The organism is bacterium (assembly GCA_035505375.1).
Classification (GTDB): domain Bacteria; phylum Hydrothermota; class Tepidihabitantia; order Tepidihabitantales; family Tepidihabitantaceae; genus UBA2258.
This window is the reverse complement of sequence record DATJQV010000032.1, coordinates 1-57,671: the sequence shown is the minus strand read 5'-3', so window position 1 is coordinate 57,671 and position 57,671 is coordinate 1. Positions and strand designations below refer to the sequence as shown.

49 protein-coding genes and 1 pseudogene are annotated in these 57,671 nt (G+C 61.5%); 10 read left to right on the top strand and 40 right to left on the bottom strand.

Annotated features, from left to right (window positions below; genetic code table 11):
* Window positions 1–27 precede the first annotated feature (27 nt).
* The 12 genes from VMH22_05115 to VMH22_05060 all read right to left on the bottom strand — a co-directional run bounded on the left by VMH22_05115 (window position 28) and on the right by VMH22_05060 (window position 16,145).
* Window positions 28–1,140 carry a PorV/PorQ family protein gene (locus tag VMH22_05115; GenBank protein HTW91069.1) on the bottom strand — a complete coding sequence of 371 codons (1,113 nt, stop codon included), beginning with the start codon at window positions 1,138–1,140 and terminating at the stop codon, window positions 28–30.
* 202 nt (window positions 1,141–1,342) lie between these two features.
* Complete coding sequence (locus VMH22_05110; protein HTW91068.1) at window positions 1,343–5,185, bottom strand: C25 family cysteine peptidase; 3,843 nt, start codon at window positions 5,183–5,185, stop codon at window positions 1,343–1,345.
* Between the two features lie 59 nt (window positions 5,186–5,244).
* On the bottom strand, window positions 5,245–6,297 hold the full coding sequence (locus VMH22_05105; protein HTW91067.1) for a hypothetical protein: 1,053 nt from the start codon (window positions 6,295–6,297) through the stop codon (window positions 5,245–5,247).
* Window positions 6,298–6,445: 148 nt separating this feature from the next.
* Window positions 6,446–9,304, bottom strand: coding sequence for a BamA/TamA family outer membrane protein (locus VMH22_05100; protein ID HTW91066.1), 2,859 nt, complete (start codon window positions 9,302–9,304; stop codon window positions 6,446–6,448).
* Window positions 9,305–9,414: 110 nt separating this feature from the next.
* Window positions 9,415–10,362 (bottom strand): isoaspartyl peptidase/L-asparaginase, encoded by a 948-nt coding sequence (locus VMH22_05095; protein HTW91065.1) that lies wholly within the window; start codon window positions 10,360–10,362, stop codon window positions 9,415–9,417.
* A 43-nt stretch (window positions 10,363–10,405) separates the two neighbouring features.
* A complete protein-coding gene (gene mutM / locus VMH22_05090; GenBank protein ID HTW91064.1) occupies window positions 10,406–11,242 on the bottom strand; it encodes a bifunctional DNA-formamidopyrimidine glycosylase/DNA-(apurinic or apyrimidinic site) lyase in 837 nt (278 codons plus the stop codon).
* A gap of 33 nt (window positions 11,243–11,275) precedes the next feature.
* Window positions 11,276–12,814, bottom strand: a complete 1,539-nt coding sequence (locus VMH22_05085) for a S41 family peptidase (protein ID HTW91063.1) — start codon at window positions 12,812–12,814, stop codon at window positions 11,276–11,278.
* Window positions 12,814–13,455 (bottom strand): dTMP kinase, encoded by a 642-nt coding sequence (gene tmk / locus VMH22_05080; protein HTW91062.1) that lies wholly within the window; start codon window positions 13,453–13,455, stop codon window positions 12,814–12,816. Before tmk ends, VMH22_05085 begins: the two co-directional genes overlap by 1 nt.
* Before the next feature lie 54 nt (window positions 13,456–13,509).
* Entirely contained in the window at window positions 13,510–14,595 is a 1,086-nt protein-coding gene (locus VMH22_05075; protein HTW91061.1) for an inositol-3-phosphate synthase, read from the bottom strand.
* A gap of 156 nt (window positions 14,596–14,751) precedes the next feature.
* Complete coding sequence (locus tag VMH22_05070) at window positions 14,752–14,898, bottom strand: hypothetical protein (protein HTW91060.1); 147 nt, start codon at window positions 14,896–14,898, stop codon at window positions 14,752–14,754.
* A gap of 52 nt (window positions 14,899–14,950) precedes the next feature.
* On the bottom strand, window positions 14,951–15,586 hold the full coding sequence (locus tag VMH22_05065; GenBank protein HTW91059.1) for an MBL fold metallo-hydrolase: 636 nt from the start codon (window positions 15,584–15,586) through the stop codon (window positions 14,951–14,953).
* A complete protein-coding gene (locus tag VMH22_05060; GenBank protein ID HTW91058.1) occupies window positions 15,579–16,145 on the bottom strand; it encodes an MGMT family protein in 567 nt (188 codons plus the stop codon). Before VMH22_05060 ends, VMH22_05065 begins: the two co-directional genes overlap by 8 nt.
* A gap of 165 nt (window positions 16,146–16,310) precedes the next feature.
* Between VMH22_05060 and VMH22_05055 the strand changes: the two genes are divergently transcribed.
* A complete protein-coding gene (locus VMH22_05055; protein ID HTW91057.1) occupies window positions 16,311–16,688 on the top strand; it encodes a Minf_1886 family protein in 378 nt (125 codons plus the stop codon).
* A 243-nt stretch (window positions 16,689–16,931) separates the two neighbouring features.
* Window positions 16,932–18,959 (top strand): helicase C-terminal domain-containing protein, encoded by a 2,028-nt coding sequence (locus VMH22_05050; GenBank protein HTW91056.1) that lies wholly within the window; start codon window positions 16,932–16,934, stop codon window positions 18,957–18,959.
* A 189-nt stretch (window positions 18,960–19,148) separates the two neighbouring features.
* Here the strand turns inward: VMH22_05050 and VMH22_05045 are convergent, their stop codons facing one another.
* The gene (locus VMH22_05045) at window positions 19,149–19,517 is read right to left on the bottom strand and encodes an HNH endonuclease signature motif containing protein (protein HTW91055.1); all 369 of its coding nucleotides are present in this window, start codon (window positions 19,515–19,517) and stop codon (window positions 19,149–19,151) included.
* Window positions 19,517–20,208, bottom strand: a pseudogene (locus VMH22_05040) (N-6 DNA methylase). The gene VMH22_05045 and the pseudogene VMH22_05040 overlap by 1 nt, the downstream one beginning before the upstream one ends.
* Window positions 20,209–20,564: 356 nt before the next feature.
* On the opposite strand from VMH22_05040, the gene VMH22_05035 reads away from it, so the two are divergent.
* Window positions 20,565–22,709 (top strand): N-6 DNA methylase, encoded by a 2,145-nt coding sequence (locus tag VMH22_05035; protein HTW91054.1) that lies wholly within the window; start codon window positions 20,565–20,567, stop codon window positions 22,707–22,709.
* Window positions 22,710–23,494: 785 nt separating this feature from the next.
* Here VMH22_05035 and VMH22_05030 read toward each other — a convergent pair.
* Complete coding sequence (locus VMH22_05030; protein ID HTW91053.1) at window positions 23,495–25,411, bottom strand: DEAD/DEAH box helicase family protein; 1,917 nt, start codon at window positions 25,409–25,411, stop codon at window positions 23,495–23,497.
* A gap of 708 nt (window positions 25,412–26,119) precedes the next feature.
* Between VMH22_05030 and VMH22_05025 the strand changes: the two genes are divergently transcribed.
* The gene (locus VMH22_05025) at window positions 26,120–26,866 is read left to right on the top strand and encodes a DUF4190 domain-containing protein (protein HTW91052.1); all 747 of its coding nucleotides are present in this window, start codon (window positions 26,120–26,122) and stop codon (window positions 26,864–26,866) included.
* Window positions 26,867–27,293: 427 nt separating this feature from the next.
* Window positions 27,294–28,028 (top strand): class I SAM-dependent methyltransferase, encoded by a 735-nt coding sequence (locus tag VMH22_05020; protein ID HTW91051.1) that lies wholly within the window; start codon window positions 27,294–27,296, stop codon window positions 28,026–28,028.
* 166 nt (window positions 28,029–28,194) lie between these two features.
* Here VMH22_05020 and VMH22_05015 read toward each other — a convergent pair whose 3' ends face one another.
* The 14 genes from VMH22_05015 to rpsM form a co-directional block, all read right to left on the bottom strand.
* Window positions 28,195–29,079, bottom strand: coding sequence for a histidinol-phosphatase (locus VMH22_05015; GenBank protein HTW91050.1), 885 nt, complete (start codon window positions 29,077–29,079; stop codon window positions 28,195–28,197).
* An 86-nt stretch (window positions 29,080–29,165) separates the two neighbouring features.
* The gene (locus tag VMH22_05010) at window positions 29,166–30,905 is read right to left on the bottom strand and encodes a helix-hairpin-helix domain-containing protein (protein ID HTW91049.1); all 1,740 of its coding nucleotides are present in this window, start codon (window positions 30,903–30,905) and stop codon (window positions 29,166–29,168) included.
* Complete coding sequence (locus VMH22_05005; protein ID HTW91048.1) at window positions 30,896–31,678, bottom strand: hypothetical protein; 783 nt, start codon at window positions 31,676–31,678, stop codon at window positions 30,896–30,898. The genes VMH22_05010 and VMH22_05005 overlap by 10 nt, the downstream gene beginning before the upstream one ends.
* 25 nt (window positions 31,679–31,703) lie before the next feature.
* Entirely contained in the window at window positions 31,704–32,054 is a 351-nt protein-coding gene (locus tag VMH22_05000) for a C4-type zinc ribbon domain-containing protein (protein ID HTW91047.1), read from the bottom strand.
* Window positions 32,051–32,509 (bottom strand): PTS sugar transporter subunit IIA, encoded by a 459-nt coding sequence (locus VMH22_04995; protein ID HTW91046.1) that lies wholly within the window; start codon window positions 32,507–32,509, stop codon window positions 32,051–32,053. The genes VMH22_05000 and VMH22_04995 overlap by 4 nt, the downstream gene beginning before the upstream one ends.
* Window positions 32,510–32,551: 42 nt before the next feature.
* A complete protein-coding gene (gene rsfS, locus VMH22_04990) occupies window positions 32,552–32,911 on the bottom strand; it encodes a ribosome silencing factor (GenBank protein ID HTW91045.1) in 360 nt (119 codons plus the stop codon).
* A 1-nt stretch (window position 32,912) separates the two neighbouring features.
* Window positions 32,913–33,362, bottom strand: coding sequence for a LytR C-terminal domain-containing protein (locus VMH22_04985; protein ID HTW91044.1), 450 nt, complete (start codon window positions 33,360–33,362; stop codon window positions 32,913–32,915).
* Window positions 33,359–34,099: an NTP transferase domain-containing protein gene (locus VMH22_04980; protein HTW91043.1), complete on the bottom strand. Its 741-nt coding sequence runs from the start codon at window positions 34,097–34,099 to the stop codon at window positions 33,359–33,361. Before VMH22_04980 ends, VMH22_04985 begins: the two co-directional genes overlap by 4 nt.
* Window positions 34,071–34,448 (bottom strand): aspartate 1-decarboxylase, encoded by a 378-nt coding sequence (gene panD, locus VMH22_04975; protein HTW91042.1) that lies wholly within the window; start codon window positions 34,446–34,448, stop codon window positions 34,071–34,073. The genes VMH22_04980 and panD overlap by 29 nt, the downstream gene beginning before the upstream one ends.
* A gap of 7 nt (window positions 34,449–34,455) precedes the next feature.
* A complete protein-coding gene (gene rplQ / locus VMH22_04970; GenBank protein ID HTW91041.1) occupies window positions 34,456–34,932 on the bottom strand; it encodes a 50S ribosomal protein L17 in 477 nt (158 codons plus the stop codon).
* Between the two features lie 2 nt (window positions 34,933–34,934).
* Window positions 34,935–35,969 (bottom strand): DNA-directed RNA polymerase subunit alpha, encoded by a 1,035-nt coding sequence (locus VMH22_04965; protein ID HTW91040.1) that lies wholly within the window; start codon window positions 35,967–35,969, stop codon window positions 34,935–34,937.
* A complete protein-coding gene (gene rpsD / locus VMH22_04960) occupies window positions 35,966–36,580 on the bottom strand; it encodes a 30S ribosomal protein S4 (GenBank protein ID HTW91039.1) in 615 nt (204 codons plus the stop codon). Before rpsD ends, VMH22_04965 begins: the two co-directional genes overlap by 4 nt.
* A 16-nt stretch (window positions 36,581–36,596) precedes the next feature.
* Complete coding sequence (gene rpsK, locus VMH22_04955) at window positions 36,597–36,971, bottom strand: 30S ribosomal protein S11 (protein HTW91038.1); 375 nt, start codon at window positions 36,969–36,971, stop codon at window positions 36,597–36,599.
* Entirely contained in the window at window positions 36,971–37,390 is a 420-nt protein-coding gene (gene rpsM / locus VMH22_04950) for a 30S ribosomal protein S13 (protein ID HTW91037.1), read from the bottom strand. Before rpsM ends, rpsK begins: the two co-directional genes overlap by 1 nt.
* A 628-nt stretch (window positions 37,391–38,018) precedes the next feature.
* On the opposite strand from rpsM, the gene VMH22_04945 reads away from it, so the two are divergent.
* Entirely contained in the window at window positions 38,019–38,546 is a 528-nt protein-coding gene (locus VMH22_04945) for a hypothetical protein (GenBank protein HTW91036.1), read from the top strand.
* 45 nt (window positions 38,547–38,591) lie between these two features.
* Here the strand turns inward: VMH22_04945 and VMH22_04940 are convergent, their stop codons facing one another.
* A complete protein-coding gene (locus tag VMH22_04940) occupies window positions 38,592–40,061 on the bottom strand; it encodes a FlgD immunoglobulin-like domain containing protein (protein ID HTW91035.1) in 1,470 nt (489 codons plus the stop codon).
* Window positions 40,062–40,281: 220 nt separating this feature from the next.
* On the opposite strand from VMH22_04940, the gene acs reads away from it, so the two are divergent.
* From acs to VMH22_04925, 3 genes are all read left to right on the top strand, one after another.
* Window positions 40,282–42,189 carry an acetate--CoA ligase gene (acs, locus tag VMH22_04935; protein HTW91034.1) on the top strand — a complete coding sequence of 636 codons (1,908 nt, stop codon included), beginning with the start codon at window positions 40,282–40,284 and terminating at the stop codon, window positions 42,187–42,189.
* A 96-nt stretch (window positions 42,190–42,285) separates the two neighbouring features.
* Entirely contained in the window at window positions 42,286–42,849 is a 564-nt protein-coding gene (locus VMH22_04930; protein ID HTW91033.1) for an acetate uptake transporter, read from the top strand.
* Window positions 42,850–42,870: 21 nt separating this feature from the next.
* A complete protein-coding gene (locus tag VMH22_04925; protein ID HTW91032.1) occupies window positions 42,871–44,223 on the top strand; it encodes an NADP-dependent malic enzyme in 1,353 nt (450 codons plus the stop codon).
* A gap of 80 nt (window positions 44,224–44,303) precedes the next feature.
* Here the strand turns inward: VMH22_04925 and VMH22_04920 are convergent, their stop codons facing one another.
* The gene (locus VMH22_04920; GenBank protein ID HTW91031.1) at window positions 44,304–45,002 is read right to left on the bottom strand and encodes a T9SS type A sorting domain-containing protein; all 699 of its coding nucleotides are present in this window, start codon (window positions 45,000–45,002) and stop codon (window positions 44,304–44,306) included.
* 294 nt (window positions 45,003–45,296) lie between these two features.
* Complete coding sequence (gene guaB, locus VMH22_04915) at window positions 45,297–46,757, bottom strand: IMP dehydrogenase (GenBank protein ID HTW91030.1); 1,461 nt, start codon at window positions 46,755–46,757, stop codon at window positions 45,297–45,299.
* Window positions 46,758–47,069: 312 nt separating this feature from the next.
* Between guaB and VMH22_04910 the strand changes: the two genes are divergently transcribed.
* Window positions 47,070–47,696 carry a hypothetical protein gene (locus VMH22_04910; protein HTW91029.1) on the top strand — a complete coding sequence of 209 codons (627 nt, stop codon included), beginning with the start codon at window positions 47,070–47,072 and terminating at the stop codon, window positions 47,694–47,696.
* 68 nt (window positions 47,697–47,764) lie between these two features.
* Here the strand turns inward: VMH22_04910 and ahcY are convergent, their stop codons facing one another.
* From ahcY to VMH22_04870, 8 genes are all read right to left on the bottom strand, one after another.
* Window positions 47,765–49,021: an adenosylhomocysteinase gene (gene ahcY / locus VMH22_04905; GenBank protein ID HTW91028.1), complete on the bottom strand. Its 1,257-nt coding sequence runs from the start codon at window positions 49,019–49,021 to the stop codon at window positions 47,765–47,767.
* A gap of 9 nt (window positions 49,022–49,030) precedes the next feature.
* A complete protein-coding gene (metK, locus tag VMH22_04900; GenBank protein HTW91027.1) occupies window positions 49,031–50,218 on the bottom strand; it encodes a methionine adenosyltransferase in 1,188 nt (395 codons plus the stop codon).
* A gap of 180 nt (window positions 50,219–50,398) precedes the next feature.
* Complete coding sequence (gene miaA / locus VMH22_04895; GenBank protein HTW91026.1) at window positions 50,399–51,391, bottom strand: tRNA (adenosine(37)-N6)-dimethylallyltransferase MiaA; 993 nt, start codon at window positions 51,389–51,391, stop codon at window positions 50,399–50,401.
* A 159-nt stretch (window positions 51,392–51,550) separates the two neighbouring features.
* Complete coding sequence (gene mutL / locus VMH22_04890; GenBank protein HTW91025.1) at window positions 51,551–53,161, bottom strand: DNA mismatch repair endonuclease MutL; 1,611 nt, start codon at window positions 53,159–53,161, stop codon at window positions 51,551–51,553.
* Window positions 53,162–54,457, bottom strand: a complete 1,296-nt coding sequence (locus VMH22_04885) for an MBL fold metallo-hydrolase (GenBank protein ID HTW91024.1) — start codon at window positions 54,455–54,457, stop codon at window positions 53,162–53,164.
* A 61-nt stretch (window positions 54,458–54,518) separates the two neighbouring features.
* Complete coding sequence (locus VMH22_04880; GenBank protein HTW91023.1) at window positions 54,519–55,682, bottom strand: helix-turn-helix domain-containing protein; 1,164 nt, start codon at window positions 55,680–55,682, stop codon at window positions 54,519–54,521.
* Window positions 55,683–55,779: 97 nt separating this feature from the next.
* The gene (locus VMH22_04875; GenBank protein ID HTW91022.1) at window positions 55,780–56,193 is read right to left on the bottom strand and encodes a hypothetical protein; all 414 of its coding nucleotides are present in this window, start codon (window positions 56,191–56,193) and stop codon (window positions 55,780–55,782) included.
* Window positions 56,194–56,534: 341 nt separating this feature from the next.
* A partial coding sequence (locus tag VMH22_04870; GenBank protein HTW91021.1) for a tetratricopeptide repeat protein occupies window positions 56,535–57,671 on the bottom strand: 1,137 nt, incomplete at its 5' end.

The window sequence follows — 57,671 nt, the reverse complement described above, 5'->3', positions numbered from 1 at the left end:
GAACGATCGAATGGTAGGCGATGGCTCTTAGAACTGGTACGAGAAGGAGAATTTGTAGTTCGAAGTCGGGAAATCGTAAATCCACTGGTCCATGCTCAGGTCGAACTTGAACCGCATGAACTCGACTCCACCGCCCAGACAGAGGCCGATGGACTTGAAGGTCCCGAGCCCCTTCCGGGTCAGCACGTCCCCGAGACCGTAGTGGTACGTCTGGCCGTCCTTCTCAAGGACGATGCCGCCGCGCTGGCCGGTCAGGTCCTCGAAGTAGCCGACGCGCGCAGACAGCAGGTTGATGAACTTCGCCTCGACCCCGAACGATTTCCAGGCATCGCGGGCCTCCACCTGCAGCTTGCGGCTGAACGACTCGGTACCGGTGGAATCGTAGAACATCCCGACAAGGATCTTCTCGACCTCGGGGACGATCGCCACGGAAACGACGTTGTTCTTCACCGGGTAGTAGGCCGCTCCGACGCGCAACATCCTGGGCAGCGGGTCGGATTCGCCGGAAGAGGTGTAGGCAATGTTGGGTCCGATATTCGATAGTGCGATCCCTGCCTGCAGGAAGTCGAAGGGCTTGTACAACGCACCGGCGTCAAGCGCCCACGTCACACCGGTTCCGCCCGAGCTGATGCCGAGCTCCGGCATCAAAGACCACACCCAGTCCGGCACGAGGAATGAGTAGACGAACTTGGCCGCGGCGCCGACGCCGAGGTTAGGCAGCACCTTGTAGCCGTATCCGGCAGCCACCGCCACGTCGAAGGTAGTGTAACGACCCAGAAAGTCGCCGCGCTCATTGACTACGTCGGTCTCGCCGGTCGTAAGATAGACAATATTGACGCCGACGTTGCCGTAGTCCTTCAACTGGTGCGTAAGACCGGCGTACTCGTAGTACATGCCCTGGTACAGACCGGGCAGCCAGTTGCAGTGCATCAGCGTGGCATTGGTTCCTTGCAGGAACCCCATGCCGCCCTGGTTATAGTAGAGGCTGCTCGCGTCGTCCGATACCGCGGTGAACGCACCGGCAAGGCCGGTCGGACGGGCCGCAGGCCAGATTTCCAGGAACACTGCCCCAGGGTTTTGGCTCGCGGCTGCAACCCCAAGCAGAGAAACCAGCGCGAGCCAGCAGGCTTTCTTCCTCATACGGACTTCTCCTTGGTAAACACAAGACAATTATAGGACTGCAGGTGTCAGGGTCAAGCTTCTGGGGGCAAAGCCCGAATTGACGAAACTCGAATCCCGAATCAAGTTCGACCGCAGGCAATGTCATTTGCGGCACACCACATGCCGTATACAGCATATGGACAATTCGTCATGCGGACCTCTACTTCGAGCTTTGTCTTCATTACCTGTGAATGAGCAGCTTGTCCCTCACGGTCACCCTTTGCAGGCCGCCCGGTGCCTCGTCGGCCTGCGCAGTTACGACAAACAGGTATACGCCGTTCGCCGGGAGATTGCCGTCGCCGTCGAGACCGTCCCATTCGATTTCGTTGTATCCGTAGCCTGCAGGCCTGAGCCCAAGGTCGCGTACCAGCCGACCGGCCATGGAATAGACTCTGACTCGGACATCGGCCTGCCGGCTTAACGTGAATGTGAACCGGCAGCCGGCCTTCACCGGATCGGGATATGGAAGCACGGAATCGATCTTCAGCATGTCCGATTGCGACGGTTTGACTGTGATGCCGGCCACGGTCCGGTTGAGCAGGTTATCGGAGACTGTTACAAAGAGCGAGTCCGCCGGTCCGGCGAGTTCCACCGGCAGGCGGAAGCGAGCCGTCGTCGTCGAACCGGCGTCGAACACAAACAGGTCCGTGAGATCAACCGCGCTGGTCGGAGCGTCAACGTAGAACAACGGTGTTGCGCCGCCTACCGGCGCGATCATGATTCCGTGACTGTCGCTGACCACCCCATCCAGCACGAACTTTGACGGCACGACCGCAGCGTTCTCCAGCCGATTGCCGTTCAAGAAGAAGCTGACGGCGGGACCGGCGGTGTCGTGCAGCGCGGCCGCGGTCCGCGTGTACGCGATCGAGTCATGCAGAATGTCAATGACGCCGGAATCACCGCATGCCGAACCGCTGAAGCAGCACGACTGCGGGATCGGCGCGTAGTTGCCGTTGGGCACGAAGACGGTATCCAGCGGCACTCCGAGCGGGAACGTGCCCCGGCAGGCCAGTGCCCCCGCCGTGATATCGCCGGTCCCGCGCGCCAGCTCCAGCCCCGATAATCGGTAGCTGGTCGTGCCGCGGAACGAACGATAGGTTCGAATACGTCTCGGCCCCTGGAGTTGCCAGGAGAACTTCGTCTTGGTGGCCTGCACCGAGCCGGCCACCTTGAACCCGGCGCCGGGCTTAAGGGTGTCCGGGGCGACGGAGATTTGCTGGGGCGAGACCTGCGGCAGACGAAGCACAGTTGCCGGGTCGCCGAACAAACAGTAGATGTCGTCGGTCGGCCACGCCTGCAAGAAACACAGGCCGATGGTCGAGCCCGGCTGGGCGAACAATGGAGTCATGAGGTCACGGGCGAACACCAGATTTGAGCCGGCGGTGGTCGCCTTGGTCGCGCCGGCCGCAGCGATCGCACCGGACGGCTGTCGTACCAGTTCCTCCGCGATGCACTCATACTGAGTGTCGTCGAATCGCCCTACCGAACAACTGCCGAAGAAACAGAACGGATTACGATGGCCGTTCTGTATCTGAGGAACCTGAGATATGTTGAGGACGCTTTCGTGCGTCAGATCGTACCCGGCCCCGTGTCCGAAAAACGCAAGCACGATGCCGCCCAGGTCCATCTGGCGCATGAACTCGGCATGAGCGCCGGGCTTGTTCTTGATTTCCACGTACGGCCACTCGGTGAGATAGACCTTGACCAGATCAAGCGCGTTGCCGGTCAACGCCCCCATCGCCTCGCAATTCCCGATGTGACCGAATGTGATTGGATCCCACCACCGGGGGTTATTCGGGTCGTCCCACCCAAGGAATTCATCGTCGGCCAGCAGCAGGTACCGTCTGTTCCACAGTCCGGCCGGCTCCGCGTCGTAGGCAATCAGCTTGTCCACGAACTGCCCAAGCTGGGCCGCGCTTCGGCACGTAACCCGACCCAGCGCCATGTCGGGACTGCTGCCATCTCCCTCGAAGTCGGCATACCACGCGTCGAATGCCAGCGCGCTCCGGTCGTACGCGTCCGGGTTCAGCCCGAATCCGTACTCGTAGGCAGGCACGCCCGGCGGCCGCTTACTGAGAATCCCCTTGTAGTCGCAAGTAGCATCGCCGGCGAGCAATCCGTAGGCCGGATGCTTGTCAGCAAAGAAACGCTTGATCGCTCCGGGCTCTTCCATTCCAAAGGCATAGTCATCATCGATGTCGTCGAGCGTCGCGGCTCTCGCGACGGCGTGCGGTATTCCGGCGATTCGTCCGGTTCGGTATCCTGCCATTCGCTGTGCGGTAACCACGAACTCCTTGGGTGTGACTATCCAGTAGTCGGCCCGCAACTCCTGACTGCGGAGCTGTCCCGGATGGCGGAGTTCGATGCCGGCGGGTTTGAGGAATTGGCTTGCGCCGGCCACCGCGAACTCCGCGGGCCGGGTCACGCGCCAGCAGAACCTGGCACTGTCCCCGAGCAATTCCACGCTGTCGCTCATCGTTGGCGTGTAGGGGTCGGTAACGTCAAGGACGACCGGCCGCTCGCGAGCGTCCTTGATACAAAACCAGAACCTGCCGGTGTCCTCGGACAGGAACTGGAACTGCCCGGGGTAGAGCGAAAGCCGTCGTCGGTAGCCGATTTCGAGATAGTCGAGATAGAGGCTCTTTTCCCCGTCGCCTCCCAGCTCGAATGTCAGCACGTTCGAAGCGAAATTAGCCGGCAGGACTGTGTCGGCTGAGAAATCGAATGGGCTCGAGGGTGGTGATTGACCGAACTGGTAAGCGGCAATCGCACGGTGATTGAAGGAGACCGAGAGCTGATTGCCGTCGTCGTCGGCCAGAAATCTGCCGGACAGCCGCTGGACCTGAACCGGGTAGGTAATGTCCAGCGGCACGTCGAGCACCGTCGCGGCGCGGTCTGATGCCTTGAACAGCTGCGCCCATATCCAGAGGAGCCCGGACCGGGCCGGGCAGTCAAGGTCCCTCTCCTGATGAAGTCTTTCCCCGCCGTTGTCGACTACCGGTGCACCGATTGTGTCCGGCCTCACGGCCGGAACAATCCTGCTGCCCTGCGCCCCGCCCCAGGTTAGCCAGTAGACGTTGTGCCGCGTGAAGTAGTTCTTAACGTAGACTGAGCACCTTCCGACCCAGTGAGAAGGCGCGAGTCCGTAGAATATAAGTCGGTCAGCCGGGGCCAGCCTGCCGCCCTCACCGCCCTGCACGATAATAGGCACCTGCCGCATTGTGTCCGGATATGAGTCGTTCGGCTCATGTTCGCCAATCGTGTACAGCGCAAGCGTCGCCGGGTTCAGCCCGGGCAGGCTGACTCCGGCTGCGGCGAGTTCGCGGCCGCTGATGCTGTAAATGCCGGTCGTGTCCACCTGGATCCTGAGCCAAAACGGCGACCGCTCAAACTGTGACGCAGTTTCAGCGGGCCAATCGAGCTTCCAGTCCAGCGCCTCTTTCCCGTTCAGCAGCATTGCGGAGACAGCACCGTCCAGCGGATCCGGATCGCTGTGTGTCTGCGGCCTCTGCTCAAAAGTGACTGACACGTCCAGCCATTCGTAGTAAGTCAGTGCATTGGCATCCTTGTTGTAGCTGCAGGGACTGAGCCGGAGCGGCACGAAACGCACCCTCCGCAGTATCTCTGCCGGTCCGGCTTCCACGGGTTTTGGAGACGAAAGCCGGGAGTCTGCCGGTAGCTTGTCAAACCACGCCGAATCACGATCCCACGACATGTGCGGAACGTTCGCAAGACTGACTCCTTGTACGCTATGCTCCGGGCCGGTGCTGATGCTGATTCGCACACCGCCGGTCTGCGGAATTCCAATGCGAACGAGCTTGCCGGGCAAGTCGGGCTCGCCGGGCTCGGCCAGGTGGTCCGCGTCATCAAGACTGATGGCGCTTCCCCCGCTCAGGCAGGCCGTGAGCGCGACCTTTCCCGGGACGTATCTAAAAGTGATACCGCCATCGCCTGACTTCTCAAGGGTGACCGAGGCCGATAGCACGGTCGGGACAAGGATAAGTAGCAACGCAGCTAGCTTCACCAGGACGAATTTAGAAGGCGGCGGACGCAACTCAAACGGTGTGGCCGACGTCAGCCCGCTCACGGCGTAACTGTGATTCTGAAACCTGCGGGAATCACGCCGCTCGATGCCAGGGCGGCGATGACCCTGACGTCATCCGCCCCGCCGATGTCAGCAAACACCACTCTGCCATCACGGCCCGGGGTGGCAGCGGACAGGGCAACGTTGTTCACGACAAGTACCGCCGGCCTGGCGGTATCGGACGCAGCAAGTGAGACGGCAAGTTCGGCATCGACCGGACTCGTCGTCCGGACGTCGGCATTGATTCGCTGATTGCCGGCCAGCAGATACTCGAGCACGACTCGACGCGAAGCGTCTCCTCCGACTTCCAATGCTCGTCCGGAATCGCTGAGTCCGGCTGTGGAGCTCGTCTCTTGGCTGTTTGCCCAATGCCCCTGCCATATCTCAACACTCCCGCGGCTGAAAAGCATCTCGACCTGATGGCGGCTCTTGGGCTGTCCCAGCAGCAGCGTCAGGCCGCTTCGAGTCCTGCGGTTCCGATTGTCCCAGCCGAGTCTTGCCAACCTCTGATTGATCGTCGCCACGGCACGGTCGCAGGCGGTTCGATCCAATCCGATCGCAGGACGGGCATCGACGGTCATTGCCGGCACGTAGGGAACATCGACCGATCCGGCTCGGTTGAACCGTCCCAACCTGAGTTCCCACTCGGACGCTTTCGTGGAGTCGCTGCAGTACAGCCGCAGCGGCAGCCCGGAGTACGGATCGACCTCCATGACCCCGGTGAGTTTCCGGGTCTGAGTCGGGTCGAGTATCGGCAAGTACGGACTGAACGTGAATCGATATCGCCCGCGCTCACTGCCAGCAAACCGGAAATACCTGTCGCCCAGGGCCCCTTCTCCCTGCTCCAGCACACGCGTTTCCACGCCACGCATCGTCCGGTGCCAGCCGGCCTTCTCCTTTTCGTACTGGTCAGGGCCCTCTGCCCTGAGCTCTACCCGCGACACTTCGGTCCTGTGCCGCATGTTGCCGGACCAGGCCTCGCGGTCCGACTCATCGCGTACCCCGTTGAACGCAACCACGATTGGAAACGGCACGTCGGTATGGAAGCTCAAAGCAAAGGCGAATGAATGAAGGCGCGCCAGCCGTCCCCAAGCGCCGGCAGCGGCTTGTTCGGGCTCGACCGGGCGTGCGTTTCGGACAACGCCGGCACAGGAGAGCGCCAGAAGCGAGAACAGAGCAGGCAGTGGGCCCCGGACCGACCTAGAAATCCGTGCCCAACCCAAGGATGAACTTCCAGCCGTTGTCATCGGTGGTGGAGAGCGGTTTTGCGAAGTCGAACTTCAGCAGGAAATAGGAAATCGTCACCCTCGCCCCGAATCCTACTCCCAGCTTCAGGTTGTCGAGCTTTCCCTGACTGCTGTTCCACAAGCGAAATGTATCGTTGGGATTGCCGGGCGCGACCATCCCACCGTCGAGAAAAGCCACGCCTCTAATGCCTCCGAATTCGATGGGCAGAGGGAATGCCATCTTGAACCGGTCGATGAATGGATAGCGGAACTCAAGGCTGAAGGCGGCGGCCTCGGGACCGCAGTCTTGGTAGAACTCAGCCGGCTGGTAGCCCCTTACCACCAACTGTCCGGGCGCGTATTCAAGGAACTGGATCCCTCCGACGTAATACTCGTCAGCGTCAGCACCGAAGCTCGCTATGCCCTGCAGCCGGCTTGCGAATACGAACCGCCTCCCCAGTCTCTGGTAGTTCCTGACGTCGAAGAAAACATCCTGCGACTGCCTTGCGGAAAGGAATGGGATGTATGCATCGAGGCCAATCCTGGCTCTGGTGCCTCGGGCCGGACCGTTGTTGTCCCAGTATGTATTATCGAAGACCAGTGCCGCCTCGCCGTAGAAATCAACTTCGTTCCACGTGCTGTCCTGGTACCAGCCCGGTTCAGGCACTTCGGGATAGTTCACCCAGGTATCACGTTCAACATTGCTGTAGTACGCAGTCGGGCCGATCTCGGCCCTGACAAAGCGGTTAAATGGATAAGCGCCCAGCATTGACAAACCCCGGTTGAGTGCTCCCTCGAGCATGTAGCCCGGGTCATAGCGGCGGATATCCTGAAGTTGGTAGAACGTGAACCCGTAGTCAATCCGTTGCGGCAGGTACCAGTACTGGAAGATGAAATCCGAGTTGAGGATATTGCCGTAGAGGTCGGTGTATACCTCAAATCGACTGTCGCCGAGCATGTCGCTGAACGCTATGTCGACCAGCCCCTCGAACCCGCCCGCTGAACCGGTACCGTATGATGCTGCCCCTGACGCATAGTCAAGCGAGAGATTGAATCCGACCGGCTTGACCTGACTGAAGTCAAGCCCGTTCTTGTCGAATCTGAATGTGTCAAGCGGAGGTATGTACTGCTTGCCTGAATCCGAAGGTATGTTCACGAGTGGGTCAAGAATCTCGGCGACGTCCCAACCGACGTTTGAGAAGTAGGCGAACGCGAGTTTACGGTCGTCGCGCGAGAGCGTAAGGTAGGAAGCATCACCCAGCAGGTCCGTACGTCGGACGACGCGGTTCGTGGCAAGCGAGTAGACGTAGATATTACTGGCCGAGTCCGATGCCGCGTAAAGCAGATACTGACCGGAATGAGAGAACTCCGGGTGCGAGATCTCGCCGCCACGGGCCGTCAGCCTGTTCACCACGCCGGACGTATCTCTGATCCAGACCGCGTACTGTCCGGGGCTCCAGACTGCACCCTCGTCCGGCCGGTCGGAAATGAAGGCGATCGAGTCTCCGCCCGGCGAGAATACCGGGTCACGGTCGTCGTACACGTCGTACGTCACCCGCGTTGGCTCGCCGCCGTCGACGTCGGCCGTGTAGATGTCACTGAATCCGTTCTTGATACCGACAAATACAATCTTCCGGCCGTCGGGAGAAAACCGCGGGCTGTATATGGCGTCGAGGTTGCCGTATATCCGGCGCTTGACCTTGCCCGTTTCGTAGTCGACCAGCGCAAGATTGTCCCGGCCGGCGCTTGTCGTCACTACTGCGATCGAGTTCTCGTCGGGAGACCAGGCCGCACCGGGCCGGAGGAGGTGCATCGACTCAAACCCACCGGACCTTTCACCCTTAACCAGACGCTTCAAGACCCTGCCGTCAAATGCGGATATCACATACACATCAGTATACTCGAGCCGGTCGGATATCATCACTATCTTGGTACCACTTGGCGAGATCGCCGGAGCCGTGTTGTACACCGACCCGTCCTCCGCATGGTTGGTGAGACGCTTCGCCAGAATCTTGAAGTTGTCGAGCCTGGTTATCTGCGGCCAGTACTTCACCCGCAGATACTCCTCCCAGTCCGTGCTGAAGCGCTTGACCGAGACACCGAACGTCGAGGCAAACGCGCCGTCGACACTGCGTCTGCTCTGGAGCGCGTGCATGAACTCGTACACTTTCTTGCGGCCGTACTTCTGCTCCACGTAGCGGAAGAAGGATTCGCCCTCCCGATAGACCAGGTAGCCCATCTCATCCGACAGGTTGTCGAGCGGCACCAGCCGGTTGCTGATGACCAGATCGCGCATGAAGTCGTCCGAACTGATGTTGACCCAGCCGGACTGATACTCGGCGAAACCCTCGGTCACCCAGAGTGGAATCTCGAATTCGTCGACCGCTCCAAGCAACGACGCGAGCTTCGAGTGGTAGTACATCTGGAACTCGAAGATGTGAGTCAACTCATGCCCGATAACATGGTGCAGATTGCTGTACGACCCGTCAAAGGGAATCACGATGCGGTTCTTGATCACCTCGGAGAATCCGCCTACGCCTTCGTCAATTACGTCGGTTATTACGTTGGTCTCGCTGAACTGCCCGGGAGAGAGATACAGTATGAGCGGTATCTTCCCTTCGACCTCGACTCCGAGGTCACCGGAAGTCTTGGCATAGTATTCCTCGGCTGAACGTGCGGCAAACTCAGCCAGTCCTTCGCCGCCCGGATAGAACAGCACACGGAAGTGTTGAGTCTCGTAGGTCTGGAACTCGTAGTCGCGCGTCTGCACCTTGTTCTCGCCGAAGTCCGAGTACTGCGCGGTGGCCAGCGCGACGACAAGGGCCGTTCCCACAAGCGACAGCCAAGTTGCAGACCGGCGCATCAAACACTTAGACACAGAGAATCAGCTATTGCTGCGAACTGGCCCGCAACTCTGAACTCGACATACAAGGCGCCCGATCTTCATGCCTTCTGTTTCTCTTCCGTGAACAGAAATCGCCTCTCAGCCACCTTGTAACCATAGGCCATATGTGGAGTCGTATGACCGTAGCACATGCCGCCCCTCGCATCGATGCCTACTGCACCGAAAGCAATCTTCTTCTGCCTGGCCTCGGCTACTACCAGCACCATGGCGGTTGACGCCGGCATTGTCCTCATCCGTTCGACGATGTCGCGGGCGAGCGAGTGCCGCATGATCTCCTCTCCGTGACCCGTGCAGGAAACCGCGCCGCTGGGACCGGCGAAGGTACCCGCCCCCAGAATCGCGGCGTCACCCACCCGGCCGTGCATCCGTCCGACAATCCCGCCCGAAGACGTCGCGACCGCGAGGCTGCCATGCTTGTCTTTCGCCACTGCTCCGACGGTGCCCATCTTGCTACGTGATGGTGAGTCTGCCTCGCCGGTCGGCGGCAGGCCGTCGGGAAAACGCTGCTGATTCTGCTTGAGAAAGTACCTCGAGCCCTGATCGAGCACTCGCCGTAGCCGCATCTGCGCGCGCTCGGTTAAGGCATCGTATTCCTCAAATCCTTCCCTGCGCGCGAACGCAGTAGCGCCGGCACCACTGAGAAGCAGATGGTCGGTCTCAGTCATGACCTTTTCAGCGACCAGGATCGGGTTCTTTACGCCGTAGATGCCGGCTACGCCCCCAAACGTGCCTCTCTGTGTCATCACCGACGCATCCATCTCAATCAGACCGTCAATCGTCAGGTCCGACCCGGTCCCGGCGTTGAACAGCGGATTGTCCTCCATGATCCTCACTGCGAAAACTGCCGCCTCAACCGCACTGGCGCTCTGACGCAGAAGACGGTAGCCCTCGTCAATTGCCTCGGTAAGGCCCGCGGCGTAGGCCGGCTTGTCATCAATTGTGCCGGCGCCGGCGTGGCAGATGATCTCGAGCGGGCTGTCGTTCACACGGCCCTCAAGCCATGAACCTCGGCGCTTCCGTCACGCATCGCTACTTCTGGCAGACCGGACAGAAGTGGGTACTCCTGCCGCCGATCCTCTGACGCCGGATCAAACCACGGCATCCGCGACGTCGGCATCGTTCACCCTCTCTCCCGAATACGGCCAGTCGCTCTTGAAACGAACCGTTTTCGCCCTCGGGCAGACGATACCGACCGTCGCGCAAGGTCGTGCCGCACCACCGGATACCGTCTCTCAACACGTCCGTCAACGCCCGAGCAAGCCGGGCAACCTCGGCATCTCTCAGCCGGCCGGCCTTCCGCAACGGCCTTATTCCCGCACGGAACAACGCCTCGTCCGAGTATATGTTGCCGACGCCGCAGGCGATACGCTGGTCGAGCAGAAGATTCTTGACCGGCGCTGTCCGGCCGCGCAACCGTCCACGCAGGTAGTTGGCATCGAAACCAGCGTGAATCGGCTCCGGTCCCATCTTCGACATTCCGGCCAGTTCGGCCGGGTATCTGCCTTGCTGAACCAGATAGACTCGTCCAAGCGCTCGCGGTTCGGCAAAGGAAAGCGCAGTGCCGTTGTCCAACTCCAGCCTTACCCGTTCGTACTCGACCTTTCGCTGATGGTCGACCACCTCGAGATGCCCGCTGAGCCGCAGGTGAACAACGATCTCCCTGCCCAGGTCAAGCCGCAAAATCAGGTACTTTCCACGTCGCCCGATATCCGCGATCTCGCGGCCCGCAGCGCCGCGCTCGAAGGCTCTGACACCGGGGAATCCGACGATGTCGTCGCGGAGTACCCGCACTCGCACGATACGCCGTCCGACAAGGAGCGGCTGCAACCTGAGCCGAATCGTCTCTACTTCAGGAAGTTCAGGCACGATGTCAAGACTTCGGTCGGTACTCGGGCGGTGCTACTTGAGCCCCTTCAGCAACTCGTCCGAAGTATGGACAGGCTTGAGCAATTCGATGGCTTTCAACACCTGCTCGTCGTAGCGCATCCGTGCCTGGTAGTCGCCCCGCGTCCCGAGCAGCCTGGTCGCGACCTCTCGTTCGATTTCACGCACGAAGATGCTCCGGGATGAATCGAACTCGGCTTGCGTGAAATCGAGCTTCTTGGCCGTCTTCAGATACTCGCGGAACTGGTCAAGCACGGCCTGGTCCGCGCGAAAATCACCAGTCAGTCCGGGATGTGAGTTGGAGTATTCAACCGCGAAGTCGAAGAAAGCGTCGCGGGTCATGCGGGCCGTAAGCGAACTGAGCTTCGCGTAAGCCACGTAAACGTCCGGAGCAATCCCGCCGCCACCGTACACTTTTCGGTGCAGCTTGCCAAGCGTGTGATAAGTCCTTGTGGTGTCCTGTGTCGAGTCCGGAATCACCGAACTCTCCTTGTCGTACCGGCGGTTGATGCAGCGCCCGCTCGGCGTGTACCAGAACGCCGTAGTTACTTTGACGGCGATGTCCGGGCCAAGCGGATGAACCGTCTGGACCGAACCTTTGCCATATGTCGTATCGCCGACCAGCAGCGCCCGCTCCCAGTCCTGAAGAGCGCCCGAGACAATCTCAGCGGCCGATGCGCTGGCGCGGTCAACCAGCACGACCAACGGGTAGTCGTCACCGTGCGCGTCCCGGGTCTCAGCGTCAAGATCGTGGTTGCTGTCCGGAATGCGACCCTTGGTCCGCACGATGACGTCGCCCGGCGGCAGGAACAGATCCGACACGTCCCGCCCTTCGGCGAGCAGGCCGCCTCCGTTTGACCGCAGGTCGAATATCAACTTCTTCGCCCCGACCCCGAACAGCGAGTCGATGGCTCGGCTCAACTCCTCCGTGGCCGTCTTTGAGAAATCCGCCAGCCGCACGTATCCGATGCCATCCCCGAGCATCGCCGCATACGGTACGGCTTTGATGTTGATGATCGCTCGAGTGAGCTCGAACGGAATCAGATCTCTCACCCCGGGGCGAGCGATTCCCAGCTTGATCTTGCTGCCCGGAGCCCCGCGCAGAATCTTGATGGCATCGTCGGTCGTGAAGTCCTCGGTTGACTTGCCTTCAATCTGGGCGATCCGGTCCCCGCCTCTGATACCGGCCCTTTCCGCCGGCGTCCCGTCAATGGGAGAGATGACGGTCAACTGCCCGTCCACTATCCCGATCTGAATGCCGATCCCGCCGAACTGCCCTTCGGTCATTACCTGCAGTTCCTTGAAATCACGCTCGTCGAGGAACTCGGTGTGCGGGTCCAGCGAACTGAGCATCCCGCGAATACCCGCTCGTATCATCTTGTCCGGGTCGATCCTCTCGACATAGTCTGACATAACTATGTCGACTACCCGGGAGAAGGTCTGCAGACTCTCGAGCAGGCCTCCTGTCTTTTGTGCCCAGAGCTTGCCGAACAATCCGCCCAGGCACAGACACAGCACCACCAGAGTCGCGACCAGCGCTACTCGTCGCTTCATTATTTCAGGATACCCTTTCGCTTCAGTAATTCCTCGACGTGTTGGAAAATCAACGGCTCAAGCTCGCCGGCTGTCAAGGTTCCGTCGACGACCTTGAACCGTCCGGGCGCACGCCTGGCAACCCGCAGGTAGCCCTGGCGTACCCGTTCATGAAATTCTACCCGCTCCTGCTCCAGTCTGTCAAGGACACCGGACGCCTTCCTGCGCTGCCCGACATCTACCGGCACGTCGACCAGCAGCGAGAGATCAGGTCTGAGGTCGGCAGTTGCCAGTTTGTTCAGTCGCGCGACCAGCTTCTCACCCAGTCCGCGACCGAAGCCCTGATAGGCTATCGAAGAATCCCCGAACCGGTCGAGAATCACGGTTCTGCCTTCCTTAAGCGCGGGCAGAACCCTGTCTCGCACCAACTGATTCCGGCTCGCAAGATATAGGAACAACTCGGTCAGACCATGCATGTCCTTGTTCTTCGGGTCGAGCAGGATGTTGCGGATGGATTCGCCGATATCCGTCCCGCCGGGCTCGCGCGACGCAAAGCACGGAACGGCAAGCTCCGACAGCCGCTTCGCGAGCCTCTCGGCTTGAGTGGACTTGCCCGAACCCTCGACGCCTTCGAAGGTTATCAGGGCACCACGAACGGCCAATGCGGGAATTCCTAATTGCTAATCCGGAACCGGGAATCAGGAACTGGCAACTGGTCACTTCCTCTTCGGGCCGTACTTCTTGATGTACGCCTCGGTCTTGTTCCGGCATTCGTCGTCCGGGTACTGGACCGGCGGCGTCTTGAAGAAATACGATGACGGATCGATGATGCTGCCGGACAGTCCGTTGTCGAGTGCCAGCTTGGCGCATCGAATCGCGTCGATCATCACGCCGGCCGAGTTGGGCGAGTCCCAGACCTCCATCTTCAACTCGATGTTCAGCGGCACGTCACCAAAGGTCTGGCCCTCCATCCGCAGGTAGCACCACTTCCGGTCAAGCAGCCAGGGCACGTAGTCCGACGGCCCGACATGGATGTTGTCGGCGCCGATGTCGTACTTCAGCAGCGACGTGACCGCGCCGGTCTTGGAAATCTTCTTGGACTTCAGCCGCTCGCGCTCCAACATGTTCATGAAGTCGGTGTTTCCGCCGACGTTAAGCTGCATCGTCTTGAGCAGCTTCACCCCGCGGTCATTGAAGAGTGACACCAGCATCCGATGGGTGATAGTCGCGCCGACCTGCGACTTGATGTCATCGCCGAGCACCGGCAGGCCCGCGGCCTTGAATCGCTTGTTCCAGTACTTCTGCGACGCAATGAACACGGGTATGCCGTTTACGAATGCACACCCGGCCTTGATTATCTGCTCGACGTACCACTTAGTCGCCTCCTCGCTTCCGACCGGCAGGAAGTTGACGACGACGTCGGTCTTCGTCTCCTTGAGCGCCCGTACGATGTCCGCGGTCGGCCCGGGCGCCTTCTCGATAATCTGCGACAGGTAAAGCCCGAGCCCGTCGTGGGTCATGCCCCGCAGGACTTTCACGCCGCTCTTCGGCACGTCCGTGAACTTGAAAGTGTTGTTCGGCTTGGTGAATATCGCCTGCGACAAATCCTTGCCGACCTTGTTCTTGTCGATGTCGATGGCGACCGTGAACTCGATATCATTGATGTTGTACCCGCCAAGGTTCACGTGCATGATACCCGGCACTGAGTCACCGGGCTTCGCGTTCCGATAGTAGTGCACGCCCTGGACAAGGCTGCTGCAGCAATTGCCGATACCGATAATTCCGACTCTTAACTTAGGCATATGTCCTCCTTAAAAGTGCTCTGAAGCGGCCTAGGAAGATAGACGTTTTACCTTGAGAAGTCAAGACGTAGGTAAAGGCTGAGGTTAAGGTTGAGGTCAAGAACCGGCATTCCCGCCCTTCTTCACCTTGGCCTTAGCCTTGACCTTAACCTGCTCTCACTTGAGCTTCACCACCATCGTCTCGTCGGTGCGACCGCCGGTCGAGACGAGCGCTAGATACACTCCTGCCGGCACGTCCCTGCCCGCTGCGTCCCGGCCATCCCAGACGACGCCGGTTGATTCCTTCTTCCGGCTGTCAGCCACCAAGTCGCGAATCCGGCGGCCCCCTACATCCTGAGTCAAGTCGTCTTCCCTTCTATCCGACAACCAGGCCGCCGAGGAACGGGTTGACGAGCAACGCCCGTCCGAAGCTTCCCGGCTCCCCGTGCCCGGGGTATAACTCGGTATCTTTCCTGAGTACTGTCTGGAGCCGGTTGAGTGACGCTTGCATCTGCGCTTCCGACCCTCCAGGAAAGTCGACCCTGCCGATCGAATCAACGAACAGCGTGTCGCCGGTAAAGGCATAGCCAGCGGCCAACAGGCATAAGCCGCCCGGTGTGTGGCCGGGTGTGTGCATGACCGTCATTTCGTCCTCGCCGACGACAACCCTGTCGCCATCCTTGAGCAGCCGGCTCGGCGCAGGCGAGGTGAAACTCATCCCCATGAGGCTGGAGAGATTACCGTCCGGATGGGCGAGCAGTTTCGCATCTCTTTCATGGATCAGCAGCTCGGCCCCGGTCGCCTCGATGACCTCACGGTTGGCGGCGATGTGGTCGATGTGCCCGTGGGTGTCGATAACGTACTTCACGGTCCCGCCAAGCTCCTTCGTCTTGGCAAGTATCATCTCGGCATCCCCGCCCGGGTCAACCACAGCCAGCTCATCGCCCGACTTCAGAATGTAGCAGTTGGTTGCCAGCGGCCCGACCACAAGCCGTTCAATAGCCTCAGCCACCCAGCTTCTCCGCCACGCGCTTCCGGCTCACGGTTTTGGCTCTTGGCTCTTGGCCTTTGGCTCTTGACTTGAGTCTTCGGCCCGTCCCAATGCCCTCAACCTGCCAGCCCTCCCGCGCCAGGAGCCACTCTTTCATGTCGAGTCCGCCACCGAACCCGTGCAGCGCGTAGTCCGAACCCACGACTCGGTGGCAGGGTATGAGCAGTGCGAACGGGTTGTTTGCCATCACCTGTCCCGCTGCCCGCGCACCCCTGGGACTTCCCGCCGCACCGGCCAGCTCGGCGTAGGTCATTACCTGCCCCGAAGGGATGCGGGCGCAGCGATCGAGCACCTTGCGCCTGAACCCGCGCAGCCCACTTGTTTCCGCCTGCAGGTAGTCAGGCACGCTGCCGCCGTCCAGCACTCGTTCAAGATCCTTCGCCAGCTTACTGTCGTCGCGCGGCCCTCTGACGCCAAGAAAGATGCCTGACAGCTTACCGCCGCGCCACTCGACTGCTACCCAGTGAGGCCCGAGCCGACATGAGCGGCGCACCGTGGTGTGTGTTCTAATACTGTCCATAGCCGGTTATCATAGGCTGAGCGAGGGAACAATCAAGGAAGCCATCGGCACCTCACTCCCGGAAATCCCAATTCCCAATTCCTAATCTGTCAGTATCTGAGCTCGTACTAATGGCTGCCCCCCGCTTGCGCTTGAGCTTGTGCTTCCGCGCGCTACAATCGGCAGATGGAGAACCCGCTCGACGTAATCATCGCCAAAGACCCTCGGTACAAACCCGAGGCCTACGCGTTCGTGCACGATGCCCTGGGCCACACCTGCTCAAAGCTCGAGCAACGCCGCCACGTTACCGGCCGCGAGCTCTTGGACGGCATCAAGGACCTTGCGCTCACCTACTACGGCCCGATGGCCAAGGCAGTTCTGAACTCCTGGGGCGTCAGGACCACCGACGACTTCGGTGCCATCGTCTTCAATCTGGTCGATGCCGGTCTCCTCTCCAAGACCGAGCAGGACCACGTCGAGGACTTCCACGACGTATACGACTTCGACGAAGCCTTCGTCCGCTCGTATGACCTCCCCGGCCCCGAGACGCAAAGACCGAGCTGAGAATTGACCAAGACAGGGATGAAACAGGAAAGGCTGAACCAGGAAAGCCGGACCATCCGCGTTCATCCTTCATCCCTCCGCCTTCATCCTTCATGTCCTTAGCGGTTGATCTGTCCGTTCCATCCTTGTCATGAATCTGCGTAATCTGTGGATGTCCCCTCCGAGCCATCTGCGTCATCTGCGACATCTGCGGTTACTCCTGGTTTGGTTGCGGCCTCCGAGGCCGCGCTACGTAATCTGCGGATGAACTTGTCCGAATCCTACTTCGCGCCCGACGGCCCGCTCAGCCGCATTCTCTCCGGGTACGAGCATCGTCCCCAGCAACTCGACATGGCCAGGAGAGTCGAACGTGCGCTCAGCGACCACGGCAGGCTTGCCATTGAGGCCGGAACCGGAGTCGGCAAGAGCCTTGCGTACCTTGTCCCGGCCGCGCTCTGGGCAAAGGAGAACCACAAGCGAGTTACCGTGTCCACGTACACTCGGCTGCTCCAGACCCAGCTCATCTCCCAGGACGTCCCGCTCCTGTCCAAACTGCTGTCCCACGATTCCGTCACTCGTCATTCGTCACTCGACAATCGTCACTCCGCCGCGGCGGTAGTCGCGGCGGTGGCCTTCGGTCAGGAGAACTACGTCTGCAAGTTCCGCCTCGACACCCAGATCGCCCGCGGCCTGTTTGACACCACCGCCGAGGCCAAAGCTGCATACAGGCTCTTCAACTGGGCCGACAAGAGCGATTCCGGCATCATCCTCGACTACCCCCATGCTCTACCTTCAGGTCTTGGCTCGCGTATCTGCCGCGACTCGGCCATGTGCCGCCGGGAGAGGTGCCCGTTCCGCAAAGGCTGCTTCTACCACCGGGCGCGCGACTCGTGGGACCACTCATCCATTCTCATCGTCAACCACTCGCTGCTCTTCGCCAACCTCGCGGCCGAGGCCGACCTCCTGCCCGAGTCCGACGCGATAATACTCGACGAGGCCCACCGCATCGAAGACGCGGCGGTCAGGCACTTCGGAAATCAGGTTTCAGAGAACGCCCTCACCTCACTGCTTGACCGGCTTGCCTCGTCCAAAGGCGCGGGACTCGTTCAAGCACTCGGCCCTCGCTCCACCGCCCGGCGCTCGATCCAGACCGAGGCATCGGCGGCCCGGCTGGACATAGACCAGTTCTTCCGCAAGGTCGAACCACTCTTCGCCCCCGAAGCTCAGCGCTCGCGCTTTCGCGACCCGCTCGACTCCGGCCCTTCAGCCGAGGCCATCGCCCGGCTGGCCAAAGCCATCGAAGAAGTCGCGCCCGAACTGGACGACGAAGCTCTCAGCGCCGAGATGACCGGCGTGGCGCGCCGCCTCAGTCAGTCCGCTCTGGCGCTGGAGGGCTTCCGCGTGCCCGAGCCGGACGGCGCGGTCCACTGGGCCGAACGGAGTCCGCAGGGCCGCCTTTCGCTACTCTCCGCTCCGCTCGACGTCGCACCCATGCTCCGCGCCGCGGTCTACGACCACTACTCAAGCACCATTCTCACCTCAGCGACCCTGACCGTTGCCTCAAGCTTCAGCTTTCTCTCCGACCGGCTCGGCCTCGACGACTTCGAGACTGCTTCACTTGACTCGCCTTTTGACTACACGAGCCAGAGCCTGCTCTACGTATCCGACCATCTCCCCCCGCCGACCAGCGCCGCAGACTTCAACCGCGCCGCCGCCGACGTCATCACCGCCATCATCAAAGCCAGCATGGGACGCGCCCTCGTGCTCTTCACCAGCTACGACTCGATGAACTCGGTCTACGGACTCATGCCCCAGACCGGTTACAACTACCTCCTGCAGGGTGACACCTCACCGTCCAAACTGCTCGATGACTTCCGCGACGACACTCACTCGGTGCTGTTCGCCACCCAGTCCTTCTGGCAGGGCATCGACGTTCCCGGCGAAGCTCTCTCCTGCCTCATCATCTGCCGGTTGCCGTTCGAGGTCCCAGACGACCCGCGCCTCACCGCGATTGCTGAGAAGCTCAAGGCCGAAAGCATCAGCCCTTTCACGGCGTACCAACTCCCCACGGCCGTCCTGCGATTCCGGCAGGGATTCGGCCGGCTCATCCGCACTGCGACCGACCGCGGTGTAGTCTGCGTCCTCGACAAGAGAATCCTCGCCGCCAACTACAGCGGCTCGTTCCTCAAGTCCCTGCCCAAAGGCGTCCGCGTGACGACCAAGCTCTCCGACATCGACCGCTTCTTTGCAGGGAATACCGCAGACCGTCCGCCACTCGACGCGACCGGCTAGCGCCGGTAGGCCTCGGCCAGGAACTGCGCCGAAAGCCCGTCGGAGGGCTCGCCGGGACACGATCTAATACGTCCGCCAATCCACAATCGACAATCTGGAATCGGAAATGGATTGCTCGTGCCTAACTGCTCACTCCTGACTAGTAACTCGCTGCATTCGGCAGCGCTACGTCAGGAATCTCCTAGTGTGTCACCGGGGCTTCTCGCGACGGCGCCTGTTCTGGGCCTCGCGCATCTCGAACTTGGCATGAATCTTAGCGCCGAGCTTCGTACCGGCCTTGATTTCGTCTTGGGCGACAAGACCGAGAAGGATGAGCCTGCGAAGGTCCCGTCCATTCCGGTGCCAGCGCAGATGGTTGCACTGCTTGCATGCGGGCAGATAGTTATCGGCCTCGCTGGCTCCGCCCTTCTTGCGCTGGATGACATGGTCTAGTTCCCACGCCCCGTCTGGGTATGGCTTCCTCTTCTTGCCGTAGTTCTCCAGCACAACCTTGTCCCCGCAGAAATGGCAGTGGCCGTGGGTTTTGTCGTATACCACCCGCAGCAGTGCCGGCTTCATCACTCCTCCAAGTCCTTCGCTATTCCTCTGAACTGCTCCAGGGCGGCTTCGAGGTTGTCGGCAATCTCGGTCGCAAGCACGTCGGGGTCGGGCAGGTTGTCGGTATCCTCCAGACTCTCGTCCTTGAGCCAGAAGATGTCGAGGCTGGCCTTGTCCCGCGCGACCAGGTCGTCGTACGCGAACGCGTGGAACCGCTCGGTCTCCTTGCGCTGGTGCCGGTTCTCCGGCTTGTAGCACGCGACGAAGTCCGCGAGGTCTTCCACGCCCATCGGGCTGGTCTTCAAGGTGAAGTGCTTGTTCGTGCGCAGGTCGTATATCCAGACTTCTTTAGTCCACGGCTTGTCCCGGCCGGGGTTGCGGTCGAAAAAGAGCACGTTCGCCTTCACGCCCTGCGCGTAGAATAGCCCCGTCGGCAGCCGCAGCAGCGTATGCACGTCGCACTCGGCCAATAGCTTCCGGCGCACCGTCTCGCCGACTCGTCCCCGCCGATGCCGTGAAGCATCAGGTTCATCACGCACAGCCGGACCACCGAATCCACGATGTCCGTGCCATAGAACGTACCCTTCTGCAGGGCCTGCTTCTGCTTCTTGTCCAGCTTGAACCGGCTCGTATCGGCAAGATAGTTGTGCGCGGCAAGGATGAAACCGCCGGTTCCGCATGCCGGGTCGCAAATGGTCATGCCCGGCTCGGGACCTGTGCCAGAGGAACTTCGTGTTAAACCGCCACCCTACGTTCCCGACCGCTGGCGCGGACAGCAATGCAATCACTATCTTACACGGCGTGTAAGAAGATGTTGACAATTAACCAAAATGACTCTAGCATAAGTGCATCGAGTCAATCGCGAGTATCCTTAAGGTTGTCCTCGACGCACATGCAGGTGACCCACAGCTACTGGCCGTGCAGTTGAAGGCCTCTCCTGCTTCCGTACAGCGGTGGATCAAGGGCACGTCGCGCCCACGTCCGGCGTTCGAGGTGAAACTGCGACGCATGTATGTCGAATTGCTGGCCTCGTCTGAAACCTGTCGCGAGGGTCCGACGGAATACCGCGTGACGCCGAGGCACGAGGTGATCATTGAGGCAGTAGACCGGACTCTGAGGGCAACACGAGAAGTACTGCACAAGAGGGGTCAGTTGTCCTCAAGGGGACAGGCGCTGGATGAGTTGTCCAAACTGCTCTTTGCCCATGTGCAAGGCACCAAGGAGGGCAGTGGGGGCATATCAACCCGTCTGTTCGCAGATGGTGCTGCTAACCCGGCTGCTGCGCTCAAGGAGTATGTGGACAGAGTCACGCTCCGTAGTCTGCCTGAATCGCTCGCTCACGCGGTTGACATGAGGGATTTTGAGCTAAGGCTGAAGCCGCAGGAGGGATCTCTAGCCCTAGAATTGGTTAGCTGCTTTGAGACACTGCTGCGTCAGACTGCGGCGTTCAGTTTCGATGGCGTCGATGTCCTGAATGAGGTGTTCGGCAAGTTCTTGGCCGACTCGTTCATCGACGAGAAGGAACTCGGACAGTACTTGACTCCACCCGAGGTCGTGCGTTTCATGGTTGCACTCGCCTTGGGAGGACTTGGGGAATCCGAAGTCTCATCGCTGTGCGACCCCTCGCATTGTAGAGACTTTGGCCTCATCTTGGACCCGGCATGCGGGGTGGGGTCGTTTCTGGCCGAGATGGTGCGTAGCCTACGTTCACGGATGGAGGTACGCGTCACGGATGCCAATCTCCGTTCGGAGTGGCTCAAGCGAATGCTTGAGCATGTGATTGTCGGCATCGACAAGAGCGAGAGGATGATAAGGCTCGCACTGACGAACATGGCTATGTTTGGATTGCCAATGGCGCGCCTATACTTGGCGAACTCACTCACCCGCAGCGGTGACGACGCTCGACTCACCGAGTCGCTTGTTGGCAAGGCGCGGTTGATCATGACAAACCCGCCGTTTGGCGCCTCGTTTCAAGGCAATGACCTGTTGAAATACAGGATCGCGACGGATTGGTCCCGCCACTCGCCTAGCCGGCTAGATTCCGAGTTGCTTTTCGTGGAGCGATACATCGACTGGCTCGCACCTGGAGGGCAACTCGTCGCCATCGTCCCGGACAGCATACTCACAAACAAAGGGGTGTTCGAGGACCTGCGCCGAGGTATCGCCGGTTCAGTGGATCTCTGCGCTGTAGTTTCCCTTCCAAGTGTAACGTTCGGTGTAGCGGGCACGAACACGAAAACGTCAATTCTCCACCTTCGCAAGCGAAGGCGCGGAAACGCCGAGTCATCAAGGACAGCCTTCGCGATCTGCCAGGACATCGGCTTCGGAGTAACGACGAAGGCGAACCAGCGTGTGAAAGTCGTCCATGGCGATGGGGAGCTCCCACGCATACTGGACGAAATTGCGACATGCAGTCCGAGGCCTGTCTTCGTAAGATGGATGGAGAGTGCGGAGTCCTCGGACCGTTGGGATGCCCACCGCCACGCGTCGCTCACGGCAGAGGTGGAGAACCGCCTTGCCAGCCTAGTCGATGGCGACGTGTGCGTATCCGACGTGGCCTCCTTGGTTGACGAAAGAACGGACCCGCGGCGCTGGGGCACAAACCGTTTCGACTACATAGAGATATCAGACATAGACCCGCGTACATGCGTGGTCCACAGCAAGGAAGTCGACGTGTCGTCAACGCCGAGTCGGGCCCGCCGGCTAGTGCGAGCTGGTGACGTGCTGGTTTCAACAGTTCGGCCTGAGCGACGCGTGGTGGGCGTCGTCGGTAGGTCACAAGATGGCCATGTCTGCACTACTGGCCTAGCCGTACTACGACCGAAGGCGATCCACCCGTTGGTGCTGGCCTTTCTACTGAAATCCGACTTCGTGGCAGCCCAACTCCTGCAGCATAACGTGGGGATCGCTTACCCTGCGATTGACGAGGCATGCCTGTTGGACGTACTGCTCCCTGCCAGAGAACATGATCTGTCGAGCCTGTCTGAGCAGGCGGGCAGAATCGCAACGAGCGAGGAGCAACTGGACGCGGAGAGGAAGTCGTTCCTGGAAGAACTGGACGAACTAGAAGTTGGCTGGCGTCAGGTGACCGCTACGGTAGATCCCAAACCTCGTCGAGCGTACCGAACCACGTCCCGTCACCGACCTCGCAGATCGGATTCTGGTTCACGTGAGCTGGGTATTTTTGAGCCCTCGGAAGACCATAGGGTCTGACATCTTTGGGCACTGACCTGGCGAACGCGAAGTCGCGGATATCACCGGTCCGGAGGAACAGGCTGACTGCAAAGAAATCTTGCGTGTCAAACTTGCAGCTACTGGTAGGGTACCCGGCAGTCAGGCTGTGTATCAGACGAGCGAACTTCGTGTTTGTCCCCCACAGAGATTTGACCTCAACCTTCTTCGTGACCCCGTCCTTCTCGACCTCGAAGTCAAAGTACGCGTAGCTGCCGATGTGCTTGGCCATGTCCTCAGGCATACGCCGTATCGAATAGCCTCCGGTCTTCAGCGCCCTCACGAGGGAATACTCGACAAGACCGCTCAGAACCTTGGCTGCGGCCCCGTACTGGTCTATCTCCAGGAAGTCACTCGGAGTGAGTACTTCGAGCGCCGCGACTAAATCCGTTTTCTTGCCACCGCAGTAGACCTCTCCCTCCGCCGTCGCTGCTTTCCTGTTCACGTGAAGTATTCGTCCCTTTGCGATCTCCCGCCAATCACCACCCTGCAGGTATGAACAGGGCACGAACTTCCCGGTTCGACCAGGGACGATTAGGTCCTCGCAATTGGCGTCGAGCGCTATCGAGAATGTAGCTCGGTGGTGAGTCTGTTTTGGCATCCTGATCACGGTCTTGTCCAAGGTCCTTATCGGAATCAGCACCGGACAGAGTATGCTCTCAAGGGCCTGCGGGGTAACACCGCCATATCGCCGAGTGAGCCGCTCAAACAGCGCACGATAGTCTATCTCCGCTGATGAGGGATGGCTCGCGCGCACAGTACGCATCTTAGAACGACAGCGGTTTGATGTCAAATGCGTGAGACGGACGGTCGAGCCGCGCCGAACGTCCTGCAAGCGATGAGACCGTATCCTCGTCGTGACGTCCGAGCGCGACTTCGTCGAGCAGCTTGTCGAACGGCACCGTGCGCTTGCGCTCCAGCGACCTCGTCTGGGTCTTGTCCGATTCGAACACGCCGACCGCGTCCACGATGACGAAGCGGGTCTTGCTCTTCGCGTCGGGTGTCACTGCCTGCAGTTCGTTCGGATCAATGACGCGCATGCCCCGGCCCTTCATCTGGTCGAAGTAAAGACTCGACTTGGTGTCGCGCATGAAGATGAGGCATTCGAGCGGACGGATATCGGTGCCGGTGGAAATCATGTCCACCGTGACCGCGATGCGCGGGTTGAAGGAGTTGCGGAAGCTCGCAATCAGGTCTTCCGGTTTCTCGCCGGTCGTGCGGTAGGTAATCTTCTTGCAGAAGTCGTTGCCCTGGCCGAACTCCTCGCGCACAATGCCGACGATGTCTTCGGCGTGGGAGTCGTCCTTGGCGAAGATGAGCGTCTTCGGCACTTCGGTGCGGCCGGGGAAGAGCTCGGTCGGAAGCTTCGCTTTGAAGGTACGGACGATGGTGCGTATCTGGTCCGGCGCGACGACGGAACGGTCGAGTTCCCTGCCGTCGTAGACGAAGTCATCGTCGAGTTGCTCCCAGCGGGTCTTGCGGGTGAGCTTGTCGCGGCGGTCGACGTGGTACCCGGCATCGACCTTGCCGCCCTTGTCCGTGATTTCGGTCTTGATGCGGTAGACGTCGTACCCGACGTTGACGCCGTCGGCCACGGCCCGCTCGTGGTTGTACTCCATCACGAGGTTCTGGTTGAAGAAGCCGAAGGTCTGCTTCGAGGGCGTGGCGGTCAGGCCGATGACGAAGGCGTCGAAGTATTCGAGCACCTGCCGCCAGAGGTGGTAGATGGAGCGGTGGCACTCGTCGGTGATGACGAAGTCAAAGGTCTCGATGGGCAGGTTCGGGTTGTACGCGACGTCCTTGGGCCGCTCGTCGAACGCGGCAGTGTCGAACATCGACTTCTCTTCGAGCTCCGGGTCGAGGTCCGGCTCGCCGCGCAGCATCGAGTAGAGCCGCTGGATGGTCGTGATGCAAACGCGGCTGACCGGGTCAAAGGTGTTCGAGGTCAGGTGCTGGACGTTGTAGAGTTCGGTGAACTTGCGGCCGTCGTCGGGCGTAGCGTATTGCTGGAACTCGCGCCGGGTCTGGCGGCCGAGGTTGTTGCGGTCGACCAGGAACAGGATGCGCCGGGCGCCGGCGTGCTTGATGAGCCGGTAGCTGAACGTGACCGCGGTGAAGGTCTTGCCGCCGCCTGAGGCCATCTGGATGAGCGCGCGCGGCCGCGTGTCGGCGAACGACTTCTCAAGGTTGGTGATGGCTTCGACCTGGCAGCTGCGAAGCCCGGGCTTGAGGAGCGGGGGCATCGCCTTCAGCCGCGTGCGCAGCGTGTCGGCTTCGGCCAACCACCCGCGCAGGGTCTCGGGCGTGTGGAACGAGAAGACGCGCCGCGAACGGGTGTCCTTGTCGCGCTGGTCGCGGAAGAACGTCTCGACGCCGGTGCTCTCGTAGGCGAAGCACATGCCATGCTCGTGGGTCGGCAGAACGTCGGGCACGCCGGACTGGTAGCGACTGGTCTGGTCGGCGACGCCGGAGAGCGTCGTCCCGTCCGGCTTCGCTTCGATTACGCCGCAGGCCTTGCGGTCAACGAACAGGACGTAGTCGGCCTCGCCCGTGTCGAGTGTGAACTCGCGCACGACCACGCCTGGTCCGGCCCCGAGGTCCACCAAGACGCGGTCTTGGATAACCCAGCCCGCGGCTTCGAGCTTCTCGTCTATCTTCTCGCGCGCCCGCTCTTCAGGATTCATGAAAGAGACCGCCGTATCTTAGGCACTCTGCTGACAAAGTCAAGCCCTCAGCTCGCACAGACGGGCGGGCATCTGGCGCTGTGGATTGCCGATTGTCGATTGGAGATTGGGCAGGCTTGTATACTTCTTCGTACACAAGACGCCGGGGCGGATGCCGGGGCTATCTACTTGGTGCGCAGGGCTTTAGGCCCGTAGCTCACAAATCCACCCCCTCACCCCCTACACCGTTCAGTAGGTCACAGACAGCGTTGCTTCGTACATCGTTCGGAGGGTTATCTGCACCGCAATTCCCGGATGAACCTCCACCGGAATTCGACGGGTTGGTCTACGGGTTGCCCTCCGACTTGCTCTCAGGGTTAGTCTACGGGTTGCTCCACCGGTTCCTCTCCGGGTTGGTCGGAACGTTACGGCCCGAGTAAGTCTGCGGGTTCCTGTCCGGGTTGCTCCCGAGTTAGCTCCGGCCGTTGCTCTCCGAATTGCTCGGAGAATTGCTTCCCGAGCTGCTCTGCCCGCTGAAAGCACACGAGCCCACAGCTATCAGCTAGCAGCTTACAGCTTTCCGCAGATTGATGATTGCAGATTGGCGGACAAGCAGGGCCGGACTCGGCCAGGCGGATGCTCCGGACCGGTTGCCGGTCCGCTGTCGGTTTGACATTCAGCCCACGAATCCTAGAATCCTGCTCGTGATGTCGCAGCCGGTAACATTTGATGGACGCTGATAATCCCTCTCGCACCGCCGGCACCGTCAGCCTGGTCCTGGGGATTCTGTCCGTGTTCCCGTTCGGTCTGCTCGCCGGCATCCCCGCCATCGTGGTAGCGATCCGCGCGCTGCGTAACGAGCCGCGGTCCCGCACGCGGGCGCGGGTCGGCGCCGTGCTCGGTGGGTTCGGGATACTCATCACGGCCGCGCTGGTGGTCAATTACATCGCGGACGTCAGCATGCAGCCGAACCCGCCCATCGGAGACGCAGGCGCGACATCGTACAACATGTACAATATCCAGGGTTCGCTCGACGAATGGGCGACCGAGAACGGCGGAGCCTTCCCGTACAAGGCGGACTTCGATTCGGACTCGAGCCGGTTCATGGAGTTCCTGGCGCGCGACCAGGTCATCCGGCGCGGCAAGACCGTTGCCGGCCGTGTGCCGGTGAACGTGTACAGCAAGGCCGCATACCGCTATGGCGTGGACCTGTTCTATTTCCCGGACAGCCTTGCGGCAGGCGCGAACCGGTTCACGTCGACGGAAGACAGCGCCTGCCCGTACCGCCGTCTGTCCGCACCGCAGGGCAAGCCCGGCACCATTGTCATCCTGGGCCACACCGACCGCTCGGGCACGTGGCCGCGCGTCACCGAGTACGGCATCGTGGGCTTCGACAAGGATGCATCGCAGCCGATGAAGGACTCGACGGCGCCGAATCGCCCCTATCTGGCACTATGCAACGACAAGCCTCGGTGAACGTCGTACGGGAGTTTCGTCGGCACAGTGGATTCAGAAGCACGGCGACGGCATCGGGCCGCGCCGCGCTGCCATGAGGCGCGAGTGACGAGCCAACCCATTTCAGATTCCAGATTGTCGATTGCGGATTGGCGGACCGGGCGACTCGACGTCAGTTTGCAGTCGACAGTATCGAGGCCGGCTATCGGACGCGCCGGTTCCCCATCCGCGTGCTGAATCCCATTTGAGTGCATTTGACCGGCTGAGGATACTGACCGCCCCGAAGCGAGCCGTCCACGGCCTCCGTCGCAGGCTCACGGCGCCCAGAGCGCGGCGCTGGATTCGTCAGGGGAGGCGGCTTTTGACCGACGGCGAACCCGAGTCGGCTTTGGCCTGCTGCAGAAAGGCTTTGACAACTTCCCCGGGCCTGGCTGAAGCCTACGAACTCATGATCAACATACTCATGCCGGGCGATGGCTATCTGGCCCTGCTCGAGCATCTGCACGAATCGCTGCAACCAGAGACCTACCTGGAGATCGGCGTCGGTAGCGGTGCTTCTCTGGCGCTGGCAAAGCCCCGCACCCGGGCGGTCGGCGTCGACCCGGCTCCTGCCATTCGGGCGCCGCTCGGACCGCATGCAAGGGTGTACGAACTCGAAAGCGACGAGTTCTTCAGCCGGCATTACCAGCTCGACGCTTTCCAGTCAGCGCGGCTCGATCTGGCGTTCATCGACGGCCTGCATCAGTTCGAACAGACCCTGAACGACTTCGCGAATGTCGAACGTCAGTCTCACCCCGGAACCGTCGTTCTGCTCCACGATTGCCTCCCGGTCGCGCGGCTCGTCGCCGCGCGGTCACGCAGGACGGGTTTCTGGTGCGGCGACGTATGGAAGGCGGTCACCTGCCTGCGGGAGCAACGCCCCGACCTTGACGTCCGAGTCGTACCGGCGCCACCCAGCGGACTCGCCATTGTCACCCACCTCGACGCCGGTTCGACGCTGTTCCAGCAGCGACTAACCGAGATCGTATCTGAATACCGCAACCGGGTCCTGGACTATGAGTACCTGGACTTTGGCAGTCTCGCCCGAATGGCCGGGAACGGACTGCCCAATGACTGGAGGCGAGTCTGCGAGCATACGCTGCAGCATGTACGGACGCTCACCTCGACTCCAACCCGGGCCTGAGATTGCGGCCAAGTGGCCAAGGACAGCAATCGGTCTTGATGAGTTCCGTGCCGCTCCCCAGTTCCGCCGAGTGACTCGGTCATAGCCCCGCGCCCACGGCCAGCCCAAACTCAAGCACGTCGGGGATTTCAGCTTCTGGATTGCGGATTGCGGATCAGCCGCGGCGTCAGGCGGACCGAAATCCCAGGCGGCTGGCCGCCCGCGGCCGACGCTGGGCCGGGCTGATAACTCGGCGCTGGCGGAAACGCGCCGGCTCGACGCCGAGGTCGTTCAGCGACCGCAGCGCCATGTCCAGACCCATACCCAGATCTGCCGGGCGGTGGGCGTCCGAGCCGGTCGTAAAGACTCGGACGCCGGCATTTCTCGCCAGCTTGAGGATGCGCAGCTCGGGGTAGGGTTCGGCGTTGCCTCTCCGCAGGGCCGAGGTGTTGACCTCCATGCCGGTGCCGGACTCGGCCACGAACTTGAGGACCGAAGGCAGACGCGTGTCGACGGCCTGGTCAAATCGGCTGTCGAACAGAGGCCTGATGTACTTGCGGTAGATATCGAGATGACCCAGGCAGTCGAAGAGCTGCGTCCCGGCCGCGGCCCGGACATTGCGAAAGTAGCTCTCCGCAAAGTGTTCGGGGCCAAGCGACAATTGCTCGCGCTTGAATCGGTCCAGTTCGTCTCCGGCGGTGATGGCGACGTGCTCGAGGCAGTGGACTGACCCCAGGACGAAATCGAACTGAAACCGGCTGAGGAAGTCGCCGATGACACCTTCAAGCCCGGGCTCGTACCCGACCTCGACGCCGGCCAGCACTACAAGGTCGGCGAACTTCGTTCTGGCGCCCCGAATCGCGGCCAGGTAGGAATCGGGCCAATCGGAATTGACCGGCTGCGCGACACCATTCACCCGGACGTGCTCGATGCTGCTGCGGGCCGGGTCAGGTTCGTAGTGCGTAGTGAAGCATATCTCACCCAGTCCAATCTCAGCAGCTCTTGTGCAGAACTCATCGACCGAGCCCTGTGCGTCGTGTGAGAAGTCGGGATGAATGTGATAGTCGACCATGGGATTGACTAGAGACTATAGACAGAGGAATCGGATAGTCCAGAATTCAGAATCCAGAAACCAGAATGCAGAATTGCGGATGCGGACTAGGAACACACGAGTTCGAGCTGCGCGGCGGCGTCGAGCACAGGGTGCGGTTTCCAGGCACAGCCCGCCTTCAGTCCGAGCCGCAGCCACCTGATAATGCGCGCCTCACCGCCGCCAGCGACGCGCCAGCATGAAGCGCTGCTGCTGAAGGATGAACCGATGCCACTGGCTCCCGGCTCGTGCAGATACATGGTGACTCCGGTTCCATCAACCGCGATGCGCCCGGCGGAAAGCACTAGTTCGGCGGGCCCCAGATCCTGTGTCAACCGCAGCGCGGCTATCGTGCCGCGCGACGTGCTCTTCTCGGGATAGACGTCATCGAGAATCAATCGTGAGGTCGTTGCCCGTCCGAGTCTTGCGCCGACTTCGGCTCTTGTCGTCCGGTAGCGTTCCTGCTCAGCTTCGTAGCGGTATCCCATGGTAAGAGCCAGGTCGAGGACGCCAAGCTCCTGTCCGAGACGAAGCTCCAGCCGCGCCGGTACCGAGTCGAGTTCGAAGTCTCGGTAAGTGTTGCCGCTGACGGAAACGCTGGAACCGGCTTGGTGCCAGCCCAGCCGACCTGATGCGTCCAGGCGGTCTTTAGTGTCGGTCAGGCTCGTCCAGCGGCCGTGCGGCGCGAAGAACCGGGCCTGGTGCCCGCACAGCGAAACGCGAGCATCGAAGTCCGGCCAGCCGCCGGTAAGCTCGAACGCGCCGGCCATGCCGGACCCGCTGGACCTCGCTATCTCACCACGCAACTCGTACTGCCCGAGCCTGCATTCTCCATTCAGGCCGACGGCGAACAACTCACTTCCGACAAGCGACGCGGTCGAATCGGCCGGCGCGAATTCCCGGCTGTACTTCGAGTATTCTGCGACAAACCCGACTCCGGCCCGGTTTCCATGGTAAGCCGCACTGAGTCCTGCGGTCGCCTCTCGAACCGCATTGTGCCCCGCGATGGAAGCTGAATCGTCGTGGGCGCCCGTGCCGACGAGACGCTGAACCGTGCCGTCTTCGTTGAGCCGTGCGTCCCGGCCCGCATACGAACCGAGCAGGCACGCGCTCCACTCGCCCGCCCGGAGGTCTGCCGCGCCGCCGCGCAGGTAGGAAGCCTCCACGGCCGACCTTACCAGCCTGACGTTCCCGACCTCCTGATCTGTCCCATCAAGCAGGCTGCTGCGCCAGGTCGGAGCGCTGAAGACCAGACCATCGCCAAAGCCGGTGGTGAAGTCCCCGAGCGTGATTCGCGCCCGGCCCACGGGGAATTCGGCACCGGCGCTGGCGAAATCGAACGCACTCGACTCTCCCTTGCCCTTGTCGGTCAGCGCCGCGACCCGCAGTCTGCCGGAGCGGAGATCGAGCCGATTGCGAAGCCTGAGGCCGGCGCCACCGCCACCGACCGAGTCAGTGCTGACTCTTGAAACAATGCTGCCAGTCAACGCCCGCCGGTTGCTACCGATGCGGAGGAACGGCCGAATCGACTCGTATGTCTCAGCGGTCATTCCCGGCACCTGCTGCAGTTGCTCGACTGTGCCGAACCTGCCCAGCGAATCCCGAACCGCGACGATGCTGTAGGCGAGAGCAGGGCTGAGCCACGGAATCGCAAGCAGCCTGTGAGGTGTAGCACGGTTGATGTCAATCTGTCTTTCCAGCACCCGCTCGACCTGCTCCTGCAACGCCAGGTCGCCCTCGGTTGTCGGTGACTCAGGGAACAGCCCGGAACCGAATTGCCCGAGAAGAAGCAGCAGGGCTAGCGCCATGCTGCACGCAGACCGAGGATATGCGTTTCCTTCAGTTGCGGATGGAATTGATATGCGTACTCAAACCCTACTGGTCCGACCGTCGCCCCCAGTCCGGCCGCATACCGGAGCGGCGCGACCCCGATTCCCATTCTCAGCCCGAACTGCGGAACCGGCCGGAACTCGGCGCCGAATGTCACATCGTCCTCACCTTGCTGACGGCTGAGGTCCGTGGCCAGCAGCACTTCGTCGACCGGGTGCCACGAACCGGCCAGCACTATCCGCGACGGCAGCTCGGTACCGTCGCGCCAGCGAGGAGAATTGAGCCGAAGCCCGGCTGCGCCGACTCGGACACGACCGGACCGCCAGCAAACGCCGGCATCGAACGCGGGCACGATGTCACTGTAGTCCGGAGCGTCACTGACGATGAGCGCGTGGATGCCGAGGCCCACGGACAGCGAACGCATGGGCGCGCCACCGACAACGACCTGCGCATCCTGTTCGCCGTACTGACCAAGCCGGAGCGCTGAGAAACCAACCCCGGCCGCGACCAACTCCGAGCTCCAGTTTCCAGAGACTCTGCCCCAGGACAGACCCGGAAGGTCATACGGCCGAGAACAGCAGGCGCCGGCCTGGTATCGGCTGTCGGCCGCAATTAGTGCGGGATTCAGGAAAAAGGCGTGTTGCCCGTCAGCTACCGCTGCGCCGGCGAGCATCCCCGACGCCCGGCCGGCACAGCCGGGGAACTCGAAGGCGGAAAGAGCGAGAGCGAGAACTACTGCGCTGGCGACCATGGACCGCCCACCTTCGGCCCAGGGTCTACTTTACGTAGTAGAGGAACCGACCGCAGTTCGGACAGCTGACGAGATCGGTACGGCAGCGGGACGCCAGCTCTGACGGCAACTTGACGTAGCAGCCGCCGCAGAACTCGCGGATGACTTGGACGACAACCCTGCCTCCGTACCGCTTCATGATCCGCTCGTACATCGCCAGCAGCTTGGGGTCAACCTTCCTGGTCAGCTTCTCGCGCTCGCGCTCAGCAGTCTTGATGAAATCGTCGGAGGCCTTGACTGACTGAAATCCCACTGCCTGGTAGTCGGCGGTTTCGATGTCACGCAGGATATGGTCGAACTCCTCAAGCGAGCGCAGAGTCTCGACCTTGGCGTTCATCGGATCTTCTCCTCGAGGCTGCGCACCAGCTCGATCAGCTCTTCCGGAGTCTGAGGATCGAACAGACGTTTCTTCTTGGTCAGTTCCTGGCAGACCATCGCCACCCGACCCAGCGTGATGAGGTACTGGTTGCCCGGGTCCTGGGGCGGTGCCATGATGAGGAAAAAGAGGTGGGCCGCCTTGTGGTCGATCGAGTCGTAGTCGACGCCCTTGGTCGACCGACCTACGGCCATTTCCAGCTTGTCGATCAGGAGCGAGCGGCCATGTGGTATGGCGATTCCTTTGCCGATGCCGGTCGAGCCAAGTTCTTCGCGCTTGGTCAGGGTCGCCAGCAGCAGTTCGGCATCGTCGCCTTGCCGGATCATCTGCACCAACTCGCGCAGCGCCTCCGGCTTCTTCTTCGCTTTCAGGTCAAGATTGATGCGATCAGGCCGAAGCAATGATGTTAGGGTCAAACGGCACCTCCTGTCGGCCGGGGCCTCAGAGCACGCGGCCAGTTAGTTCTTGCCATTCGTATCGGTGAAGGTCTGGCACGGAGCATCGCCCCAGAGCCGTTCCAGACCGAAAAACTGGCGGGTCTCACCGCAGAAAATATGCACGACAACGCTGAAATAGTCAAGAAGTATCCACGCACCATTTTCCACGCCCTCGACGTGGTGCGTCCGCTCCCCGTCGCGTTTCAGCTCCTGCGCCAGTTCGTCGGCGATCGCCTGGGCGTGGATTGTCGAGTTGGCCGTCGCGATGACGAAGTAGTCGGCGAGCGGCGAGCGGCCGCGCAGGTCGAGCACGACGACGTCCTCGCCGAGTTTCCCCAGTATGATCGTCGCCGCGCGCTTCGCCAGCCTTGCCGCCGTCATTTCAGTACAGGGGAACGACGTTTGGGAAGAAAATACGGTAGTCGTCACCGACCACCAGCCGCACCTCGAGGTAGCGGGCCGAGTCAATCTCGACCCGCGTATCAGGAGCGTATCTCGGTCCCAGGGGCAGTTTCCGCCAGTGCCGCTGTACCGACAGCACACGTGCGACCGACTTGGCGTTTCTGCCGTCGTGCTCGCGCAGGTCTACGACAGCGGTCCGCGCTGCGCGCCGGCTCTCGGTTCTGACCGCGTAGACATCCAACCCGCGCATCTGCAGCTCGTCGGCCACCGCCCGGCCTGCCCGCGGCGTGCCGCTCCCGTTGACGACTTCCAGCCTCAGCGATCTCACATCCGGCTCAGCCTCTTCTTCCGGCAGAGCCCTCCACGCGATCGAGGCTCCGATGGCCAGCACCAGAACGACAAGCACCAGCCAGGGCAATACTCGGCTCAACGCGCACTTTGCTCCCGGCGCGCGACAAGGCCCCGTTCGAGCGCGGCCAGCTCGTCCGGCGTGTTGGCCCCGAGCATCTCGTCCGGATCTGCGGCCAGGACCGCCACCGCTTGCCCGCCCTCCGCCCGAACCTCACGAACCAGATCGGTGAGGTAGTACTCGCCGGATACGGCGCTCGGACGGATTCTCTCCAGCGCTGGCAAGACATCACCCCAGCGAAAGGAATAGGCTCCCGAATTGACCTCGTTGATCGCCAGAATGTCCGGAGACGCATCCCGCTGCTCGACGATCCGGTCGATTGAATCACCGGAGGCACGGACAACCCGGCCGTAACCGAATGGATCTGCCAGCCGGGCCGTGAAAACGACGACCGCCGCGCCCGATGCCTGCCTAGCCCGCACCAGCCTCTGGATTGTCTCGGGCCGAATCAAGGGCGCGTCGCCACAGAGCACCACGCACTCCTCGTCGTCGGTCAGTCGGTCGCGACAGGCGAGAACTGCGTCAGCCGTGCCGCGCTGCCCGCCCTGCACCACGAATTCGACGCCAGCCTGGTCGAACGCAGCCATGACCTGCTCCTTCTGAGTACCGACAACCACTATCATGCGCGAGATTCCGGCTGCGCGGGCTGAGTCCAGAACATGTCCCAGCAACGGACGTCCGTCGAGTGGCAGGAGCACCTTGGGGACCGGCGTCCCCATTCGCTTGCTCTTACCCGCTGCGAGGACTATTGCGGTCACTTTTCTTGATGCGATTGCGATGGTCGACGTTGACGCAAGCCACTCGGTGCTGGCGTGACTCGGCGTCGGCGATCCAGGCCAGGGCCATAACTATCACCTCGTCGCCGACCTCGCCCTTCCGGGCCGCAGCGCCATTGAGCACGCATGCTCCGGAACCCGCCCGCGCCGGGATGACGTAGGTCTCGAAGCGGCAACCGTTGTTGACGTTGACCACCTGCACGAGTTCACCCGGCACGATGTCGGCTGCAAGCAGCAGCCTGGAGTCAAGCTCCAGGCTGCCGTCGTACTTGAGGTTCTTGTCAGTGACCGTCAGTCGCTGGATTTTCGACCGGACCAGGCACCGAAGCATCGGCCCGCTACTCTTCGGATTCGTCGCGAGCCTTGGACTTGTCGTCCGCCTTCTTGTCCGGTTTTGTCTTCCTGCCGCCCCGCTGTTTTTCCACGGCCGCCCTGGCCTTCTTCTCGTGGTGCCGTTCCTCACGGATGACCAGTTCGAGCATAGCCATTTCGGCCGCATCACCCTCACGCGGCCCCAGCCGGAGCACGCGGGTGAAACCACCGGGGCGGCCCGCGAACCGCGGCGCGATGACGTCGAACAACTTCTTCAGAACTGTCTTGTCCGATACGAAACGGCCGACCTCGCGTCGCGCGGCGACCGTGTTGCCGAGCGACTGCGCGACTACGCGGTCAGCGTAGCGCCGCGCTTCTTTGGCCTTGGCCAGTGTTGTCGTTATCCGCTCATGCTCCAGCAGCGCGGTCACCAGGTTGCGCATCAGCGCCTTGCGGTGCTGGGCGGTCCGGCCGAGCTTCTTCGCCTTGTCTCCGTGGCGCAAGACTACTCCTTTTCCTTTTCCGGCTCGCGCTCAACCAGCGGCAGACCGGAAACATCCATCCCGAGGGACAAGCCGACGTCCTCGAGCACCTTCTTCAATTCCTCAAGTGACTTGCGGCCGAAGTTCTCGGTGTCGAGCATGTCCTTCTCGCTCCGCTGCACGAGGTCGCCGATCGTCCGGATGGAAATCCGCTCACCGGATGTCTTCGAACGTCCCTTCATCAGGCAGTTGAGTGCCCGGTTGGATAGCTCGAGTTCCTCAATACTCTGATTCAGGAGCTCGACCAGCTTATCCCGGTCCTGGTAGAGCTTCTCTTCGGCGATGAATTCCGGCTCCTTCTCCGCCGGCACCAGCACGGCCATGTGATTCTTGAGAATCGTACCCGACTGGATGAGAGCTTCGTCCGGCCGGACCGTGCCGTCGGTCCAGACCTCGAGCACGAGCCGTTCGAAATCGGTCCGGTCGAGCACGCGCATCGACTCGACCCAGAAATTAACCCGCTTCACCGGCGAGAAGAACGCGTCCAGAAAAACGGTCGTCTCCGGCGCGGTCCGGTTCTTCTTAAGACGCTCTGCCTTGACGTAGCCGCGACCGTTCTCGACCAGCAGTTCCATGTTGAGCGACCGCTTGCTGTCCGAGATGGTGAGCAGGCGCTGGTCCGGGTTGGCAATGACTATCTCCGGCGGCACCGTCAGGTCCCGCGCCAGAAACTCACGTTTGCCCGAGGCATGCAGGTGACACAACTTCGGCGTCTCTGACCAGAGCCTGAGTCTGAGCTTCTTGAGGTTGAGTACTACCTCAGTCACGTCCTCGACCACGTCGTCGACCGTCGAGAACTCGTGCGCCACACCGTCGATCCGCAGCTCGGTAACGGCAGCGCCCTGGACCGAAGACAGCAGTGCGCGACGCAGCGAATTGCCCATCGTCGCGCCCCAGCCTTTCTCCAGCGGCGCCAGAATGAACCGACCGTAGGAGTCGGTTGCGGTTCCACTGTCAAGATCGAGCTTCTCTGGCAATGTGAAAGGTCTAAGCTTCATTTCGAGTACAGCTCCACGATCAACTGAGTGTTACACGGAATATCCTTGACGTCGTCCGGACTCGGCTGGCGCACTACGGTCCCGACCCCGAGGTCCGCAGCGACCGTCAGCCACGACATGCCCGGCTGTTGCTTGTTCGCGAGAATCGCGCTTATGACCTTTTTGCCGTTCTCCCCCTTTACGCCGATGATATCGCCAGCATCGGTCAGGTAGGACGGGATGCTGATCCTGCGGCCGTTGACCGTAATCAGGCCATGACGTACGAACTGCCGCGCCTGGCTCCGGGAATTGGCGAACCCCATCCGGAACACCACGTTGTCGAGCCGCCGCTCCAGCAGAATGACGAGCGCCGCCGCGGTGTTCTTGCTCTTCGCCGCCTTGGTGAAGTAGTTGTGGAACTGCGTTTCGAGTATGCCATACATTACCCTTAGCTTCTGTTTCTCCCGTAGCTGGATTGAGTATGCGGACACCCGCCGCCGTCCCCGTACCTCAGGCATCTCCCCGCGCTTCATCAGGATGCACTTGTCGGACAGGCACTTCTCTCCGCGCAGGAACAGCTTCTCACGGTTTCTTCGGCAACGTTTACACTTCGGTCCGATGTATCTTGCCATCTTTCCTCGTTCCCCGCTACACGCGGCGCTGCTTTGGCGCTCGGCAGCCGTTGTGCGGAATCGGTGTTATGTCGCGGATTGAGACGATGTCCAGGCCGGCGTTCTGCAGTGACCGGATTGCCGACTCTCGGCCCGGTCCCGCGCCGCTCACCAGGACCTCAAGCCGCTTCACTCCCAGTGAACCCGCTTCCTTGGCAGCCGCCTCCGCACAGAGGCCGGCAGCGAACGGCGTCCCCTTCTTCGAACCCTTGAAACCTACCCTGCCCGAGCTGGACCAGGAAACAACCGCGCCGGTCGGGTCGGCAATCGTCACAATCGTGTTGTTGAAACTGGTATTGACGTGGGCGACACACAGAAGTGGGACTTTCTTGCGGATTGACTTGCGCGCCATTACGCCTTACCTCCGGCCGCCGGCTTCGCAGCCGGAGCTGCCGGCGCTGCCTTTACCTTGATGACGCCGGTCGTCTTGCGCGGCCCTTTGCGCGTCCGCGCGTTCGTCCGAGTCCGCTGACCGCGTACCGGCAGGCGCTTCCGATGTCTGTCGCCGCGGTAGCTGCCGATCTCGATGTAGCGTTTGATGTTGCCGGAGACCTCTGCCCGCAACTCGCCCTCCACTTTGTAGCCACCGTCGATTTCCTTACGGATGGCGGCCACCTCGTCGTCACTCAGATCCTTGGTGCGACGCGTGGGATCGATCCCGGCCGCGGCCAGAATCCTGCGCGCCGTACAGCTGCCGATGCCATATATGTGCGGCAGCGCGTAGAGAATCGCTTTGTTGTCGGGCAGGTCAATACCCGCGATACGAGCCAATCGGACCTCCTGTGGTTGCCAAAATCAGAAAAACTGACTTATCGTTCAGACTGTAAGCTGTAATTTATAGCTGATTTACGCGGAAAGTCAAGTGAAAAAACCCTTGACGGGCACAAACCCTGATGACCGCCGCCCGCACAACAAAACTGACCAGAAGTGCGCATCGAGAATCGAAGCAAGCCACCATCGTGTCGAACCTGCCAACACGGCCACTTTCCTCAAACCGAACCGGCAGAACGCCAAACATCCGCCGACCTCTGCAGCCACTGATCTGCGACGTGGTGAGCTACGCGAACCGGAGTGCAGCACGAAATCGACCATTGAATCACCTCGAACAAACCGGATGGCACGCGGCACGACTGCAATCCTCGCGATGGTCCGAGCCCTGCCAGAGGCTGATTCCGGCAAGCCACTTGGCAACAGCGATTGAGGCAACAGCGATTGAGCTTGACAGGCGCAGACGGGCACGTAGAATAGCCTTACTGCCTTACCGACCGAAGGAACATACGGCAGCGGTGCTCGTGACGCTGTGATGGCGCACGGGCGGCAGCACGTCCGTTGAGAATCCGGTGGAAGAACCGCGACGACGGACAAACCGGAACGTGAACGTTTTCGCCTAGGAGGTTGCATGACACGTAAGTGGACTGCCTTGGCTACCTTGGTACTGATGCTCTCACCTGCGCTGGCCGCCGCGCAGGCAATGAGCGTCGGGAAGGAACATCTCAGAAGGGACGAGTACGGGTTGGCGGTCAAGACCTTCACCAGTTACATCGAGCAGTATCCTCACAAGAGCCTACCCTATGAACTGCGTGCGTGTGCCTATCTGAGAATGGACAGCTTGGGCCTCGCGTTGAAGGACATCGCCAAGACGCAGCAGGTTGACACCAGTGAACAAACCGGGAGCTTCGCAAACTGGCTCGCGGGCATCGCTTGGCTCTTTCAGGGCAATGCGACCACCGCCGACAGCCTCTTTTCCAAGGCTACTGTCGGCTCACCTTCTGTCGCCGGACAACGCATCGCCCAGGCGCGGCAAAACACGGACTCACTCTTTGTCGGTGACAGCGTGAATGAGCAGTCCAGTGAGCAGTACCGACAGAGGCTGGGTGGACTGCTCCTCGACGAGTTCATCGACTACCAGCTGTTCGGCACGAAGTAGCCAGGGCGCGTCACTCGGCCGTCCGATCGCAGCCGGCCGTCGGACCTAGTGGAGCAAGCCGAGGCGGGCGGTCAGGTGGACTGACGCGCCGGTGGTAAGACAGCAGAAGTAGGTCCCGGACCGCAGGCTGCGCCTGCCGTCGCTCTTTCCATCCCACTGGAAGCTGTGCTCGCCGGCTGAAAGCCGAGCCGCCCACCAGTTCCGAACCAGTCTTCCGGTGGGGTCGTAGATTGCCAGCCGAACCGGTTCGGATTGCACCAGCCTGACTCTCAGCAGTAACCCTCCCCTGAGCATGATGGCTTCGAGTCTTGTGTTAAGAGGACGCGCAGACTCTTCAACCGCGGACACCGGCCGTCCAACGGCGAAGACCACGACTGGTAGGTCAGTCGACTGGAGCCCAAGGGCCGAGATGATCGCGGCCCGCTCGTTCGGCTGTATTGGAGCCGTGAGCCGACCCTGGAGGCCGAGTGCATGTGCTTGCATCAGGTATTGTAACCCGGCGAACCCGGCCTCCAGTAAATGCCACGAGTTCGTCGTGTCGGCGACGCAGACCACAATGTATACCGGCGCCGCTTTCGGGATCCCGGGGCATGCCAACCGAAGCGAGTCGCGGCGGTCGCCAGCAGTCACCTGCTCAAGCCTGTGGTCGCTCGTCGTCAGATCGGTGCCGGGCGGCAGACGGTTGTTGTAGCGGTCTACGCCGACGTCGCGCACCAAATAAACCTTTCTGGTCAGGTAGTAGTTGGCGACCGCCGACGGAACGGTGAGGCCGCGTTTGCCTGTCGGCATGTGAGGCGTAACCCCGTAGCCGGCCCAAAGCAACTGCGAGACGGCCGGCAATGGCAACGCGGCCGGGTCGAATGTCGAATCCTGACCCAGGCTCCCAACGAGCAACTCGAACGTGTCGGACCCGTCAGTCGCGGGTTTGGGCAGCGTTGAGTCCGACGAGACGGCCACGCAGGAATCGGTCAGCCCGGTCACCGACACATGACCGAACACATCAACCAGATTGATGGTATGGTTCGGGTGCCAGGCAGTGTCAGCGTAGCTAGCCGCGAACGCCATCGGACAGGAAGCCACAATCCCGCTGCCCCGGCTCCAGAACGCATCACCGGCCAGGAGCCCGGCCTGGGCTGCCAGCCCCGCCTCCTCATTGCGTTCGACCGCAATGCCGACCTCAAAAGCCGAATTGGAGCTGTAGCGATGGTTGCCGGCAAGGTACACGTTCAGGACGTGCGCAACCGTATCGTAGAGATAGACATTGGACGGCGTCGCGACGTAGATTTCACGATAGCTGCTGCCGAACGACGGTACCCGGCTCATCGCCCACAGCACGTTAGACAGCACGGTATCGGACAAAGAGCTGGTGAACCCCGAGTGCGATGAGTAGCGGCTATTGGAGATGATCTCAAATGAGCTACCGTGAACCACGGGCGGCGGCAGGCTTTCAACCTGTCCGAACGCAAACGTGCTCACCGCGGTCGCAACAATGAGGAAGCCAACGAGGAATCTCATGAATTCAGTTTGGGCCAACGTCTGCCCGTGTCAAACCACTGCCGCCGCCCGCTGACCATGGACAAGCGGCCGTGCGGTCGCCCGCTGCTTGCTTGACACCCGTGCCTTCTCTAATATACTGACCCTCCGGCAGAGGCCCGGGTCCGCCACGGTTTCCGCCGGCCGGTTTCGTAGGACATAATCTATTCTTAACAGCGATTCTCCAAAGGAGGAATCAGCAATGGCCGAAGAGCAGGTATTCCAGCCCCCGAAGGAGTTGGTCGAGAACTCCAACATCATGGCCTTCATGAAGAAACACGGGATCGCGGATCTGGACGCGCTCCTCAAGCGCGCCGAAGACCACGACTGGTACTGGGGCGAGCAAGCCAAGGAGCTCGAGTGGTTCAAGCCCTACACCAAGGTCCTGGACGACTCCGACGCCCCGTTCTTCAAGTGGTTCGCGGACGGCAAGTTCAACATCGTCCACAACTGCCTCGACCGCCACATCAAGGCCGGCCTGGGCGACCGCGTCGCGTACATCTACGAGCCTGAGCCAACCGACCAGAAGGTCGAGCGTTGGACCTACGCCATGCTTTACAAGGAAGTCAACAAGCTGGCGAACGCGATGAAGAAGCTCGGCGTCGTGAAGGGCGACCGGGTCATGGTCTTCATGCCGATGATCCCTCAGTGTCCCATCGCGATGCTCGCCTGCGCGAAATTGGGCGCCATCCACTCGGTGGTGTTCTCAGGCTTCTCCTCCACTTCGCTGCGCGACCGCATCAACGACTGCGAAGCCAAGGTACTGATCACCACGGACGGCGGCTACCGCCGCGGCAAGGTGGTCAACCTGAAGGGCAACGCCGACCCGGGTCTGGTCGACTGCCCGTCAATCAAGAACGTCATCGTCTACAAACGCGCCGGCAACCCGGTAACGATGAAGCCGGGCCGCGACCTCTGGTGGCACGACCTCACCGCGAACGAGCTCGACGAGTGCCCGACCGAACAACTCGACCCCGAATCTCCCCTGTTCATGCTCTACACGTCGGGCACGACCGGCAAACCCAAGGGCATCGTCCACATCCACGGCGGCTACGCGGTCGGAACGTCCTCGACGCTCAAGTTCGTCTTCGACATCAAACCCGAGAAGGACGTCTTCTGGTGCGCGGCCGACGTCGGCTGGGTCACCGGCCACTCCTACATCGTCTACGCGCCGCTGTTACTCGGCTGCACCTCGGTGCTGTACGAAGGCGCGCCCGACTTCCCGGCCCCGGACCGCTGGTGGTCGATAATCGCCCGCGAGAAGGTCACGATTCTCTACACGTCGCCGACTGCGATCAGGATGTTCATGCGCTTCGGCGAGGAATACCCGAAGAAGCACGACCTCTCGACCCTCCGCCTGCTCGGGTCGGTCGGCGAGCCGATCAACCCGGAGGCATGGCGCTGGTACCGCAAGAACATCGGCGCGGACAAGCTGCCGATCATGGACACCTGGTGGCAGACCGAGACCGGCAACTTCATGATAGCGCCGCTCCCCATCACACCGCTGAAAGCCGGCACCGCCACCCGTCCGCTGCCCGGCATTCTCGCCGACGTGGTTACGGGCGAAGGCAATCCGATCAAGCCGATGGAGAACGGTTTCGGCGTGTTGCTGAAGCCATGGCCGGCGATGCTCCGCACGCTGTATAAGGACCCGGCGCGTTACAAGGATGCCTACTGGTCTCGTTTCCCGGGCAAGTACCTGATGGGCGACTCCTGCACGAAAGACGCGGACGGCTACTTCTGGTTCCGCGGGCGTGCCGACGAGGTACTCAACGTCGCCGGGCACCGGCTCGGCACCGCGGAGATCGAATCGGCGCTGGTCGCCCACGCCGCGGTTGCCGAGGCAGCCGTGATTGGCGTACCCGACCCGATCAAGGGCGACGTTCCGAAGGCGTACGTCTCCCTGAAGGTTGGCTTCGAGAAGACGGACGCGCTCAAGGAAGAGCTCAAGAAGTGGGTCTCGACCGAAATCGGGCCCATCGCCCGGCCCGACTCCATCGAGTTCCGGGACAAGCTGCCCAAGACCCGCTCGGGCAAGATCATGCGCCGGCTGCTCAAGGCCGAGGCCCTGGGCAAGGACGTCGGCGACGTTTCGACGCTGGACGAATAAAGGACAGGTTGAGGTCGAGGTTGAGGTTGAGACTCGGAACGTTCCGTCTTCTTGACCTTGGCCTCGACCTTGATCTTTGCGTAGGAGGCACAGCACATGGAAGAGAAACTCTCTAATCCCGCACCGCTCGGACTGATGGCGTTCGGAATGACCACGGTCCTTCTGAACCTGCACAACTCCGGGTTATTCCCGCTCGGCACGATGATATTGGCCATGGGAATCTTCTACGGCGGCATTGCTCAGGTCATCGCCGGCGTGATGGAATTCCGCAAGGGCAACACCTTCGGCTCGGTGGCGTTCACCTCGTACGGCCTGTTCTGGCTGAGCCTGGTCGGGCTCATCGTGATGGGCAAGATGGGGCTGCCGGCCGACTCCAACGGCGGAATGATTGCCTATTTCATCGCCTGGGGATTCTTCACGTTCTTCATGTTTATCGGCACCCTCAAACTGAACCGCGGCCTGCAGGTTATCTTCGGCTCGCTGACGCTCCTGTTCTGGCTGCTCGCAATCCGCGATATCACCGGTTCAGCGGCAATAGGCACGGTTACGGGCATCGAAGGCATCGCCTGCGGCCTGAGCGCTGTGTACCTGTCCGTGGCCGAGGTATTGAACGAGGTCTACGGCCGAACCGTGCTGCCCATCGGTCCGGTCGCCAAGTGAACTCAGCCGAGGAAGAAACTCATGAAGAAACTCTCTCAGGCTGAGATCGACCAGCTCGTCGCCAAGGCCAGGAAACCCGCAGCCGACGCGATGCTGCTGCATCCCTTCTACAAGGGCAAGTACCAGGTCGTACCCAAATGCTGCATCCGCGACTTCAACGACTTCGCCATCTGGTACACGCCCGGCGTGGCCGCGCCCTGCAAAGACATCCAGGCGCATCCTGAGAAGTCATTCGAGCACACCAACCGCGCCAACACCATCTGCGTCCTGACCGACGGAACTCGCGTGCTGGGTTTGGGCGACATCGGACCCGAGGCCTCGATGCCGGTGATGGAAGGCAAGGCCATCCTGTTCAAGTACCTCGGCGGCGTGGATTGCGTGCCCATCGCTCTCCGCACCAAAGACCCGGACGAGTTCATCCGTACCGCCAAGCTGCTCGAGCCGTCGTTCGGCGGGTTCAACCTCGAAGACATCTCCCAGCCCAAGTGCTTCCGCATTCTCGACACCCTGCGCGCCGAGATGAACGTCCCGGTCTGGCATGACGACCAACAGGGCACGGCCGCCGTCACCTACGCCGGGCTCGTCAACGCGCTCAAGTTCGTGGGCAAGGATATCAAGAAGGTGAAGGTCGCGATGCTCGGCGCCGGGGCCGCGAACATCGCCATCGCCCGGGTCTGCATCACGGGCGGCGTGACCCCGGCCAACATCATCATGTGCGACTCCAAGGGCACCCTGCACAAAGGCAGGGCCGAGCTCCAGCAGGAGTTCAAGGAGAAGTGGCACATGGCCGAGATATCGAACGCCGAGAACGTCAAAGGCACAATCGTCGACGCGATGAAGGGCGCCGACGTGCTCATCGCGCTCTCCAAGCCGGGGCCGGACACTGTGAAACCGGAATGGATCAAGAGCATGGCCAAGGACCCGGTCATCTTCGTCTGCGCCAACCCGATCCCCGAAATCTGGCCGTGGGATGCGATTGAGGCAGGCGCGCGCGTAGTCGCGACCGGCCGCTCCGACTTCCCCAACCAGGTCAACAACTCCATCGGGTTCCCTGGCATCTTCCGCGGCACGCTCGACGTTCAGGCCAAGACCATCACCGACGAGATGTGCATCGCGGCCGCGCTTGAGCTGGCCAAAGTCGCCGAGGACCGCGGCCTGCGCGCGGATTACATCGTCCCGACCATGGACGACTGGGAAGTCTTCCCACGTGAAGCCACTGCCGTCGGTATGAAGGCCATTGAGCAGGGCGTCGCCCGCCTCACGATGACCCGCGAAGAACTCCTGAAGAAGTCCACTGCGACCATCAAAGCGGCCCGCGAGACGACACAGTGGATGATGAAGGAAGGCCTCATCGCCGCTGCGCCAGCGTCCTGAGAGACAGGTTCTAAGTCAGCGGGGCGGCCTTCCAGCCGCCCCGCCCTTTTCAGTATGTTCTGTCGGTCCTATTCCTCGCGTCAGCGCTGAACCACGAGCTTCTGCGTTACCGCAGACCGGCCGTCACCCAACCGCACCAGGTAGACTCCCGCGCTAAGAGAACGCAGATCCAGCGAAGACTCCTTCACCCCCAGGGAATACCTGGCCGCCACCCGTCCCCTGATGTCATAGAGAGTGACATTCGCGAGTCCAACGTGGTTCACTCCGCACCGGGTGTGCGCGATGCTGCTTGTGAGCAAACTCGCCGACCGACTCGGGGGCATTCCGACCTCTCCGGACAAGCCCGGGAGCCCGCAATGTACAAGCAGGACGACTGTATCGTTCGTGTGGTTGGCATCCGCAGGATCGGTGATCCACGCCATGCAGGTCTCCGTGCCGCTGGCAGGAGCAGTCCAGGCAGTCATTGTTAGCGTCGCGGGCACACCCACCGGAACCGATATGTTCTGCTTGTTGTCCGCATATCCACTCGGTTTTATCGTCACGTCGAGACGCGGCACCAAAGCCGCCACGTCTCCTACGTTGGTAAGCATGATCACCACCGGTACGTTCCCCGGTGACTCGTTCGCTCCCGGCCTGATTATCGCGACCGAATCATCCAGCGTGGACACGGGGCCGGCCAGGCACACGCCGGACTTGCTCACCGCGAACTGCTCGCCGCCCAGTGCGAGGGTCGCGCACAGTACAATGGTCAGGACTGCAGGTACGATTCTGTTCAGCATCCAAGCCTCCGAACTCGGGCCCTTCCCGGTCCCTTACTTCCGGCAGGTGTTGCGGTCACGCCGGGTCCCGATTAGCGGGGCCGCGCCAGCTACGCCCACCGGTCGCCTCAATCGGGGTCATGCAATCCGAGGCTGTCGGTCCAGCTCCGGATCTGCGAGGTCTTCGCCATCGCATGCCCCAGAGACGTCGTGATTGTAGAGCCTATTCAACCGCTGTCAAGGCCCAAAATCAGGCGGGCGGCCTTCCGGCCGCCCCGCTCGCTTGTGGCATGGGTCCTATCGGTCGTGTCGGTACTATTCCTGGCCCTCCGGCGCCTCGTAGTTCGGCGCTTCCTTGGTGATGGTCACGTCGTGCGGGTGGCTCTCGCGCAACCCCGCGCCGGTAATCTTCACGAACTTCGCCTTGCGCCGGAACTCAGGGATAGTGCTGGCCCCGCAGAACCCCATCGCCGCCCGCACGCCGCCGTCGAGCTGGAACAGCACCTCACGGGCGCTACCCCGGTAAGGCACCCGGCCGACAATGCCTTCGGGCACGAGCTTGGCCGACCCTTCCTGGAAATAGCGGTCGGCCGAGCCCTTCTTCATCGCATCGAGCGAACCCATACCGCGATAGACCTTGTAGCGCCGGCCTTCGAGCAACACGTCCTCACCCGGGCTCTCATCGGTCCCGGCGAGCAGGTTCCCCATCATCACGGTCCCGGCCCCTGCCGCCAGCGCCTTGGCCACGTCCCCGGAATAACGAACGCCGCCGTCGGCGATTATCGGGACTCGCCTTGCCTTCAAAGCGGCCGAGCACTCCATCACTGCGGTCAACTGCGGCACGCCCACGCCCGCTACAATCCGGGTCGTGCAGATCGAGCCCGGCCCGACCCCGACCTTCACCGCATCCGCCCCAGCCTCGGCCAGAGCCAATGCGCCTTCGGCCGTGCCGACGTTCCCGGCAACAAGCTGTAGCTTCGGATACTTGCGCCGGAGCTGGCGCGCAGCTTCAACCACCTTGTCCTGGTGCCCGTGAGCCGTATCAATGACGATGGCGTCGACCTCGGCATTGACCAGCGCCTCGGCGCGAGCAAGCGCGTCGCGTCCGACGCCCACCGCGGCCGAGACCTTGAGCCGGCGCTTCGAGTCAAGGGTCGCATTCGGGTTCTCGACCCGCTTCAGAATGTCCTTGGTGGTGATCAGGCCCTTGAGCCTGCGGCTGCGGTCAACTATCGGCAGCTTCTCGACCCGGTGCTTGCGCAGTATCTCCCGCGCACGCCGGAGCGTCGTGCCCTCGGGCGCGGTGATGAGCCCTTCTGCCGTCATCACCTTGGATACCGGGACCTTCCAGTCGTCCTGGAACAAGAGGTCGCGCTTGGTAAGGATGCCGACCAGCCGCATCTTCGCATCTACGACCGGCAGGCCGGAAATCCCGTACTGCGCCATCAACTCGCGCGCCTCGGCAATCGTCTTGTCCGGCGTGATGGATATCGGTTCGGCAATCATGCTCGACTCGGCCCGCTTCACCCTGGCGACCATTGCCGCCTGCTCATCGACCGACAGATTCTTGTGCACGACCCCGATACCGCCGGACTGGGCCATGGCAATCGCCATCCGCGTCTCGGTCACCGTATCCATCGCCGCGCTCACCAGGGGAAGCTTCAGCGCTATCTCCCTGGTGAAGTACGATTCGGTGTCGACCTCGTTCGGAAGCACGCCCGACTCCTGCGGAACCAGAAGAACGTCGTCGAAAGTCAGGGATTCCTTGATGTTCATTGCTGCCTCCCTTCAGACATGGCAAGATGCCTTGAAAGCGAAACCGCCCACTCCGAGGGCGGCACGGCAGGTAAAAAACGGATTGCCGACTGCGTTACCATGGTGGATTCTACTTGCGAAGCTCCGCCGGTCAAGCACGACCCGCCGCCCTTGATTCTAAGATAGATGGCCACGAATGAAGGACGCGAAACTGAAGGGTACGGCAGGACAAGGTCCGGTCTAGTCCGATCTCGCGTCTTCGCGGCTTGCGACATCGGGATCAGGGCAAGACATGCAACTTGCGGCATGGCCCGGAACTGGTAGAATCGACCCGTGAGCCCGACACGTGACTACGCCGAACGGCAGGATGCAGACCGGAGACGCACGGCCAGCCGTTATGTCGTCCGCTTCCGTAGCCCGATTCTGTTCGAAGAGGCCGCCGTTCGGGAGCTGTGCCGGCTGGCCCGCGAAGGGTATGAAGCAAGCTTCAAGAAGGAAACATACGGTTTCCTCTTCGGCAGCCTCGACCGTGACGGCCGACTGACGGTGCGCCGTTCATGCTTCTACCGGGGAGGCATCAAGACCCGCACCGCCGTCACTTTCAAGGACTGGCCCACACTCGCCCGGCTCGCCAATCGCCGGCGCGAACTGGCCCGCGAGATGCGGATGCGATTCGTGGGCAGCTTCCACTCACATGTAGAGATTGCCGGGAACGTGTTCAAGGGTTTGTCCGATGCGGACCGAGATTCCTTCCGTACCGACCCGATGTCAACCCTGGAGGTGATTGTGTTCACATGGAAAGGAACCGCCCGACGGATAGACCATTCACCCCGGGACATCGTGGCGTTCGAGCCCGCCACTGGCTTTCACTATCGAATCCGGTGCTATGCCAAGCGCGCCGGCACAATCAGACAGACAACACTCAGGGTCATCAGGTCGGGCGTCGTTGTGGTCTACTAGAAAAAGGCTGAGGTTAAGGTAGAGGTCGAGCTTCCGACCTTGACCTGAGCCTTAGCCTTGACCTTTCCTCAAGTCCCGTGCTGCCAGCTCGAAATGTATGCCGCCTGCTCCGCCGTCAGCTTGTCGATCTTGATGCCGAGCGTCCGCAGCTTGACCTCGGCGATTCCTTTGTCGAGATCCTCCGGCACCTTGTAAACTCGATTCTCCAGCTTGCCCCTGTTCTTCAGGATGTACTCGGCAGCTACCGCCTGGTTGGCGAACGACATGTCCATAACCATCGCCGGGTGGCCTTCGGCCGCAGCCAGGTTCACAAGCCTGCCCTCTGCGAGCAGGATAAGCCGCTTGCCGTTCGTCAGTATGTGTTCTACGCAAAACCGGCGCAGCTCGCGGCTGGACTTCGTTATCTGGTCCAGGACAGCCTTGTTTATCTCCGCATCAAAGTGCCCGGAGTTGCAGACAATCGCCCCGTCCTTCATCGCCAGCATATGCTGCTTGTCAATCACGTTGATATCGCCGGTCACAGTGATGAACACGTCGCCGACCTTGCAGGCATCAATCAGCTTCATCACTCGGAACCCGTCCATGCGGGCTTCGAGCGCGCGCACCGGGTTGACCTCGGTGACGATGACATCCGAACCCATGCCCTTGGCCCGGGAGGCAACGCCGCGGCCGCACCAGCCGTAGCCGCAGACAACGAGCGTAGTGCCCGCAAACAGGATGTTGGTGGCCCGCAGGATGCCGTCGAGTGAAGATTGGCCGGTCCCGTAGCGGTTGTCGAACATGAACTTCGTCTCCGAGTCATTGACCGCTATCACCGGGAAAGCAAGCACTCCGTCCTTTTCCATGCTGCGCAGCCGTATGACTCCGGTCGTAGTCTCCTCAGTTCCACCCAGCACTGCCTCAAGCCGCTTACCCTTCTCCTTGTGTAGAGTCGAAATCAGGTCGGCGCCGTCGTCGGTGGTAATCATCGGGCCATGGGACAGCGCCTGCTCGATGTGCTGGAAGTACTGGTCCCGGTTCTCGCCCTTGATGGCAAAGGTCGGGATACCATAGTCCTTGACCAGTGAGGCCGCGACCTCATCTTGAGTTGAGAGCGGATTGGATGCGCACAGCCGCACCTTTGCGCCGCCCGCCTTGAGTGTCCGCACGAGGTTCGCGGTCTCCGATGTCACGTGCAGGCAGCAACTCATCCGCACGCCCTTCAGCGGCTGCTGCTTCTCGAACCGCTTCCGTATCTCGGCCAGCACCGGCATGAAGCGCCCGGCCCATTCTATCTTGGTCTTGCCTGTCTTAGCTAGACTCAGGTCCTTAACATCACAATCCATGGTATCTCCCTACTTGAGCGCCCGGCGCAGTTCGGCCACTTTGTCGGTCTTCTCCCAGTTGAAGAACTCAAGCGTCTGCTTGCCGTCCTTCTTCACCTGCGGTTCGCGGCCGAAGTGACCGTAGGCCGACGTCGCCTGGTATATCGGCTTCAGCAGGTTCAGGTAGTGAATCATCTCCCGCGGCTTCAGCGGGAACACTTCACGGATCAGTTTGACCAGCTTCTCGTCGTCGATCAGGCCGGTGCCGAAGGTATCGACGGACACATCCGTCGGCTCGGCCACGCCAATGACGTAGGCCAGCCGCACCGTCATTTCCTTGCACAGCCCAGCGGCCACGCAGTTCTTGGCGATGTAGCGCGCCATGTAGGTTGCGGAGCGGTCGACCTTGCTCGGATCCTTGCCCGAAAACGCGCCGCCGCCGTGGGCAATCCTGCCGCCGTACGTGTCGACGATGATCTTGCGGCCGGTCATGCCGGTGTCGGACTGGGGCCCGCCGACCACGAACTTGCCGGTCTCGTTCACGTAGAACTTGGTCTTCCGGTCGATGAACTGGGCCGGGACCACGTGACGTGCCACCGTGTCGATCAACTCCTGTCGCGACGCCTTGGTAATGTAGTGTCCGGTCTTGTCGAGAATCGACTCGTCGTGCTGGGCCGCGATCACGATGCTGTCCACGCGCACCGGCATGCCGTTGTCATACTCCACCGTGACCTGCGACTTGCCATCGGGACGCAGGTAAGGCAGAATCCCCTGTTTGCGCACGTGAGCCAGGCGCTGAGCCAGCTTGTGCGAGAGCACCATCGGCAGCGGCATCAACTCATCGGTCTCCTTGCAGGCGTACCCGAACATCACGCCCTGGTCCCCGGCACCGCCGGTATCAACGCCCTGCTTGATGTCAGGGGACTGCTTGCCGATGGCATTGAGGACCGCGCAACTGTCGCAGGACAGCCCGCTCTCGGCTGTGACGTACCCGATGTCCCGGAGCACGCCGCGCACCAGTTTGGGCAGGTCGACCCACGCGTGGGTCGTAATCTCGCCACCGACCAGCACCATGCCGACGGTAACGAACGACTCACAGGCAACCCGGCCGTGCGGGTCCTGGCGCAGCACTTCGTCCAGCACCGCATCCGAAATGCGGTCGCAGACCTTATCGGGGTGACCTTCAGTGACCGACTCAGAAGTGAAAGTTGTTCGCATCAGACCAATCCTCCTCTGCTTGACGGTTTCAACATGACGAACTTGAATCTCAAGGCCAGTATCATAGCGAACGGACTTGCAGGGTCAAATCAGAACGCCGGACAAATACAAGGTCATAATGACAAAGGACCAAGCAAGCAACCAAGTCACAAGCACAAAGTCCGACTTCGTCCTTCAGACTTACGCTCTTGCTTTGTCCTTTGTACTTTGTCTTTCGTCCTTGGTCCGAGAGTCGGTCAGCACTTCCCTTAGTAACGGTTCCACTTCTCGCACACCGTCCGCCACATCCTCGCACTCCAGCCACTTCGCGTCCTTGAGCGACCGGAACCACGTCATCTGGCGCTTCGCATATGCCCGGGTCTTGGCTTTGGCTTCCGCAACCGCCCGGTTTATCGTCAGCTGACCCTCCAGATGCCCGAGCAACTCCGCATACCCGTACGCACTGGCAACGTACGAGTCGCGGCCGAAGCCCGACTTCTTCAGGCGTCTTACCTCATCCAACAGGCCCGCGCTCATCATCGCGTCGAACCTGGCGTCAATCCTCCGACGCAACAACTCCCGCTCCATGCTCAGCACGACGTACACCGGTTCAAACTCAACCTCAGCCTTGGCCTTCCTCGCCAGCTCCGTCATGGTCTTGCCCGTAGTCTCGTATACCTCCAGAGCTCGCACCACGCGCTGCCGGTCATTCGGATGCAGCTTCGCTGCCCGTTCCGGGTCCACGCGCTTGAGCCGGTCGTAAAGCGCCGGCGATGTTTCAGTTTCCAGACGCTGACGCAGAGCCGGCGACGGCTTCGGCGCCTCGAAGAATGGCTCAAACAGCGCCTTCAGGTACATGCCTGAACCGCCGACCACCGCAAACCGCTTCCCCTTGTCACGCAGTTGCCTCATCACTGTCAGCGCGTCGCGCGCGAAGTCCACGGCCGAGTAGGCCCGGTTAGGCTCGACCACGTCGACCATGTGAATCCCGATCTCTCGCCGCAGCTCAACCCCAGGCTTGGCCGTCCCGATGTCCAGCCCCGAATAGACCTGCCGCGAGTCGGCCGAGACGATTTCAAACTTGTGCCTTCGCGCCAGCGCGACCGCGACCTCGGTCTTGCCGACGCCGGTAGGACCACACAGCACCAGGACACGGCACGGTGCGCGAGCTATCCGCGTGTCAGCGCTGGTCACGTTGTCTTGTGTCTATGGCTGGCCAATGACCAATTGCTAATTGCCAATTCCCAACTAATGGCCAACTTCGGAAGTAACCAGAACAGACAGGCTTGTGGGAGGCGTTGCGGCGTTGGGCATTCGTTAGGAATTAGGAATTGGGAATTGGCAATTCCTGACCTAGGTTCTGCCGAATCGCCGCTCCAAATCTTCGACCGTAATCTTGATAATCGCCGGACGGCCGTGCGGACAGAAGTAGGGTTCCTTGCAGGCGAACAGGCGGTTGATAATCGACTCCATCTCCGGAGCCGTGAGCCGCTGACCTGCCTTGACCGCTCCCTTGCAGGCGATGACCTTGGCAAGCTCGGTCCCGATTCCGATGTCCCCCGGCTTCACTCGGGCCAGCTCGGAGAACAGCTCCCGCACCTCCTCCTTGCCCATGAAGGACCCGGCCGGGACCGTCTCCACCGCCACGGTGCGGCCGCTGTACGGTACGACCTCGACGCCCATCTTCTCCAGCCGGTCCTTTGCCCTTTCGTAGGCCTCGAACTCCTCCGCCGTCAGCTCCAGCGTAATCGGGAACAGGAGCCCCTGCGGCGCCACGTCTTCCCTGCCCTTCATGACCGCCTCGAAGAGAATCCTCTCATGGGCCGCGTGCTGGTCGACAATCACGTACCCGGACGTAACCTGAGCGAGGATGTAAGTGTTGTGCAACTGCCAGAACTCCTGGGGTGCCGCATCCTCGGGCACGAATCCCCGCTGGTACAGGAAGTCGGCGTCCGCCGTCTCCTTGCCTCGCTGGATTCCCAGACCCTGCCGCACCGCCTCGGAAACGAAGTCGAACAGGAACCGCTCGTCCGCGAACCGCACCTCCTGCTTGGTCGGGTGCAGATTCACGTCAAGGCGCGACGGGTCGGTCTCGATGAAGAGCACGAAGTCCGGATTGTTGCCGGTGAGAACCGGCCCATAGCCCTCGTACACCGCGCGTACCACGGTCGGATTACGCACCGGGCGCTTGTTCATGAATATCGCCTGCACCTCGTAGAAGCTGCGCGACCGGGTCGGTTCCGCGAGGAATCCGGAAAGCGAGAGCAGCGGATTGTCGACCTTCATCTCGACCATACTCTCGAACACCCGCTTATCGTACAGCGCCTTGATGCGGTCCTTCACGGTCCCGGCCGGACCGAGCCGTATCGCCTCGCGCTCGTTCGATATCAGCGTGAAGGCGACCTCGGGATAGGCAATCGCGTAGTTGCGGACGGTTTCCACCACCAGCCGCGCCTCGTAATTGTCGGACTTCATGAACGCCCGGCGCACCGGCAGGTTGAAGAAGAGCATCCGCGCGGAGATGGTTGTGCCGCGGGGCCGGACGGTCTCGCCGATGTCCTTCACCTCTCCGCCCTCGACCTCGACCAGCGTGCCGGGCCCGGATTCATCGGCGTTCGTCTCGATGGTCAGACGTGTGACCGCACCGATGGCGGCCAGGGCTTCGCCCCGGAAACCGTAGGTGGTTATCCTCGTCAGGTCCTCGGCGGACGCGAGCTTGCTGGTCGCGTGCCGGACCACTGCCAGTCTGACGTCGTCGCGCGTCATCCCGCAGCCATTGTCGCTCACCCTTATCAGGTTCTTGCCGCCCTGCTTGATTTCCACCCGGATGTCGGTGGCGCCGGCGTCGAGCGAGTTCTCAACGAGTTCCTTGATGGCGTTCGCCGGCCGGACAATGACCTCGCCCGCGGCAATCCTGCGCACGGTGTCATCGGGCAACAACCTCACCGGCCTGCGCTCGATCACCTACGCCGCTCCCGTGTTAGGAACTGGTAATTGGGAATCCGTCATTGACTCCTTGACCTGCTCAAGGTCGATTAGCATTCCATCCGATGCCGCCACGACCCTGCACCCGGTCCGCTCGCTCATCTCCCGCGCGACAATCCACGGCTTGGCCGCCAACATCCTCATCCCGAAGTGAGTCATCACCGCCAGCTTGGGACGAATGGCCTTGACCAGCTCCTCGGCATCCGGCGCGCTCAGATGGTCAAGCTGCGACGGCGTCGGCCGTACGACATTCATGATTACAACGTCTGCCCGGTAGTGCTCGGCCAGCTCCGGAAAGTACCGCGTGTCCGCTATGTAGGACACCGTCAGAGCAGACCGGAGACCGAAGACCGGAGACCGCCCGGAATCCTCGGCGTCCTTGGCGATTTCCCCACAGCCTGGGTTCTGGGGTTCAAGGGTTCGGGGGTTCGGGCCGGAATCTGTGAAATCTGCGTAATCTGCGGATTCTTCCCTCCGGTTCCGTCCGGCCCCATCTGCATCATCTGCGACATCTGCGGTTTCTTCGCTCCGGTTCCGGCCATCTGTGTAATCTGCGTAATCTGTGGATTCTTCCCTTCGGTTCCGTCCGGCCCCATCTGCGTCATCTGCGACATCTGCGGTTTCTTCGCTCCGGTTCCGGCCATCTGTGTAATCTGCGGACAGACCTCCGGTCTGGAACCTGAACCCGTACACTTCCCCGCGGTGCTGATGCCTGACCGGGCAGGTGAATCTGACGTTGCCCAACTCGTACGAGCCGCCCTCGACAGTGGTGACCACCCTCTCAAGGAACGGCCGCACGTACTTGAGTACGACCGGGTCATCGCCTCCAAGCGCATCGGACGGGGCGAATAGGGCACCGCGCGGCTCGGTCCCACCCATCGTCATCGCCTCAATCATGTTATTCACGTCTCCGGAATGGTCGAGATGCCGGTGTGAGAGCAGGATGCCCGAGAGCTTTGTCGGGTCGAGCTTGTGCCGCGAGCCGGTCATCCGCACGAGCGCACCCGGCCCCGGGTCAAGCAGGAACTGCGTGCCGCCAAGCGAGAACCAGATGCCGCCCGACGACCTCAACTGCTTGGCCACGACAATCCTGGCTCCGCCCGAGCCGAGAATCACCATCCGGTCCGAAGGGACATGACCGGAAAATGGGGACTGTACCGGGGACACATCCGCGAGGCGTTCCTCGCCTCGATCCGTGGACGTGTCCCCTCTGTGGGACTGCCCCCGCTTTCCGGAGACAGGGATGTGTCCCGAAGTGGGATTGTCTGGCTGCATCGCGGTTTCAGAAGATACCAGACTCTTGACAGGAGTCAACCGAGGCGCGCCCGCCGCGCTCCTATCGCCTCGGCCGCGGGTCGGGCGGGAATGACTTGGCCAGTTCGCGGAAACAGGCGAGCACGATGTTGGCCAGCTTCTGGGCAAGTGCGGTGTCGAGTCCGAGCCGAACCCAGCGCGGTTCGAGCATGTACTCGTCCAACTGCCGCCTCTCCCCCACGCTGCCCGGCTCGTGGTTCAGCGCCGCACTGCAGCATACTCCAACCAGACCGCGATAGACCGGCCTGCGCTCGTTCGGCACACCGGCCTCGTCAAGCAGGGGCTGCACCTCCTGCCACACTTGCTCGACTGCGGCCCCTCGCGCCGCCGCGTACTCATCAACCCTGCGCGCGAACTCGCGACGCTGGTCCTCCCGCAGATTAGGCTTGCGTCCCGGCTTGAGCAGACTCGCCTCGTATGCGTCGAGGCTCAGGTCCGGCAGCCAGTCCATCTCTCCTTTCATCTCCAACTCGGCGAAATGCCGGCGCACGTCGTCCTCAAGCTTACGGATGGCTTCCGAGGGGAACTGGCTTGACTTCTCGAACAAGGTCCTGGACTCAGCCAGGAGTCTCTCCCTTGCTTCGGGCTTGGCGCCCCGCGTCCGGTAGAGAATCCGGAACTGCTCCAGCCCGTGGTTGAACAACGGCACCGCTATGGCCATGACCGGCTGCAGTCCGGTATCGTTCACCGCCCGCGACAGGAACTGGCCGTACAGGAATCGTCGCCGTGCCGCCGCGGCGTTCTTCCGCGCTCGCTCCAGCCGCCTGGGCAGGTCCGGTTTCGCTTGTAATCGAGTCTCAGCCCGAGAAGACTTGGGAAGATCGACTCGCATGTCGTAGTTCGTGACCTGCGCCTGCCACTTCTGCGGCACGCCGGCCGCAACCTTGGCCAGGGCTTTGCCGAATACCTGCTGCTGGGTTGTCGGCAGATTCGTGTACAGGTCGAGGATATCCAGCACGTCCTTGAACCCGGCCCGGCACCCGCGCAAAAAGTCGGCGACGAGCCCAAGCGACGGATAGCGCACCTTGCCCTTCTCCATTCGGCTCACGATACATGCCCTGCCGGCGCCGGTCCGGCCCATGACTTGAGCCAGCTCCGGCTGGGTCAACCCGGCTCTGAGCCGCAAATCCCTGAGCCGACGCCCCAGCTCGGACGGAAACTGAAACGTGTCCTGTGGCCTTTTCATGATCTCGGTCTACCAAGGTGAACTATACAAGTTCATATACTAACAGTCAAGCCTGAAACCAGCGCAACTACCCGTCGCATTGGTACTTAATTCACTACTACCCGAGTCTACCCCTGCGCCTGGTAGGTACTCTGCCCAGGTCTTCGGCGAAGTCTTCCCCAAGGACTTCGGCAGAGTCTTCCCCGAGGACTTCGGTAAGGTCTTCGGTCAAGTCTTCCCCAAGGCCTTTGGTGAGGTCTCCTCCAGGGTCTTTGGCGAGGTCTTCCGTAGAGTCCTTACCAGGGTCTTCCTCAAAGTCTTCCGTAGGGTCTTCGCCAGGGCCTCCGGCAAGGTCTTCTCCAGAGTCCTTGCCGGAGTCTTCCGCAGGGTCTTCGGCAGGGTCTTCGGCGAGGTCCCTCCCAATGTCCTTGGCAAGGTCTTCCCTGAAGTCTTCCCCAGAATCCTCGGCGAAGTCTCTCCCAAGGTCTCCGGCAAGGTCTTCCTCAAGGTCTTCGGCAAGCTTCTGCCCCAACTCTCTGCCCCGTGCCGGAAACGTCCGTGATTCACGACTTGACATGAGATAACCGGCGCGAAGCCTGAATGCGAAAGCAGACTGCCCGCGCGGAGGCGGGCAGCCTGGAGGTTGGAGGACATCCGGCCTATTCGGTCAGGACGACCTTCTTACTGAGGCACTGGTTCTCAGCCGTCATGGTACAGAAGTGGACCCCGCAGGGACCTTTCGCCCTCTTCTGCCCCAGACGTGGCACTTCACTGTTGAGCCAACTGATGTCCGGAGCAATCGTGTCCCCGAAGCCATCCGACATGACAGACAAAGCCGGCCATCAGCCGGCTGCGGGGCATCGAACCTGAGGGCTACTTCTCTTTCGAGCCCATTTCCTGCCGCATCTTGCTGATCATCTTGAGCAGATTGGCGGAGGATTCGTCATCCAACCCAGCTTCGGTGAGCAGTTCCTCCATCCGCTTCCGGCCCATCTTGTCCTCGCTCACAACCAGCCCGGTCAGCACCTGCCCGGGGCCGTCAGATACGCCGATGGCGAGGAAGATGCCCAGCGCTTCAACCAGTTGGGGCACTGCTTGCTCATGCTTCCCCGAGTCCACCAACACGAGCCCGCTGTTACCGAGTTGGTTCGCCACGCCCTGCTGATACCCGATTTCGCGGTCTATGACCAACGCTTCCTCAAGGTACTTCAGCGCCTTGTCGCGTTCGCCCTTGGCGCTGTAGATGAGCCCGATGTTGCCGAGGTCGGTTGCCACGCCCTGCTGATACCCAATCTCGCGGTCTATCGCAAGCGCTTCCTCATAGCACTTCAGCGCCTTGTCGGGTTCGCCCTTGGCGCTGTAGATGTTCCCGATGTTGCCGAGGGCTATTCCCTCGCCCTCCCGGTAGCCCGTCTGCCGATGCAACTTCAGTCCTTCATTGTAGCTTAGGATTGCCTGGTCATATTCGCCTCGTGAAGCACGGATGAGTCCGATGGCAATGAACTGGTTGGCCTGCGTGGTCGCCGATGCAGCTTGGCGCGCTATCGCCAGCGCTTCATCATGGTACTTCAGCGCCTTGTCGGGTTCACCCTTGGCGCTGTAGATGAGCCCGATGTTGCCGAGGTCGCTCGCCACGCCTTGCTGATACCCGATTTCGCGGTCTATGGCCAACGCTTCCTCAAGGTACTTCAGCGCCTTATCGCGTTCGCCTTTGGCGCTGCAGATGAGCCCGATGTTGCCGAGGTCGCTCGCCACGCCCTGCTGATACCCAATCTCGCGGTGAATCGCCAACGCTTCCCCTAGGTACTTCAGCGCCTTGTCGGGTTCACCTTTGTCGCGGTACATGAGCCCGATGTTGCCGAGTTGGTTCGCCACGCCCTGCTGGAACCCGATTTCGCGGTCTATCGCGAGCGCTTCCTCGTGGTACTTCAGCGCCTTGTCGGGTTCGCCCTTGGTGGTGTAGATGTTCCCGATGTTGCCTAGGTCGCTCGCCACGCCCTGCTGATACCC

Coding starts and splice junctions, on each gene's coding strand:
- VMH22_04920 (HTW91031.1), bottom strand. CDS start 45,002: ATGCTGAACAGAATCGTACCTGCAGTCCTGACCATTGTACTGTGCGCG.
- VMH22_04885 (HTW91024.1), bottom strand. CDS start 54,457: ATGCAGCCAGACAATCCCACTTCGGGACACATCCCTGTCTCCGGAAAG.
- VMH22_04930 (HTW91033.1), top strand. CDS start 42,286: ATGGAAGAGAAACTCTCTAATCCCGCACCGCTCGGACTGATGGCGTTC.
- VMH22_05010 (HTW91049.1), bottom strand. CDS start 30,905: ATGGCGCTAGCCCTGCTGCTTCTTCTCGGGCAATTCGGTTCCGGGCTG.
- VMH22_04880 (HTW91023.1), bottom strand. CDS start 55,682: ATGAAAAGGCCACAGGACACGTTTCAGTTTCCGTCCGAGCTGGGGCGT.
- VMH22_05000 (HTW91047.1), bottom strand. CDS start 32,054: ATGAACGCCAAGGTCGAGACTCTGCGCTCGCTTGAGGAGTTCGACCAT.
- VMH22_05045 (HTW91055.1), bottom strand. CDS start 19,517: ATGAAGCCGGCACTGCTGCGGGTGGTATACGACAAAACCCACGGCCAC.
- rpsD (HTW91039.1), bottom strand. CDS start 36,580: ATGGCAAGATACATCGGACCGAAGTGTAAACGTTGCCGAAGAAACCGT.
- VMH22_05060 (HTW91058.1), bottom strand. CDS start 16,145: ATGGACAGTATTAGAACACACACCACGGTGCGCCGCTCATGTCGGCTC.
- metK (HTW91027.1), bottom strand. CDS start 50,218: ATGCGAACAACTTTCACTTCTGAGTCGGTCACTGAAGGTCACCCCGAT.
- VMH22_05115 (HTW91069.1), bottom strand. CDS start 1,140: ATGAGGAAGAAAGCCTGCTGGCTCGCGCTGGTTTCTCTGCTTGGGGTT.
- VMH22_05015 (HTW91050.1), bottom strand. CDS start 29,079: ATGGTCGACTATCACATTCATCCCGACTTCTCACACGACGCACAGGGC.
- rsfS (HTW91045.1), bottom strand. CDS start 32,911: ATGACGGCGGCAAGGCTGGCGAAGCGCGCGGCGACGATCATACTGGGG.
- acs (HTW91034.1), top strand. CDS start 40,282: ATGGCCGAAGAGCAGGTATTCCAGCCCCCGAAGGAGTTGGTCGAGAAC.
- ahcY (HTW91028.1), bottom strand. CDS start 49,021: ATGGATTGTGATGTTAAGGACCTGAGTCTAGCTAAGACAGGCAAGACC.
- VMH22_05075 (HTW91061.1), bottom strand. CDS start 14,595: ATGCCTAAGTTAAGAGTCGGAATTATCGGTATCGGCAATTGCTGCAGC.
- VMH22_05020 (HTW91051.1), top strand. CDS start 27,294: ATGATCAACATACTCATGCCGGGCGATGGCTATCTGGCCCTGCTCGAG.
- VMH22_05005 (HTW91048.1), bottom strand. CDS start 31,678: ATGGTCGCCAGCGCAGTAGTTCTCGCTCTCGCTCTTTCCGCCTTCGAG.
- panD (HTW91042.1), bottom strand. CDS start 34,448: ATGCTTCGGTGCCTGGTCCGGTCGAAAATCCAGCGACTGACGGTCACT.
- VMH22_04940 (HTW91035.1), bottom strand. CDS start 40,061: ATGAGATTCCTCGTTGGCTTCCTCATTGTTGCGACCGCGGTGAGCACG.
- VMH22_05055 (HTW91057.1), top strand. CDS start 16,311: ATGGAGAACCCGCTCGACGTAATCATCGCCAAAGACCCTCGGTACAAA.
- guaB (HTW91030.1), bottom strand. CDS start 46,757: ATGAACATCAAGGAATCCCTGACTTTCGACGACGTTCTTCTGGTTCCG.
- VMH22_04945 (HTW91036.1), top strand. CDS start 38,019: ATGACACGTAAGTGGACTGCCTTGGCTACCTTGGTACTGATGCTCTCA.
- VMH22_04965 (HTW91040.1), bottom strand. CDS start 35,969: ATGAAGCTTAGACCTTTCACATTGCCAGAGAAGCTCGATCTTGACAGT.
- VMH22_05025 (HTW91052.1), top strand. CDS start 26,120: ATGGACGCTGATAATCCCTCTCGCACCGCCGGCACCGTCAGCCTGGTC.
- VMH22_05030 (HTW91053.1), bottom strand. CDS start 25,411: ATGAATCCTGAAGAGCGGGCGCGCGAGAAGATAGACGAGAAGCTCGAA.
- VMH22_04925 (HTW91032.1), top strand. CDS start 42,871: ATGAAGAAACTCTCTCAGGCTGAGATCGACCAGCTCGTCGCCAAGGCC.
- rpsK (HTW91038.1), bottom strand. CDS start 36,971: ATGGCGCGCAAGTCAATCCGCAAGAAAGTCCCACTTCTGTGTGTCGCC.
- VMH22_05050 (HTW91056.1), top strand. CDS start 16,932: ATGAACTTGTCCGAATCCTACTTCGCGCCCGACGGCCCGCTCAGCCGC.
- VMH22_05085 (HTW91063.1), bottom strand. CDS start 12,814: ATGAAGCGACGAGTAGCGCTGGTCGCGACTCTGGTGGTGCTGTGTCTG.